The sequence below is a fragment of the Pseudoxanthomonas sp. GW835-FHT14C01 genome, assembly GCF_058793715.1.
Window position 1 is genome coordinate 1 of the sequence record NZ_JBXAGB010000005.1, and the last position, 56,775, is coordinate 56,775.

The 56,775-nt window shown below is 69.0% G+C and carries 52 protein-coding genes (1 of these 52 only partly in view); 4 read left to right on the forward strand and 48 right to left on the reverse strand.

What is annotated here, in order from left to right; all coding sequences use genetic code 11:
• The 21 genes from AC1Q5B_RS19320 to flhB form a co-directional block, all read right to left on the reverse strand.
• Positions 1-1,835: PDC sensor domain-containing protein (locus tag AC1Q5B_RS19320; RefSeq protein ID WP_492633073.1), on the reverse strand; the 1,835-nt coding region annotated here is incomplete at its 3' end.
• 164 nt (positions 1,836-1,999) lie between these two features.
• Positions 2,000-2,779 (reverse strand): flagellar brake protein, encoded by a 780-nt coding sequence (locus AC1Q5B_RS19325; RefSeq protein ID WP_492633074.1) that lies wholly within the window; start codon positions 2,777-2,779, stop codon positions 2,000-2,002.
• 286 nt (positions 2,780-3,065) lie between these two features.
• The gene (locus tag AC1Q5B_RS19330) at positions 3,066-5,708 is read right to left on the reverse strand and encodes a Cache 3/Cache 2 fusion domain-containing protein (RefSeq protein WP_492633075.1); all 2,643 of its coding nucleotides are present in this window, start codon (positions 5,706-5,708) and stop codon (positions 3,066-3,068) included.
• Between the two features lie 187 nt (positions 5,709-5,895).
• Positions 5,896-8,136, reverse strand: coding sequence for a methyl-accepting chemotaxis protein (locus tag AC1Q5B_RS19335; RefSeq protein WP_492633076.1), 2,241 nt, complete (start codon positions 8,134-8,136; stop codon positions 5,896-5,898).
• A gap of 256 nt (positions 8,137-8,392) precedes the next feature.
• Positions 8,393-9,586: an OprO/OprP family phosphate-selective porin gene (locus AC1Q5B_RS19340; protein WP_492633077.1), complete on the reverse strand. Its 1,194-nt coding sequence runs from the start codon at positions 9,584-9,586 to the stop codon at positions 8,393-8,395.
• Between the two features lie 86 nt (positions 9,587-9,672).
• Positions 9,673-11,670: a chemotaxis protein CheA gene (locus AC1Q5B_RS19345; protein ID WP_492633078.1), complete on the reverse strand. Its 1,998-nt coding sequence runs from the start codon at positions 11,668-11,670 to the stop codon at positions 9,673-9,675.
• 46 nt (positions 11,671-11,716) lie between these two features.
• Positions 11,717-12,082 (reverse strand): response regulator, encoded by a 366-nt coding sequence (locus tag AC1Q5B_RS19350; RefSeq protein WP_162338451.1) that lies wholly within the window; start codon positions 12,080-12,082, stop codon positions 11,717-11,719.
• A complete protein-coding gene (locus AC1Q5B_RS19355) occupies positions 12,079-12,390 on the reverse strand; it encodes an STAS domain-containing protein (protein ID WP_062358032.1) in 312 nt (103 codons plus the stop codon). Before AC1Q5B_RS19355 ends, AC1Q5B_RS19350 begins: the two co-directional genes overlap by 4 nt.
• A 181-nt stretch (positions 12,391-12,571) precedes the next feature.
• Positions 12,572-13,654, reverse strand: coding sequence for a chemotaxis protein CheW (locus tag AC1Q5B_RS19360; protein ID WP_492633079.1), 1,083 nt, complete (start codon positions 13,652-13,654; stop codon positions 12,572-12,574).
• Positions 13,651-14,433, reverse strand: coding sequence for a ParA family protein (locus AC1Q5B_RS19365; RefSeq protein WP_492633080.1), 783 nt, complete (start codon positions 14,431-14,433; stop codon positions 13,651-13,653). Before AC1Q5B_RS19365 ends, AC1Q5B_RS19360 begins: the two co-directional genes overlap by 4 nt.
• On the reverse strand, positions 14,433-15,395 hold the full coding sequence (motD, locus tag AC1Q5B_RS19370; protein WP_492633081.1) for a flagellar motor protein MotD: 963 nt from the start codon (positions 15,393-15,395) through the stop codon (positions 14,433-14,435). Before motD ends, AC1Q5B_RS19365 begins: the two co-directional genes overlap by 1 nt.
• Before the next feature lie 18 nt (positions 15,396-15,413).
• Complete coding sequence (locus AC1Q5B_RS19375) at positions 15,414-16,154, reverse strand: flagellar motor protein (protein WP_492633082.1); 741 nt, start codon at positions 16,152-16,154, stop codon at positions 15,414-15,416.
• 224 nt (positions 16,155-16,378) lie between these two features.
• Entirely contained in the window at positions 16,379-18,130 is a 1,752-nt protein-coding gene (locus AC1Q5B_RS19380; protein ID WP_492633083.1) for a chemotaxis protein CheA, read from the reverse strand.
• A gap of 27 nt (positions 18,131-18,157) precedes the next feature.
• Complete coding sequence (locus tag AC1Q5B_RS19385) at positions 18,158-18,298, reverse strand: hypothetical protein (RefSeq protein WP_492633084.1); 141 nt, start codon at positions 18,296-18,298, stop codon at positions 18,158-18,160.
• A 37-nt stretch (positions 18,299-18,335) separates the two neighbouring features.
• On the reverse strand, positions 18,336-18,953 hold the full coding sequence (locus AC1Q5B_RS19390; protein WP_492633085.1) for a protein phosphatase CheZ: 618 nt from the start codon (positions 18,951-18,953) through the stop codon (positions 18,336-18,338).
• Positions 18,953-19,333 (reverse strand): chemotaxis response regulator CheY, encoded by a 381-nt coding sequence (gene cheY, locus AC1Q5B_RS19395; protein WP_492633253.1) that lies wholly within the window; start codon positions 19,331-19,333, stop codon positions 18,953-18,955. Before cheY ends, AC1Q5B_RS19390 begins: the two co-directional genes overlap by 1 nt.
• 130 nt (positions 19,334-19,463) lie before the next feature.
• Positions 19,464-20,216 (reverse strand): RNA polymerase sigma factor FliA, encoded by a 753-nt coding sequence (locus AC1Q5B_RS19400; RefSeq protein ID WP_492633086.1) that lies wholly within the window; start codon positions 20,214-20,216, stop codon positions 19,464-19,466.
• Entirely contained in the window at positions 20,213-21,091 is an 879-nt protein-coding gene (locus AC1Q5B_RS19405; protein ID WP_492633087.1) for a MinD/ParA family protein, read from the reverse strand. Before AC1Q5B_RS19405 ends, AC1Q5B_RS19400 begins: the two co-directional genes overlap by 4 nt.
• The gene (flhF, locus tag AC1Q5B_RS19410; protein WP_492633088.1) at positions 21,081-22,739 is read right to left on the reverse strand and encodes a flagellar biosynthesis GTPase FlhF; all 1,659 of its coding nucleotides are present in this window, start codon (positions 22,737-22,739) and stop codon (positions 21,081-21,083) included. Before flhF ends, AC1Q5B_RS19405 begins: the two co-directional genes overlap by 11 nt.
• Before the next feature lie 48 nt (positions 22,740-22,787).
• Positions 22,788-24,869, reverse strand: a complete 2,082-nt coding sequence (gene flhA, locus AC1Q5B_RS19415) for a flagellar biosynthesis protein FlhA (protein WP_492633089.1) — start codon at positions 24,867-24,869, stop codon at positions 22,788-22,790.
• The gene (flhB, locus tag AC1Q5B_RS19420; protein WP_492633090.1) at positions 24,866-25,996 is read right to left on the reverse strand and encodes a flagellar biosynthesis protein FlhB; all 1,131 of its coding nucleotides are present in this window, start codon (positions 25,994-25,996) and stop codon (positions 24,866-24,868) included. Before flhB ends, flhA begins: the two co-directional genes overlap by 4 nt.
• A 111-nt stretch (positions 25,997-26,107) precedes the next feature.
• Between flhB and AC1Q5B_RS19425 the strand changes: the two genes are divergently transcribed.
• The 4 genes from AC1Q5B_RS19425 to AC1Q5B_RS19440 all read left to right on the forward strand — a co-directional run bounded on the left by AC1Q5B_RS19425 (position 26,108) and on the right by AC1Q5B_RS19440 (position 32,280).
• Positions 26,108-26,488 carry a hypothetical protein gene (locus AC1Q5B_RS19425; RefSeq protein WP_492633091.1) on the forward strand — a complete coding sequence of 127 codons (381 nt, stop codon included), beginning with the start codon at positions 26,108-26,110 and terminating at the stop codon, positions 26,486-26,488.
• Positions 26,489-26,550: 62 nt separating this feature from the next.
• Positions 26,551-27,840: a TolC family protein gene (locus tag AC1Q5B_RS19430; protein ID WP_492633092.1), complete on the forward strand. Its 1,290-nt coding sequence runs from the start codon at positions 26,551-26,553 to the stop codon at positions 27,838-27,840.
• Positions 27,837-29,096, forward strand: a complete 1,260-nt coding sequence (locus AC1Q5B_RS19435) for an efflux RND transporter periplasmic adaptor subunit (protein WP_492633093.1) — start codon at positions 27,837-27,839, stop codon at positions 29,094-29,096. Before AC1Q5B_RS19430 ends, AC1Q5B_RS19435 begins: the two co-directional genes overlap by 4 nt.
• Before the next feature lie 25 nt (positions 29,097-29,121).
• On the forward strand, positions 29,122-32,280 hold the full coding sequence (locus tag AC1Q5B_RS19440; protein ID WP_492633254.1) for an efflux RND transporter permease subunit: 3,159 nt from the start codon (positions 29,122-29,124) through the stop codon (positions 32,278-32,280).
• 63 nt (positions 32,281-32,343) lie between these two features.
• Here AC1Q5B_RS19440 and AC1Q5B_RS19445 read toward each other — a convergent pair whose 3' ends face one another.
• From AC1Q5B_RS19445 to AC1Q5B_RS19575, 27 genes are all read right to left on the reverse strand, one after another.
• Positions 32,344-33,327, reverse strand: coding sequence for a GGDEF domain-containing protein (locus AC1Q5B_RS19445; protein WP_492633094.1), 984 nt, complete (start codon positions 33,325-33,327; stop codon positions 32,344-32,346).
• A gap of 256 nt (positions 33,328-33,583) precedes the next feature.
• The gene (locus AC1Q5B_RS19450) at positions 33,584-34,174 is read right to left on the reverse strand and encodes a TetR/AcrR family transcriptional regulator (protein WP_492633095.1); all 591 of its coding nucleotides are present in this window, start codon (positions 34,172-34,174) and stop codon (positions 33,584-33,586) included.
• A gap of 212 nt (positions 34,175-34,386) precedes the next feature.
• Entirely contained in the window at positions 34,387-35,178 is a 792-nt protein-coding gene (gene fliR / locus AC1Q5B_RS19455) for a flagellar biosynthetic protein FliR (protein WP_492633096.1), read from the reverse strand.
• A gap of 121 nt (positions 35,179-35,299) precedes the next feature.
• Positions 35,300-35,569 carry a flagellar biosynthetic protein FliQ gene (locus tag AC1Q5B_RS19460; protein WP_296281121.1) on the reverse strand — a complete coding sequence of 90 codons (270 nt, stop codon included), beginning with the start codon at positions 35,567-35,569 and terminating at the stop codon, positions 35,300-35,302.
• A 10-nt stretch (positions 35,570-35,579) separates the two neighbouring features.
• Entirely contained in the window at positions 35,580-36,404 is an 825-nt protein-coding gene (fliP, locus tag AC1Q5B_RS19465) for a flagellar type III secretion system pore protein FliP (protein WP_492633097.1), read from the reverse strand.
• Position 36,405: 1 nt separating this feature from the next.
• Positions 36,406-36,798, reverse strand: a complete 393-nt coding sequence (gene fliO / locus AC1Q5B_RS19470; protein WP_492633098.1) for a flagellar biosynthetic protein FliO — start codon at positions 36,796-36,798, stop codon at positions 36,406-36,408.
• Between the two features lie 11 nt (positions 36,799-36,809).
• Positions 36,810-37,157 (reverse strand): flagellar motor switch protein FliN, encoded by a 348-nt coding sequence (gene fliN / locus AC1Q5B_RS19475; RefSeq protein WP_492633099.1) that lies wholly within the window; start codon positions 37,155-37,157, stop codon positions 36,810-36,812.
• Complete coding sequence (fliM, locus tag AC1Q5B_RS19480; protein WP_492633100.1) at positions 37,154-38,194, reverse strand: flagellar motor switch protein FliM; 1,041 nt, start codon at positions 38,192-38,194, stop codon at positions 37,154-37,156. Before fliM ends, fliN begins: the two co-directional genes overlap by 4 nt.
• 15 nt (positions 38,195-38,209) lie before the next feature.
• A complete protein-coding gene (locus AC1Q5B_RS19485) occupies positions 38,210-38,737 on the reverse strand; it encodes a flagellar basal body-associated FliL family protein (protein WP_492633101.1) in 528 nt (175 codons plus the stop codon).
• Positions 38,738-38,974: 237 nt separating this feature from the next.
• Positions 38,975-40,219: a flagellar hook-length control protein FliK gene (locus AC1Q5B_RS19490; RefSeq protein ID WP_492633102.1), complete on the reverse strand. Its 1,245-nt coding sequence runs from the start codon at positions 40,217-40,219 to the stop codon at positions 38,975-38,977.
• Positions 40,219-40,671: a flagellar export protein FliJ gene (fliJ, locus tag AC1Q5B_RS19495; RefSeq protein ID WP_492633103.1), complete on the reverse strand. Its 453-nt coding sequence runs from the start codon at positions 40,669-40,671 to the stop codon at positions 40,219-40,221. Before fliJ ends, AC1Q5B_RS19490 begins: the two co-directional genes overlap by 1 nt.
• 18 nt (positions 40,672-40,689) lie before the next feature.
• Complete coding sequence (gene fliI / locus AC1Q5B_RS19500) at positions 40,690-42,087, reverse strand: flagellar protein export ATPase FliI (protein WP_492633104.1); 1,398 nt, start codon at positions 42,085-42,087, stop codon at positions 40,690-40,692.
• Complete coding sequence (locus AC1Q5B_RS19505) at positions 42,084-42,701, reverse strand: FliH/SctL family protein (protein ID WP_492633105.1); 618 nt, start codon at positions 42,699-42,701, stop codon at positions 42,084-42,086. The genes fliI and AC1Q5B_RS19505 overlap by 4 nt, the downstream gene beginning before the upstream one ends.
• Positions 42,698-43,708, reverse strand: a complete 1,011-nt coding sequence (fliG, locus tag AC1Q5B_RS19510; RefSeq protein ID WP_492633106.1) for a flagellar motor switch protein FliG — start codon at positions 43,706-43,708, stop codon at positions 42,698-42,700. The genes AC1Q5B_RS19505 and fliG overlap by 4 nt, the downstream gene beginning before the upstream one ends.
• The gene (fliF, locus tag AC1Q5B_RS19515; RefSeq protein ID WP_492633107.1) at positions 43,701-45,374 is read right to left on the reverse strand and encodes a flagellar basal-body MS-ring/collar protein FliF; all 1,674 of its coding nucleotides are present in this window, start codon (positions 45,372-45,374) and stop codon (positions 43,701-43,703) included. Before fliF ends, fliG begins: the two co-directional genes overlap by 8 nt.
• Before the next feature lie 55 nt (positions 45,375-45,429).
• Positions 45,430-45,789 (reverse strand): flagellar hook-basal body complex protein FliE, encoded by a 360-nt coding sequence (gene fliE / locus AC1Q5B_RS19520; RefSeq protein ID WP_492633108.1) that lies wholly within the window; start codon positions 45,787-45,789, stop codon positions 45,430-45,432.
• A gap of 77 nt (positions 45,790-45,866) precedes the next feature.
• Positions 45,867-47,342 (reverse strand): sigma-54 dependent transcriptional regulator, encoded by a 1,476-nt coding sequence (locus AC1Q5B_RS19525; RefSeq protein WP_492633109.1) that lies wholly within the window; start codon positions 47,340-47,342, stop codon positions 45,867-45,869.
• Entirely contained in the window at positions 47,335-47,715 is a 381-nt protein-coding gene (locus AC1Q5B_RS19530) for a response regulator (RefSeq protein WP_055944547.1), read from the reverse strand. Before AC1Q5B_RS19530 ends, AC1Q5B_RS19525 begins: the two co-directional genes overlap by 8 nt.
• A 15-nt stretch (positions 47,716-47,730) precedes the next feature.
• Positions 47,731-49,155, reverse strand: a complete 1,425-nt coding sequence (rpoN, locus tag AC1Q5B_RS19535) for an RNA polymerase factor sigma-54 (protein WP_492633110.1) — start codon at positions 49,153-49,155, stop codon at positions 47,731-47,733.
• Between the two features lie 237 nt (positions 49,156-49,392).
• Positions 49,393-50,025, reverse strand: a complete 633-nt coding sequence (locus AC1Q5B_RS19540) for a response regulator (RefSeq protein WP_492633111.1) — start codon at positions 50,023-50,025, stop codon at positions 49,393-49,395.
• A 216-nt stretch (positions 50,026-50,241) separates the two neighbouring features.
• Complete coding sequence (locus AC1Q5B_RS19545; RefSeq protein ID WP_492633112.1) at positions 50,242-50,823, reverse strand: PilZ domain-containing protein; 582 nt, start codon at positions 50,821-50,823, stop codon at positions 50,242-50,244.
• A gap of 3 nt (positions 50,824-50,826) precedes the next feature.
• Positions 50,827-51,132, reverse strand: a complete 306-nt coding sequence (locus AC1Q5B_RS19550; RefSeq protein ID WP_492633113.1) for a hypothetical protein — start codon at positions 51,130-51,132, stop codon at positions 50,827-50,829.
• Positions 51,129-51,545, reverse strand: a complete 417-nt coding sequence (gene fliS / locus AC1Q5B_RS19555; protein WP_492633114.1) for a flagellar export chaperone FliS — start codon at positions 51,543-51,545, stop codon at positions 51,129-51,131. Before fliS ends, AC1Q5B_RS19550 begins: the two co-directional genes overlap by 4 nt.
• Before the next feature lie 52 nt (positions 51,546-51,597).
• Complete coding sequence (fliD, locus tag AC1Q5B_RS19560) at positions 51,598-52,962, reverse strand: flagellar filament capping protein FliD (RefSeq protein WP_492633115.1); 1,365 nt, start codon at positions 52,960-52,962, stop codon at positions 51,598-51,600.
• 391 nt (positions 52,963-53,353) lie between these two features.
• Positions 53,354-54,553: a flagellin gene (locus tag AC1Q5B_RS19565; protein ID WP_492633116.1), complete on the reverse strand. Its 1,200-nt coding sequence runs from the start codon at positions 54,551-54,553 to the stop codon at positions 53,354-53,356.
• A 173-nt stretch (positions 54,554-54,726) separates the two neighbouring features.
• Positions 54,727-55,932 carry a flagellin gene (locus tag AC1Q5B_RS19570; protein WP_492633117.1) on the reverse strand — a complete coding sequence of 402 codons (1,206 nt, stop codon included), beginning with the start codon at positions 55,930-55,932 and terminating at the stop codon, positions 54,727-54,729.
• Between the two features lie 187 nt (positions 55,933-56,119).
• A protein-coding gene (locus AC1Q5B_RS19575; RefSeq protein WP_492633118.1) for a flagellin crosses the window boundary here: on the reverse strand, positions 56,120-56,775 show its 3' portion. 544 nt of this gene lie beyond the right edge of the window; the window shows 656 of its 1,200 coding nt (coding positions 545-1,200); the start codon falls outside the window, past its right edge — the gene reads right to left on this strand; the stop codon is at positions 56,120-56,122.

Sequence of the window (56,775 nt, forward strand, 5' to 3'; positions counted from 1 at the left end):
ACGGTGGCGTTGGCGTCGTCGCGCATGCTGGCGAACACGCCGTGGAAGTCGCCTTCCATCCGCGCCGTCAGGTCGCCCTTGGACAACGACTTCAGCACGCCGGAGACCGCGTCGACGCTGCCGGCGATCGCGGACAGCAGGCCATTGACCTGCTGCGACAGCATCAGCAGGAAGCCCTGCTTGCCGGTCTCGGCGATGCGCCCGCTCAGGTCGCCCTGCGCGGCGGCCTGCACGATGCGGGTGACCTCCTGCTCGACCATGACCTCGTTCGTCCGGTCCGCCCACTCGACCACATAGCCGATGCGCTGGCCGTCGCCATCGGTCACCGGGTTGATGATCAGCTGCATGATGCGGCCGCCGACGGTGATCTGTGCCCGGTGCGTGCCGTGGAGCTGGGCCAGCATGCGGGCCTGGTGTTCGGGCTTCTTGTGGAAGATGTCGATGCTGCTGCCGACCACGGTGCGCACGTCGAACGCGGGCAGGTCGCGGCGCAGGTCCTGTTCGACGTCGGCCAGCATCTTCATCAGCGGACGGTTGGCGTAGACGATGGTGCGGTCGGCGTCGGCGATCATGACGTTGGTGGTCACGTCCTCCAGCGCGGTGCGGATGCGCAGGCTTTCCTTCGCCACCACCGCGTCGCGTTCGATGCGTTCGCGCAGGTGGTCCTGCATGCTGCGCATGGCCTTCATCAGCGTGCCGATCTCGTCGTCGCCGCTGGCGTCGATCTCGCTGTCCAGCTTGCCGCGCGCGATGTCGTCGGCGACGCGCACGGCGCCGGCCAGCGGCCTGGCGACCTGGCGTCGCAGCAGCCAGAACACCGCAGCGCACAGCAGGGCGGCGCCCAGCGCGCCGACCGCGACCACCGTCCACAGCACGGCACGGGCTTCTTCCATCAGCACCGCACGCGGCACGACCACGCCGAGCGCGAAGCGCTCCTCGGCGTCGCCGATCTGCAGCGGTACATAGGCTTCCATCACCGCCTCGCCGGCGGCATTGGTGGCCTCGCGGAAAACGGATTCGCCCGCGGCGATCCGCTTGATCACCTCCGCAGCCTGCGCGCCGGCATACGGCTTGCCCACGGAACTGGCGTCCTGGTCGGCGATGACCACGCCGGCCGGCGTCAGCAGCCGCACGAAGCCCGCGCCCATCGGAGTGAGTTTGGCGATGCGCTCCTGCAGCGACTGCAGGGCGAAGTCGACCGTCATGACGCCGACGTATTGGCCCTGGTCCAGCACCGGCGTGGACAGGGTCGTCATCAGCACGTCCTTGCCCGCGATCTTGTAGACGTACGGTTCGGCGACGACCGGGCGCTTGAGTTCGCGCGGACGCAGGTACCAGTCGCCGGCACCGGGAACCTCATAGTCGCGCAGGGCCTCTTCCAGTGGCGCACCGTCGCTCCACGCCCAGTAGCTCATGAAGCGGCCGGTATCGTCGTGGCCGGGAGCGGAGACGTAGTCCGCGTCCTTGCCGTCGAAGGCGTCGGGCTCCCACAGCGTGCCCACGCCGACCCACTCCGGATGGGCTTCCAGCTGGCGTTTGAAGATGGCACTGGCGGCAGGACGGCCGATGCCGTCGCCGCTGCGCTGCGCGAGCAGGGCATCCGCCAGCGCGGCGTTGGTGTCGAACGCGCCGGTCAGTTCGCCGGAGATGCGTTGCGCTTCCAGGTTGGCCAATCCCTCCATCGTGGTGCGGGCGCCGGCGAGCAGCGACTGGCTGCTGCGCAGATAGCTCGCCGCGGCCGCGACGCCGAAGGCGAGCAGGGCGACGATGGCGGTGCCGAACATCACGCGCGTGGCGATGCTGCGGGAGGAGAAGCGCACGGAAGCAGATGACATGGAGACCTCGTTGACAGGTGTGGCGTGGCAACGCCTGCGATCCGGAGTGACCGGAAACCGTCCGGTATCGCAGCCGTGGTAGGACACCTATCGGCGGCACCGCGCCTTGATTGAGTCCGTGCTGGCCGATACCCGACGAGTGGGGCGGAAAAAGGCGATGCCGGTCACGCCGCGCCGCGTTCGCGGGCGCTGCGCTGGCGCTCCAGGCGGAAGATGTAGCGCTGGATCAGCGCGTCGCCGCCGCGCGGCATGTCGGTGAACTGGCAGCCGGCACGCCAGCTTTCGCTGCCGTTCTGGTTGAGCTGGCGATGGAGGCTCTTGACCATCAGGCGCACGCTCAACGGGCCGCTGTCGGGCAGGTGCAGCAGGCAGCCGGCGAACTCCTTGTAGGGCTGCAGCGTCGGTTCCTCGGCCTGCACCGCCAGGGCGATGCCGCCGCCGCTGATGTCCAGGACACGATAGTTGCGGTACGTCGTCTCGCCATCGGGGTGGCGGGTGGGGATCGCGCATTCCATCGGCTGGGTGACGGGCACCTGCAGCCGGTAGAACTCGCGTCGCTGCAGGCGCAGGACACTTTCCGGCAACGGCGCGCGGAAGGCGACCTGACCATCCTTCTGCACCCGCTGAAGGTCGTACAGCTTGAACTGCACGTGGATGCGCTCCAGCCGCGACACACAGGTGACGTGGCTGGCTTCCTCGATGCTGCGGTTGATCGTCTCCGCGGCGCTGCCATCGATCAGCACACCGTCCTCGTCTTCCAGCACCTCGATGACGGATGTGGGAAAGGTGTGGTTGCGCGGCATGGCGCACCCGCTGACCAGCGCCCGCTTGTCGATCAGCGACTGCAGGATCTGGCGGATCGCGTACTCGCCGTGCACCAGGTACTTTTCTTCGTCGTCGTACCCGACGGGATCGGCCAGAGGGGCGTCGCTGGACTCGGTCATGCGGAGCGGAAACGTCAGGGCAGGGAAGGCGTCACAGGCTGTATCGGCGCTGGGTGCCGCATCTTTAGTCGGCGAATACGGTCTGTATGCAGGTGCGGCGTCTGGCCGGACGGGTGGCGCAGGGGATTCAGCGGCATCGGTCTGGTCGGCTGGAAGGGTGCCGCGCGTAAACAGAGTCTTCAGGACTGAACGTCGGGTCTTTTAGATCCGATTCGGCGAGCGCCGCCCGAAACGCACACGGCCCGGAATGACCGGGCCGTGTGTTGAACGGGAAACCTGAGAGGGATCAGAACTCCTGCCAGTCCCCCTCGGCCAGGGCCGGTTCCGTCGCCTGCGCGACGGGCTTGCGGACCGCGGGCTGGGAGGTCGGCCGGGGCGAGGAGGCCACCGGTTTGGCGGATGCCTTCCGTACCGGAGCACGGACCGCCGCCTGCAGCTTGAACACCGACACCGACTCGGTCAGTGCGTGGGCCTGTTCTTCCATCGAACGCGCAGCGGCTGAGGCTTCCTCCACCAGTGCGGCGTTCTGCTGCGTGGTCTCGTCCATCTGCACGATGGTCTGGTTGACCTGTTCGATGCCGGCCGACTGTTCCTGCGAGGCGGCGGAGATCTCGGCCATGATGTCGGTCACCCGCTGCACGCTGGCCACGATCTCGGCCATCGTCGCACCGGCCTGGTTCACCAGCGCCGAGCCATCGGCCACCTTGTCCACCGAGGTTTCGATCAGGCCCTTGATCTCCTTGGCCGCATTCGCGCTGCGCTGGGCCAGCGTGCGTACTTCCGAAGCGACCACCGCGAAGCCGCGACCCTGTTCGCCGGCGCGCGCGGCTTCCACCGCCGCGTTCAACGCCAGGATGTTGGTCTGGAAGGCGATGCCGTCGATGACCGAGATGATCTCGGCGATCTTCTTGGAGGACTGTTCGATGTCGGTCATGGTGGTGACGACCTTGCCGACCACCTCGCCGCCCTGCGAGGCGACCGACGCCGCACCGATCGCAAGCTGGTTGGCCTGGCGCGCGGACTCGGCGTTCTGGCGCACGGTGGAAGTCAGTTCCTCCATCGAGGCGGCGGTCTCTTCCAGGTTGGCGGCCTGCTGCTCGGTACGGCGCGACAGATCAAGATTGCCCGATGCGATCTCGCCGGCAGCGGTATTGATGCTTCCCGAGGCATCCTGGATACGGCCGACGATGTCGGTCAACTGGCTGACGGTCGCATTGGCGTCGTCGCGCATGCTGGCGAACACGCCGTGGAAATCGCCTTCCATGCGTGCCGTCAGGTCGCCGCGGGCGATGGCCTTCAGCACCACGGACACCTCGGCCAGATTGCCGTCCGTGGTTTCCATCAACTGGTTCAGGCCGGCGACCATGTCATGGAAGTCGAACCGGTACTTCGCCACGTCGCCGCGCTGGCTGAAATCGCCGGACGAGGCCGCCATGGCCAGGCGCTTGATCTCGCCGTTGATCGCCGACAGGTTGGCCTTGGTCGCGTCCATCGTGTCGGTCAGGATGGCCTTCTCGCCGGGCAGACGGTCCATGTCCACCGACAGGTCGCCGATCGAATAGCGCTGCATGATTTCGATCAGGCGCATCTTCACGGCGATGTGCGCGGCGACCAGTGCATTGGTATCCCGCACCATGCGTCCGTACTCGCCGGGGAACGCGCTGTCGTCGATGCGGAAGCTGATGTTCCCTTCATCGTGGCGGTGCGTCATCTCGCTCTGCGCGGCGATCACCGACACCACTTGCGTCTGCACGTCGTGCATCGCGGCCATCAGCTGGCCGACTTCGTCGGCACGCGAGGTCTCGATCCTGCCGTCCAGCCGGCCGGCGGCGACGTCCTTGGCGATGGCGACCGCCGAGCGCAGCGGACGGGAGACGACACGGCGCACGCCGACTGCGGTCAGCACGCCGATCACGACCAGCGCGAGCAGCGACAGGGCGAGGATCGCCACCGTCAGCGAGCGGCTGGCGGCCAGCACGTTGTCGCGCGGTTCCACGGCCACGAGCGCCCATTTCCAGGGTGCGAAGCGCTTGACCGCCACCAGGGCGGGCACGGCCTGGTCGCCGGCCTTGGGTGCGATGTCGAGCACCGCATGGCCCTTGTCCTGGTCGAGCAGCGCCTTCATCGCCGGCATCGACCCGGATTCGACCACGGTGCCGTACGGCGACTCCTGGCTGGCGGGATGTACGGCGAGCATGCCGTGATGGTCGCCCTCGGCCACGTCGACGACGAAGAAATAGCCGCCTTCGCCGAGCTGCGTCGTGCGCAGCTTGTTCTTCAGCGCCGCCAGTCCATCGCCGTAGTTCTGGCCGACGAACAGGATGCCGACGGTCCTGCCTTCGGCATCCTGCAGCGGCTGGTAATGGGTCATGTAGTCGCGGCCGAACAGCCGTGCGCGACCGGTATACGGCTTGTCTTCCAGCATCAGCGCGTAGGCGGGATGCTTGTGGTCGAGCGCCGTGCCGATGACGCGCTGGTCCTCGGTATTGCGCAGCGACGTGGTCGCGCGGATGAAGTCGTCGCCCTGCCGCACGAACAGCGTGGCGACCACGCCGGTGGCGTCGGTGAACCGGTCCACGTCGGTGAAGTCGAGGTTCATCGTCTGCTCGCCGAAACGCAGCGCGGGCACATCGACATCGCCGATGGGCGCGCTGGCGTCCGTGTCCACCGATACGTCGCCGGGCGGCAGCGACGCGCGGAAGCTGCGCGCCATCCGCTGCGTGGCGTCGGTCAGCGTGCTGTCGTACAGCGCGACGGATTCCAGCATGACCTGCGCGGCGACATCCAGGTCGGCGAGCGCGCGCTCCTGGATGGCGCGGCCGGACTGCCGCTGCACCACGAAGGCGAGCAGGGCGAGCACCACTGCGACGGCGAGGGTGACCTGGAGGGAAAGCTTGCTGCCAAGGGAAAGACGCGCGAGTCGGGTCATGGGGCAGGGGTCAGTGGGGTATCCAGACCGGTATCGGCGTTTCACCCACCGAATTGAGCGTGGCGTCAGCGTTTTCCCGACGAACGGTAAACGTGTGTACGTGGAGCGATGTCCTCCTCTCGACGCATACGGCCCGGACATGCCGGGCCGTGTGTTTACCGCGGAAGCCGGATGGTTCCACGCGGGCTCAGAACTCCTGCCAGTCGCCGTCGGCCAGGGCCGGCTCGGGCGTGCGCGCAGCGGGCTTGCGGGCCACGGCCCTGGCGGCGGGCCGGGGCGTGGCCACGGCCGCCGGGGCAATGGCCTTGCGCACCGGAGCGGCGACGACGCCCTGCAGCTTGAATACCGACACCGACTCGGTCAGGCCCTGGGCCTGCTCTTCCATCGCGCGCGCCGCGGCGGTGGCTTCTTCCACCAGCGCGGCGTTCTGCTGCGTGGTCTCGTCCATCTGGGTGATGGTCTGGTTGACCTGTTCGATGCCGGCCGACTGTTCCTGCGAGGCGGCGGAGATCTCGGCCATGATGTCGGTCACCCGCTGCACGCTGGCCACGATCTCGGCCATCGTCGCACCGGCCTGGTTCACCAGCGCCGAGCCGTCGGCGACCTTGTCCACCGAGGTTTCGATCAGGCCCTTGATCTCCTTGGCCGCATTCGCGCTGCGCTGGGCCAGCGTGCGTACTTCCGAAGCGACCACCGCGAAGCCGCGACCCTGCTCGCCGGCGCGCGCGGCTTCCACCGCCGCGTTCAACGCCAGGATATTGGTCTGGAAGGCGATGCCGTCGATGACCGAGATGATCTCGGCGATCTTCCTGGAGGACTGTTCGATGTCGGTCATGGTGGTGACGACCTTGCCGACCACCTCGCCCCCTTGGGAGGCGACCGACGCCGCACCGATCGCAAGCTGGTTGGCCTGGCGGGCCGATTCGGCGTTCTGGCGCACGGTGGAGGTCAGTTCCTCCATCGAGGCCGCCGTTTCTTCCAGATTCGCCGCCTGCTGCTCGGTACGACGGGACAGGTCCGAGTTGCCGGAGGCGATCTCGCCGGCGGCGGTGTTGATGCTTCCGGAAGCGTCCTGGATGCGGCCGACGATGTCGGTCAGCTGGGCCACGGTGGCATTGGCGTCGTCGCGCATGCTGGCGAACACGCCATGGAAGTCGCCTTCCATCCGCGCCGTCAGGTCGCCGCGGGCGATGGCCTTCAGCACCTCGGACACCTCGCCGAGATTGGTGTCGGTGGTTTCCATCAGGCGATTGACGCCGTCGACCATCTCGCGGAAATCGTACTGGTACTTGTCGGCGTCGCCGCGCTGGCTGAAATCGCCCGCGGACGCCGCCGTGGCCAAGCGCTTGATATCGCCGTTGATCGCGGACAGGTTGGCCTTGCACATGTCCATCGCGTCGGTGATGACGGCCTTCTCGCCGGGCAGGCGATCCATGTCGACCGACAGGTCGCCCACGGCATAGCGGCGCATCACGTCCACCGCCCTCATCTTCACGCCGATGTGCTGGGCGACCAGGGTATTGGTGTCGCGCACCATGCGGCCATAGTCGCCGGGGAAGCCGTGGTCGTCGATGCGGAAGCTGATCTGCCCTTCGTCGTGGCGGCGCGTCATCTCGGCCAGGGCGGCGATCAGCGCCACGACCTGGCGCTGCATGCGCTGCATGGCGGACAGAAGCTGGCCGACTTCGTCGGTGCGCGAAGTGTCGATCTTGCCGTCGAGCTTGCCGGCGGCCACGTCGTTGGCCGTGCGCAACGCTTCGCCGACGGATCCCGAAATGGAGCGGCTGATGCTCCAGCCCAGCAGGCCCGCCAGCGCCAGTACCAGCACCAGGCCACCGACCAGCGCCGCCACGGTGCGGTCGTGCGCCTTGCGCGACGCTTCCACGTTCCTGGACAGGTTGTCGACGTTGTACTGCGACAGCGTCTTCAGGTGGTCGAACAGTTCGCGGCGCAGCTTGCGCGAATCGTCGCCGGAGATGGCCCTGGCGGTCTCGAAGTCGTCCACCGCGATGGCGGCGGCGATGCGGTCGTGGGCCTCGAAGTAGGCGGCACGCGCAGCCTCGACCTTCTTGTACAGCGCCAGTTCTTCCGCCGAGGACTCGGCGGGAATCGCGTTGTAGCCAGCCTCTTCGGCATCGATCTTGGCGCGGGTGTCCTTCAGCCGCTTGTCGTAATCCGCGAGCTCGGCGGCATCGCCCTGCTTGGTCAGCTGCGCCTGCTCGAACGTGCGGAACTCGCCCAGCTGCGCGCGCATCTCGCCGAGATGCTGGACCGCGGGCATCCAGTTCTCGTTGACGGCGCGGATCTGCGCCTCACCGGCATTCAGCCGCCACAGCGAGAAACCGCCCAGCAGCAGGGTCAGCGCGGTGGTGACGGTGAAGGCCAGCGCCAGCTTGCGGGCGATGGACAGGTTCTGGAACCAGGTCATCTGAAATCTCTCCGGAAAAGCATCAAAGCCCAGCCGATGGCCGGTACCCACGACAGGGCAGGGGCTGCGACGGGCGTGGGAGAGAGGGGGATCTCGCGCCGGCGCAGCGCGGTCTCGCACTGTCTGCACCCGGGGTAACGGCTTCACCTGCGACTTCTTTACGACCGTTCGGCGGCGCGGCCAGTGCGATGCCGAAGAGGTGCGCGGCTTCGCGCACGCACCGTGACCGGGTGCGCGCGGCGCGGCGTCGCACGCCTCAGAAATGCATCTGTGCGCGCAGTTCGAACACGGTCGGATCGGCGGTGAAGGCGCCGCGACTGGCGTCCGTCTTCACGACGTTGGCCTGGAACTTGAAGTACGACGTCAGGTACCAGTTGGCACCCACGGTCCAGTTGTGTTCGCGGCCACCGGCGATGCCGTCGCTGTCCAGGTCGATGCGGCTGTAGCGAGCCAGCAGTTCGAGCGCGCCGTACTTGCCCTTCGGCTTGGGATTGGCGACGTTGCCGCTGCTGTAGACGCGCGATTCGCCGGTCGCCAGCCAGCTGGCGAAGACGTAACCGCCGTCGGCGGCATAGGACGGCAGGCCGGGGCCGCGCGTGGTCTTCTGCCGCAGGTATTCGCTCTGCAGCGACCACGGTCCGTGGATCCACAGTGCCTCCAGGCCGGTGCGATCGATGCGGTCGACGCGCGTCAGCGTGCCGGAATCCACGAAGCGTACGCCGGTCAGCGCCGCTTCCGGCCGCGCACGCCAGCGGACACTGGGATGCACGGTCACGCCAAGCCCGTTGACCTCGCTGTCCGGGCGTTCCCGCGACCCGGCGATACCGAGGTGCAGCACGTCGCCGACGGCCTTGCGCGACGTCCACGCCAAGCGCACCGCGGCGGTGTCGCCCTTGTTGTTGCCGAGCAGGTCGGATTCGAAGAAGTAGCCGACGTTGGCGAGGTATCGCCCGCGCTCGAACGCCCAGTCGACGCCGCTGCGGCGGTTCTCGTAGAACGCCTGCGTGGGCAGCGCGCCTTCCAGGAAGCTGGTCGCGCGCGTGGCGGTGTTGCCTTCGAAGCCGAGCGGCACCTTCATCTGGCCGATGCGGACCTTGCCGAGATCGCGGCCCAGCAACGCCTTGGTTTCCACGCGCAGCGCCACGTCGTTCCAGTTCTTGGCGTGGAAGTCGTAGGTCACGCCGAGTTCGTACACGCCCTTCCTGCGCAGGGTCAGGCCGAGTTCCTGGCGGCGCCAGGCGTCGTCGTCTTCCAGCGCGGCACCGTTGTAACCGTCGCCGGAGAAGCGGTTGAGGTCGTACTGCAGGTTGCCGCCCAGGCTCAGCTCGGTGCCGCCGGCGAAGGCGATCCTGGGCGGCCATGCGGTGGCCTTGGCGCCGCCGTCGTCGGCACGGGCGCCGGCGTGCACGGCCAGCAGGGACAAGGCGAGCGTGGAAAGGACGTGCTTCATGCGGGTACCGACGGAGGAGGGGCGAGCGCCAGCGGGCGTCGCCCGGTACGCGCGACGCATGGTAGGGCAACCCGAGGGGTGCGGGGTCAGGCGGCTTGCTGCATCCGGCGTGCGCGGACCAGTCCGCCGACATCGACGATCAGCGCGACGCGGCCATCGCCCAGGATGGTGGCGCCGGAAATGCCTTCGATGCGGCGGTAGTTGTTCTCGAGGTTCTTCACCACGACCTGCTGCTGGCCGATCAGTTCGTCGACCTCCAGCGCCAGCTTCTGGCCGTCGGCTTCCACCACCACCACCAGCGGATCGGCGTTGCGCTGGTCGCCGTAGCGGTAGTAGTCGTTCAGCGCCACGATCGGCAGGTACTCGCCGCGCACGCGCAGCACGCGTCCGTCGCCGGCGACGGTGCGTACGTCCTCGGCCTGCGGCTGCAGCGCTTCCAGCACGTAGGTCAGCGGCAGGATCAGCGTTTCCTCGCCGACCGACACCGCCATGCCGTCGAGGATGGCCAGCGTCAACGGCAGGCGGATGACCACGCGGGTGCCGTGGCCGGCGGCGCTTTCGAGCTGCACTTCGCCGCCCAGCGCCTGGATGTTGCGGCGGACCACGTCCATGCCCACGCCGCGTCCCGACAGGTCGGTAACGGCTTCGGCGGTGGAGAAGCCAGGCTGGAAGATCAGGTCCCAGACCTGCGCATCGGTCGGGTTCTCCGGCACGGCGAGGCCGCGTTCGGCTGCCTTGGCGAGGATGCGGTCGCGGTTGAGGCCGCGGCCGTCGTCGCTGACTTCGATGACGATGTGCCCGCCCTGGTGCGAGGCCGCCAGCGTGATGGTGCCGGTCTCGTCCTTGCCGGCCTGCGCGCGCACGTCGGGCAATTCCAGGCCGTGGTCGATCGAGTTGCGGACCAGGTGCACCAGCGGATCGGCGATGCGTTCGATCAGGCCCTTGTCCAGCTCGGTGCCCTCGCCGACGGTGCGCAGGCGCACCTGCTTGCCGAGGCGCGCGGACAGATCGCGGACCAGGCGCGGGAAGCGGCGGAACACCGCGTCGACCGGCAGCATGCGCACGCCGATGACGGCTTCCTGCAGGTCGCGCGTGTTGCGCTCCAGCAGGTCGAGGCCGGCGAACAGGCGTTCGCACTGGGCCTGGTCGAGCAGGCCGGAGACCTGCTTGAGCATGGCCTGGGTGATGACGAGTTCGCCGACCAGGTTGATCAGCCCGTCGATCTTGTCGACGCTGACGCGGATCGAGGTTTCGGCGGCGGCGTCGTTGGCGGCAGGCGCCGCTGTCGCTGCAGGTGGCTGCGCACCGCTGGCGACGACGGCGGCCACCGGCTGCGTGGCGATGGCGACGGCATCGACCGGCACGGCGGTGCGCTGCATCGGCTGGATATCGAGTTCGCAGTCGTCGACGACCCAGGCGAACACGTCGTCCACCGCGCTGCGCGGCACCTTGCCGATCAGGCCGAGGTCCCACGCCAGGTAGGCTTCCAGCGGATCGATCTGCTCGAAGCCGGGCAGGCGCTCCATCCGGCACGCGATTTCCAGCGGTCCGAGGTGTTCCAGTTCGCGCAGGATGCGCAGCGGATCGTTGCCGCTCATGAACAGCGACGGCGCAGGGGTGAAGCCGATCTTCCAGCCGTCGGGTTCGGCCTCTGCCGCGGCCGCCGTGGCCGGCGCGGCGGCGGCAGGCGCCTCCTGTCCGGACAGCACCGCATTGAGGCGGTCCTTCATCGCCTGCACGGCGGCGGGATCGGCCGGCGTGCCGTGTTCGGCTTCCGCCAGCAGCGCACGCAGCACGTCCACCGAGGCGAGCATCGCGTCCACCGCGGGTGGACTGACCGCACGCTGGCCCGCACGCAGTTCGTCGAGGAGCGTCTCGAGCACGTGGGTCATGCCGGCGATGGCGTCGAAGCCGAACGTCGCCGAGCCGCCCTTGATGGAATGCGCGGCGCGGAAGATGGAATTGATCAGGTCGCCGTCGCGGTTGCCCTGTTCCAGCGACAGCAGACCGGCTTCCATGGCTTCCAGTCCTTCGCGGCTTTCCTCGAAGAACGTGGCGTGGAAGCGCTGCATGTCCATGTTCATTGCGACGGTGCCCTGGTGCGGTCGGAGGGAAGACGGAGAGGAGGGATCAGCCCAGGACTTTCTGGACGGTGGCGACCAGCTGTTCCGGGTTGAACGGCTTGACCAGCCAGCCGGTAGCGCCGGCGGCCTTGCCTTCGGCCTTCTTGTCGGCGGCCGACTCGGTGGTCAGCATCAGCATCGGCGTGAACTTGTAGTCCGGCAGGCCGCGCAACGCGCGGATCAGCGAGATGCCGTCCATGTTGGGCATGTTGACGTCGGTGACGACGGCATTGAACTTCTGTCCCTGCGCGCGCCCCAGCGCCACCTGGCCGTCTTCGGCTTCATCCACCGCGAAACCCGCCGAGCTCAGGGCGAAGGCGACCATCTGTCGCATCGAGGCCGAATCGTCCACTACCAGAATGCGTGCGCTCATGCGGCGTTCTCCACTTGTTGCGTGTTGTGTTCGTTGTCGTTGGCCAGGCCGAGCTGCGGGGCGATGCCGAGCAGGCGCGCGGCGTCGCGGAAGCTCTGGCTGACCGCACTGAAATCGGTGGCAAGGCCGGCCTGCTCGCGCTGGCGCACGAAGCTGCACAGCACCTGCAGGCTGGCGGTATGCACGCGCTGCACGGTGCCGGCGTCCAGCGCCAGCGGTCCCGGCTGCGCGACATGCGGGGCCAGGTGCTGCTTGAGGTCGGTGGCGGCCTCGATACCGAGGTCGTCACCCAGGGGCACAGCGCTCATCGTGTCTCCGGAAGGGCGGCTCTAGTGAGGTATCGGCGCGGTCTGGCCGCTCTTGAGGAACGGGTGTGAATGTGTGACGGAGTTGGTGGAAGCGAGGAATGAGTGGAGAGGAGCGAGGAGTGAGCGAAAGCCGGAAGGTCGTTCTTGCTCACTTCTCGCTCCTCTCCACTCGCTGCTCGCTTCACTGCAGGATGCGCGAGGCGTCCAGCAGGATCACCGCGCACTCGTTGAGGCGCGCCACGCCGCGGAACAGCGGATTGGCGATGCGGCCGACCCGCGCGTTGTCGGGCGATTCGATCTGCTGGTCGGTCAGGTTGGCGACGTCCTCCACCGCGGTCACGCGCAGGCCCAGCGTCTCGCCGTGCTCCTCCAGCACCACGATGCGGGTGATGGCGTCGGGTTCGATCGCGCGCCGGCCCAGGTACAGGCCCAGGTCGATCACCGGGACCACCTGGCCGCGCAGGTTCATCACGCCCAGCATGTGCGGAGCGGCGCCGCGCAGCGGCAGCAGCGTGGCGGGACGCACCACTTCCTGCACCTTGAGCAGCTCCAGCGCGTAGTGCTGCTGGTCGCAGCGCAGGCGCAGCCAGCGGGTCTTGCGCTCGGTCGCGCGTCGACGCTCGCCGGTGTCGGCCGGCGTCTGCAGGAAGGGCCTGGCCGGCAGCGGCACCGCCGTGTAGGCAGGCGGGGCGACCGGCATCGGCGCCCTCGCCACCGGCGCGGGCGCCACGCGCGAGGTCGGCGCGGCGCCCCCATGCAGCTTGTCGAGCAGGGCTTCGAATTCATCGTCGCCGATGACGTCGGCGTCGGCACGGACCGGCGAAACGGCGAGCGCGGGAACGGCAGGCGTCGCGGCGGCGGGTGCGGCCGGGACCGCGGTCGGCGCACCGTCGCCATGCAAGGTGTCGAGCAGGGCCTCGAACTCGTCGTCGGTGATCAGGTCCGCTTCGCTGCCGGCGCGCACGGGGGCGGTCGCGAGGGCCGGGGCGGGCGTCGCCGTGGTTTCAGCCGTCACCACGGGGCCGGGCGCGGCATCGCCGTGCAGGGTGTCGAGCAGGGCTTCGAATTCGTCGTCGGTGATCAGGTCCGCTTCGCTGCCGGCGCGCACGGGCGCGACCGCCAGCGTGGGCGCGGGCGCCGCGACAGGTTCGGAGTCGGCCACGGGAGCGCCCGTCGTTGCCGGCCCGGCGACCTGCACGGGTGCCGCGGCGACATCGCCGAGCAGGTCCAGCAGGTAGTCGTCGAGGACGGCGGGGGTGTTCATGCGGCCTGCTCCGTATCGCGGGCTTCGGTCATCAGCAGCCAGTCGAGCGCGCGGCGGTAGGCCGACAGGCCACGGCCGGGATAGTGCGCGGCCGGACTGGAGCGGGTCAGCGCGTCGACGCTGCAGATGCGGGTGTCGTTGGGAATGGCGTCGTTCCAGACGCGCTCGCCGTACTCGTCCTGCATGGCCTTGAGCGTCTCGGCGCCGGTGCGCGTGCGCTTGTCGTACAGCGTGGGCAGGATCGACACCGGCAGCTCGCGGTGGCGCGAGCGCTGGATCATCTCGGCCGTGCGGCACATGCCTTTCAGGCCGTGCAGTGCCAGCGGCTCGGTCTGCGTCGGGATGATGACGTGGTCGGCCGCGGCCAGCGCATTGACCATCAGCAGGCCGAGCGTGGGGGGACAGTCGAACAGCACGTGGTCGTAGGCATGGCCGCTGCGCGCGAGCGCGTTGGACAACGCCAGCCCGAGCCCGGGCTGGGTGGCGCTGCGGCGCTCCAGCGTGGCCAGCGGCGTCTGCGCGGCGACGAAGGCGAGGTTCTCGATCTCGGTCGCACGCGCCACGCTGGCCAGCGTCGGCGGCTGTTCGTCGAACAGGTCCAGCACGCCGGTGGGCTGCGGATCGGTTGCCAGGCCGAACGCGCGCGTCAGCGAGGCGTGCGGATCCAGGTCGATCAGCAGCACGCGATGGCCGCGCATGGCCAGGCCGCGCCCGAGGGCGAGGGTGGTGGTGGTCTTGCCGACGCCGCCTTTCTGGTTGGCGATTGCCCACACGCGCATCACTGGACTCCTTCATGGACCTGGGGCGCCGGCGGCGCTCCGGGCATGGGCGACGCGGCGTGGGCCGGCAACGGCGGCAGCGCGATCACTGACGGCGGTGCGGGGACCTGTTCCTGCGCATGCAAGTCCGGTGCCGGGCCGGTCGGGCTGGCCAGGATGATCAGCAGCACGCGGCGGTTGGCGTTGCGGCCTTCCTGGGTGGCGTTGTCGGAGATCGGGCGGAACTCGCCATAGCCGATCATCGCCAGCCGTTCCGGCGGAATCCCGTCGCGCACGAAAAGGTGCACCACGCTGGCGGCGCGCGCCGAGGACAGCTCCCAGTTGGACGGGAACTGCGAGGTACGGATCGGGCGGTCGTCGGTATAGCCCTCCACACGCACCGAGTTGGGCACGTTGCCGAGCACCGACGCCAGCTTGCCGACGGTCTCCTGCGCCTGCGGATCCAGCGCCGCCGAGCCGGTGGCGAACAGGATGTCGCTGTTGATCTGTACTTCCAGCCACAGCGCCGAGCGCTTGATGGTCACCAGCTTCTCGTCGATCAGCGGCGCCAGCGCGCGCTCCAGGTCGTCGGCGATGCGCTTGAGTTCGCCCTGCGCCGCTTGCAGGCCCTTGGCGTCGAGCGACATGTTCATCTGCGAGGCCATCGCCGCCAGCAGCGTGACGTTCGGCGAGGGCGACGGCGCGGAGGGTCCTTCCTTCGCCCCGGACTTGATGGGCGAGGGGCGGTCGAAATCGGCGCCCTGCAACTGGTGGTTGCCCACCTGCACCGGGTTGATCGTGCGCGGCGCGCCACCGAAGGCGGCGGTCAGCGCATCGGCGACCACGCGGTACTTGCCTTCGTTGATGGTGGAGATGGCGTACATCACCACGAAGAAGGCGAGCAGCAGCGTCATCAGGTCGGCATAGGGGATCGCCCAGGCCTCGTGGTTGACGTGTTCTTCGTGCTTCTTCCTGCGTGCCATCGGCGTCGTTCCGCAGGCTCAGTGCAGGAAGCCGGCCAGCTTGGCCTCGATGTTGCGCGGGTTCTCGCCCTGCGCGATGGCGATCAGGCCCTCGATGATCATTTCCTGCTCGCGGCTGCGGCCGCCGATCACGCTCTTCAGCTTGCTGGCGACGGGCAGGAAGAACAGGTTGGCCGAGGCGATGCCGTAGATGGTCGCGGTGAAGGCGGCGGCGATGCCGTGGCCCAGCTTGCTGGGATCGGCCAGGTTCTTCATCACCGCGATCAGGCCGAACACCGCGCCGATGATGCCCAGCGTCGGCGCATATACGCCCATCGCCTCGAACACCTTGGCGGCGGCGAGGTCCTGGTGCTCCTGGCCGTTGAGGTCGATCTCCATCATGTGGCGGATCGCTTCGGGTTCGACGCCGTCGACCAGCATCTGCAGGCCCTTCCGCAGGAACGGGTCGTCCTGCTGGTTGACCACCGGCTCCAGGCCGAGCAGCCCCTGCTTGCGGGCGATGTTGCTCCACTCGACGATCTGCGCGAGCAGCGCATCGCCATCGGTGCCCGGCGGGCGGATCACCCAGCGCGCGATGGACACGGCGCGCTTGAACACCGGCGGTGGCGTATGCACCAGGATCGCGGCGATCGTGCCGAGGATGACGATGACGAACGCCGCCGACGACCACAGCGACGACAGGCCGGCACCCTTGAGGATGCTGCCGCCCACCAGGGCGACCAGCGCCAGCAGCAGTCCGATGAGGCTGAAGATGTCCATGGTCTGATCTATCGGCCCCGTTCAGGTGGACTTGAGGTGCGCTTCCTGCAGGAGCGATGTAAGTCGCGACCGGGGTCACACCCGGTTCGTGGTTGCTGTTGTGGGAGCGACGTAAGTCGCGATGGCCGCGAGACGGACTCCATGAGGGTCCTGGCGTCTGAGGGAAAGAGCTCGCGACTTACGTCGCTCCCACAACCGCCGGGCTCCCACAGTGGCTCGTCGCCTTACGCCGTCGCGCGCAGTCCGTCGACATCGAGGATCAGCGCCATGCGGCCGTCGCCGATCAGGGTGGCGCCGGCGTAGCCGGGCAGGCCGCGTACGGCGCGCGGCAGCGGCTTGATGACCACTTCCTCGCGGCCGCGGACCTGGTCGACGATCAGGCCGAAGCGCTGTTCGCCCATCTGCAGCACCACGATGGTGAGCAGCGGCGCCATGACCGGGTCCACGCGCAGCCACTGGCGCAGGTCGACCAGCGGCAGCGTGTGGCTCTGCCGGTCGAGCACGGCCTGGCCGTCGAACCAGCGCAGGCTTTCGGAGGGCGCGTGCAGCACTTCCATCACGCGCGCCAGCGGCAAGGCGTAGACCGGATCACCGGCCTGCACCAGCAGCGTGGGCAGGATGGCCAGCGTCAGCGGCACGCGGATGACGAAGCGGCTGCCGCGGCCCACATCGGAATGGATGGTGATCTGGCCGCTGAGTTCGCGGATGCGCGACTGCACCACGTCCATGCCGACGCCGCGGCCGGAGATGTCGGTCACCTCGGCCTTGGTGGAGAAGCCGGGCAGGAAGATCAGCTGCAGGCACTCGTCGTGGCTGAGGCGGGCAGCGGCCTCGGGATCGATCAGGCCCTTCTCCAGCGCCTTGGCGCGCAGGCGCTCGGGATCGATGCCGGCGCCGTCGTCGCGGATCTCGATGGTCACGAAGTCGCCTTCCTGCTGCGCCGACAGGCGCACATGGCCGGCGCGCGGCTTGCTGCAGGCTTCGCGCAGCGAGGGTACTTCGATGCCGTGGTCGATCGCGTTGCGCACCAGGTGCACGAGCGGATCGGCCAGCGCCTCCACCAGGTTGCGGTCGAGTTCGGTGTCGGCGCCGACCAGCTCCAGGTCGACTTCCTTCTGCAGCTGGCGCGCGACGTCGCGCGCGACCTTGGGGAAGCGGGAGAACACCTTGCCGACCGGCTGCATGCGCGTGCGCATGACGGCGGTCTGCAGGCGGGCGGTGGCGATGTCGAGGCTGCTGACCGCGCGATCCAGTTCTTCGTCGCGGATGCGAGCACGCAGCGTCTTCAGGCGGTTGCGCGACAGCACCAGTTCGCCGACGAGATTGACGATGGCGTCCAGCCGCTTGGTATCCACGCGGATGGTCTGCTCGGCTTCGCCGCCGGTCTTGGCCGCCGGCTTCGGTCCGGCGGGTTTCGCAGGCGCGGGAGCGGGCGCGGCACGCGGCGGCGAGGGCGGGGCGACGCTGGTCGGTGCGCCGCCGCCGTGCAACTGGTCAAGCAGGGCTTCGAACTCGTCGTCGCCGATCACGTCGCCGGTGGGCGCGGGTGCCGCCGGTGCCGCGGTGGTCGTGGACGCCTGTGCCGGCGCGGAGGCGCCGCCGTGCACGTCGAACTGGTCGATCAGGGATTGCGGTGCGTGCGGCGGCTCTTCGCCGCCGCCGATGGCATCCAGCATCTGCTGTAGCCAGTCCAGCGACTGTTGTGCGGCGTCGAAGTGCTGCGGTTCCAGCGTGGCCTTGCCGGCACGCACCAGGCCCAGGGTTTCTTCGGCGGCGTGGCACAGGTTGACCATGGCCTGGATGCCGAGGAAGCCGGCACCGCCCTTCAAAGTATGGAAGCCGCGGAACACCGCGTTGAGCTGGCTGCTGTCGGAGGGGTCGTGTTCCAGCGTGACCAGCTGTTCGCCGAGCCGGTCGAGGATCTCCTGCGCTTCGATCAGGAAGTCGGCGGCGATTTCAGGCGTGACGGCGGACATGGACGGGACGGTTACCGGGGCGGGCGATCAGCGGGAGGCGTCGAACAGGGGCTGCGTGTCGGGGCGGCGGCGCAGGAAGCGCGCGGCCACCACATCGCAGACCAGCAACAGGCCGACGAAGAGCAGGACGACAGGGTGACGGGAACGATGGGCGGAAGCGGCAGGCATGGCAGGTCTCCGGTTCCGCAGCGCGCGTCCCCCGGGGCTACAGCCCCAGGCCGGACAACAGGTCGTCGGCGTCGTCCTGCGAAAACGCGTTGCGGTCAAGACCAGCAACGGCCGGACCGGCGAGTTCTGAAGGCTTGTCGCGGTTTTTTTCCGGCGGCGGGATGCCGAGCGCGCCGAAGCCCTCGTGCACGCGGCGCACGATGCCGGCGACGCGGCGGATGATCTGCCCGGTCAGGTCCTGATAGCTCTGCGCCAGCGCCATCTCGGACAGGCCCTTGCCGATGCGGTCCACCAGCGCGGCCTGTTCGGCCGACAGGTCGGTGCTCTTCAGCTGCGTGGCGTAGCCCCGGCACTGCTCGGCCAGGTCCAGCGTCCTGTGGCTGGCCTGTTCGGTCATCTCGACCACATGGTCCAGACGCGCGCAGGCATCGTCGAGTTCGCCCGCGCCGGTCGGCGGCAGTTCGCCCAGCGTCTGCGCCAGTTCGCGGGCCAGGCGACCCAGGCCCTGCATCATCGGCTGGGTGCGCCAGGCGGCGATGGCATCCAGCTCGCGGCGCCAGCCCGCCTCGTCGCCCTGTTCCAGGGCATCGAGCGCGGTCTGAAGCTTCTCCACCAGCGCCGCGCGGGCGCCCGTGGCGTCGGCGACGGCGTTCATCAGGCGGCCGCTCCCAGGCGTTCGAAGATCTTGCCCAGCTTCTCTTCCAGCGTCTGTGCGGTGAACGGCTTGATGATGTAGCCGTTCACGCCGTTCTGCGCCGCCTCGATGATCTGTTCGCGCTTGGCTTCGGCGGTCACCATCAGCACCGGCAGCGTCTTGAAGCGGTCGTCGGCGCGGATGGCTTTCAGCAGCTCGATGCCGGTCATGCCCGGCATGTTCCAGTCGGTGACCACGAAATCGAAGCCGCCCTGGCCCAGCGCGGTCAGCGCTGTGTTGCCGTCGTCGGCCTCGGCGGTATTGGTGTAGCCGAGGTCGTTGAGCAGGTTCTTGATGATGCGGCGCATGGTGGAGAAGTCGTCCACGATCAGGATGCGCATGTTCTTGTTGGTCACGGATGCTCCGGTATTGCGTGGACGGTGGGACTGGTGGGGATATCGACCGCGGACGGGAAATGTTTAGCGGAGCTGGCGTCGGCTCGTGGGAGCGCCCCGGGGCGCTTCTGCAGGGTCATTCGTCGTCTTCCAGGCCGGCGTCGGCCTTCTCGAACACCTGCAGGCGACCGCGCAGGCGCACCATCGCCTGGCCGTGGATCTGGCAGACGCGGGATTCGCTGACGCCGAGCACCGCGCCGATTTCCTTCAGATTGAGTTCCTGCTCGTAGTACATCGACAGCACCAGCTGCTCGCGCTCGGGCAGGTGGCCGATGGCCTTGACCAGCTGCTGGCGGAACTCGCTGCGCTCCAGGTTCTGCTGCGGCGACGGCCCGCCGGTGCGCGAGGTGTTCGGTTCGCCGTGGTCGTCGATGTGCGACTCCAGACTCAGCACCTGGCCGCGCGCGGCATCCTCCATCAGGCGCAGGTATTCGGGCAGCGGCATGTCCATCGCGCTCGCCACTTCGGTGGCGATGGCGGCGCGGCCGGTACGCTGTTCGATCTCGCGCACGGTGGCGGCGGCCTGGCGGGCGCGGCGGTGGACCGAGCGCGGCACCCAGTCGCCACGGCGGATCTCGTCGATCATCGAGCCGCGGATGCGGATGGAGGCGTACGTCTCGAACGACGCGCCCTGCTCGGCGTCATAGCTGCGCGAAGCTTCCAGCAGGCCGATCATGCCGGCCTGCACCAGGTCGTCGATCTCCACGCTGGCCGGCAGGCGCGCCGCCAGGTGGTGGGCGATGCGGCGGACCAGGTCGGCGTGCTGGGTGACGAAGTCGTTCGCGCTGCCGCGTTGCACGGCGCGGTACTGGGCGGCGGCGGTGTTCATGCGGCCACCCCCCGCTGGATCAGGCGTTCGACGAAGAATTCCACGTTGCCGCGCGCCCCGACCGGCGGCTGCCAGCGGGCGGTCGTGCGCGCGATGTCGGTGATGGCGCGGGCCGACGGGCTGCCCGGATACGCCTTCACGACGGCCTGCTGGCGCTGTACGGCGCGCCGCAGCCAGTCGTCCTGCGGCACGGCGCCGAGGTAGTGCAGGGCGACGTCGCCGAGGAAGCGCTCGCAGACGCGCGCGAGCTTTTCGTACAGCTTCCGGCCCTCGTTCGGGTCGCGGACCATGTTGGCGATGACGTGCACGCGGTCCAGGCCGCGCTCGCGCGCCAGCACCTTGATCAGCGCGTAGGCGTCGGTGATCGACGCCGGCTCGTCGCAGACCACCACCACGGTGTCCTGCGCGGCCTGGCAGAAGGTCAGCACGCTGTCGGTGATGCCGGCGGCGGTGTCGACGATCATGAAGTCGAGGGCCCGCTGCAGCTCGGAGAACACGTTGACCAGGCCGACATGCTCGGCCGGCGTCAGTTCGGCCATGTGGCGGAAACCCGACGAGGCCGGCACCACCAGCACGCCTTCGGGACCTTCCAGAAGCACTTCCTCCAGGCCGCAGCGGCCGGCGACGAGGTCGGCGAGGGTGAACTTCGGCGACAGGCCGAGCAGCACGTCGACGTTGGCCAGGCCCAGGTCGGCGTCCATCAGCAGCGTGCGCTTGCCCATCTCGGCGAGCGACACTGCGAGGTTGACCGACACGTTGGTCTTGCCCACGCCGCCCTTGCCGCCGGTGATGGCGACGACGCGCACGGGATGGAAGGCGCCGGGCATCGGCGGGGTGCTGCGGGGATTGGTCTGCAGCGGGTGATCAGGCGACATGGGTGGCCTCGGTCGAGCAGGGTTCGTCGGCTTCGCGGCGCAGCTGGTCCAGCCGCAGCACGAGGTGGGCGCTGTTGGCGCGATGGAGGTCGTCGGGGACGCGCTGGCCGTCGGTCACCCAGGTCATCGGCAGCTGGTGGTCGACCACCACGCTCAGCGCGCTGCCCAGGCGGCCGGTCTCGTCCAGCTTGGTCAGCACCACGCCTTGCGGCTGCACGGCGCTGAAGCGGCGGACCACCTCGTCCAGGTCGGAGAAGTGCGAATTGGCCGGCAGGCACAGCAGGGTCTTCACCTGCCCCGAGGCGCGCAGCCAGTTGAGCTGGCCGACCAGGTTGCGGTCGCGCTGGCCCAGGCCGGCGGTATCGATCAGCACCAGCTTGTAGTCGCGCAGGCGCTCCAGCACCAGCGCCAGGGTCTGCGCGCTGTCGGCCTCGTGCACGGCGATGCCGAGCTGGCGACCGTAGCCATGCAGCTGTTCGCGGCCACCAACACGCACGGTATCGGTGGTGACCAGCGCCACGTCGCGGGCGTTGTGGCGCTGCGCGAAGCAGGCCGCCAGCTTGGCGATGGTGGTGGTCTTGCCGGCGCCGGTCGGTCCGACCAGGGCGATGACGCCGCCGGTGTCGAGCAGGTCGGTGTCGAGCACGGGCAGCTTCTTCGACAGCAGGCCCAGCATCAGGCCGCGGCCGCGGTGCGGTTCGGTGTCGGCGGGGATCTGCAGGGCGATGTCGCGGGTGATGCCAGCATCGAAGCCGTAGTCTTCCATCAGTTCCATCGCCTGCATGCGCACCGGCGAACCGCGCAGGCGCTCGTCGGTGAGGCGATGCATCTCGCGTTCGATCATCTCGCGCATGGCGGACAGTTCGCCGCGCATCTGCACCAGTTGTTCGTCGCTCTCCCGGGCTTCCGCGGCGTTGTCGGTGACCACGGTCAGCGTGGGCACGGTGATGGCGGCGGGCGCCGGCGCCGGGGCGGACGCCGGCGTACGCGCGGCGTGCAGCGCGACGATGGGCGCGGGTTCGGGTTCCGGCAGCGACACCGGCGGCGCGATCGACGGCAGCAGCGCGTCGAGGTCCAGCGTGTCGTCGATGTCGGCACGCGGGGCGGGCGGGCGACGCGGCGCCACGACGGGTTCGATGCGCGCGACCGGCTCGTTGGCGGGCGCGGCGGGCAGGCAGGCGGCGAGTTTGGCCGCGAAGGATTCGGGTTCGATCAGCAGCGGCGCGATGTCGCGGACAGCCGGCGCCGGAATGTCGGCGGCCGCTGCGGGCGCGGCGATCACGGGCGCGCGCGGTGGCGCGATCGGGGCGGGCTTCGCGGTTTCGGCGCGCGGTGCGATGGGTGTCGCCGGCTGACGGCGCGCGAAATAGCTGGCGGCGGCTTCGGCCGGCGTCAGGGCGGGGCTGTTCGCGGCCGCTGCCTGCGGCGCCGGATCGAGCAGCGGATGCAGCGGCGCGGCGGGCGCGGTCGGGCGCATGGCGTCCAGCGTGCGCTGCACCAGCGCTTCGTCGTAGTTGCTGGCGGCGACGATCTCGACACCGTCCTCGGTGACCCGGTTGGACAGGATCACCGCGTCCGGACCGTGTTCCTGCCGGACCATCGCGAAGGCGGTGCGCATGTCGGGGGCGACGAAGCGTTTGATTTTCATGGCGTGCTATCCGGTTCGGTGTCGCGTCGGGTTCTGCTGCTCCGGGCCTCAGCTGATCGTGCCGACCAGCTTCAACCGCTTGTCCTCGGGAACCTCGCTGTAGGCCAGCACCGACAGCGAGGGGACGCTGTGGCGGACCAGGCGGGCGAGGGCGGCGCGGACCGTTCCCGGTACCAGCACCACCGCAGGCTCGCTGCGGGCTTCCTGCTTGGTCACCACGTCGGCGAGGCTCTGGTGCAGGCGTTCCGCCAGTCCCGGTTCCAGCGCCGCGCCGGTTCCCTGGGTGCTGTCCTGCAAGACGCGTTCCAGAGTCGGCGCCAAGGTGTAGACGGGCAGCTCCGGTGCCATGCCGGAGATCTCCTGCACGATGAATCGTCCCAGCGACGTGCGCACGGCGGCGGTGAGCGCGGCCGGATCGGTGTTCTGCGGGGCGAACTCGACCAGCGCCTCGGCGATGCGGCGCAGCTGCCGGATCGGCACGCGCTCGATCAGCAGGTTCTGCAGCACGCGCACCACGGTGGCCAGCGGCAGCGCCTTCGGGGTGAGGTCCTCGACCAGCTTCGGCGCGCTGCGGCCCAGTTGCGCCAGCAGCTGCTGGACTTCCTCGTGGCCGAGCAGTTCCGGCGCGTGTTCGCGCACCAGGTGGGAAAGGTGGGTGGCCATCACCGTGGCGGGATCGACCACGGTGTAGCCCAGCGATTCCGCCGTGGCCTTCTGGTGCGCCTGGATCCACACCGCGTCCAGGCCGAATGCCGGGTCCTTGCCGGGAATGCCGTCGATGCTGCCGAACGCGCCGCCCGGGTCCAGAGCCAGCTCGCGGTCGGGGTGGATCTCCGCCGACGCCACCGGCACGCCATGCACCAGCAGGCGGTAACCGTTCGACGGCAGTTCCAGGTTGTCGCGGATATGCACCGGCGGTACCAGGAACCCGAGGTCCTGGGTCAGCTTGCGGCGCACCGCCTTGATGCGCGACATCAGTTCGCCGCCCTGGTTCTTGTCGACCAGCGGGATCAGCCGGTAGCCGACTTCCAGGCCCAGCGGATCGACCGGGCGCAGCTCGTCCCAGGTCAGTTCGGCGTTGCGGTCGGGCGCGCCCGGACCGGGCAGGGCCGGCGTGTCGCCGTCGGTGGCTGCCGGACCCTGCTGGGTCCGCTTCCACATTTTCCAGGCGAGGTAGCCGATACCGGCCGCCAGCGTCAAAAAGGCGACGTTGGGCATGCCGGGCACCAGCCCGACCAGTCCCAGCACGCCGGCGGCCACCGCCAGCGCCTTGTGCTGGCCGAAGGCTTGGCCCATCACGGCCTGGCCCATGTCTTCCGAGCGCGAAGCGCGGGTGACCAGCATGGCCACCGCCGAGGACACCAGCAGGGCGGGCAGCTGGGCGACCAGGCCATCGCCGATCGACAGCAAGGTGTAGGTCGACGCCGCCTCGGCGGCCGGCATGCCGTGCTGGAACATGCCCACGGCGAAACCGCCGATGAGGTTGATGAACAGGATCAGGATGCCGGCGATGGCGTCGCCGCGGATGAACTTGTTGGCACCGTCCATCGAGCCGTAGAAGTCGGCTTCGGCGCGGACTTCCTCGCGCCGCGCCTTGGCCTCCTCGCGGGTCAGCACGCCGGCGTTGAGGTCGGCGTCGATGGCCATCTGCTTGCCGGGCATCGCGTCCAGGATGAAGCGGGCCGACACTTCGGCGATGCGGCCCGCGCCCTTGGTGATGACCACGAAGTTGATGATGGTCAGGATGGCGAACACCACGATGCCGACCGCGTAGTTGCCGCCCACCACGAACTCGCCGAACGCCGCGATGACCTTGCCGGCGGCGTCGTGGCCGTTCTGGCCGTTGAGCAGGATCACGCGGGTCGAGGCCACGTTCAGCGCCAGGCGCAGCATCGTGGTCATCAGCAGGATGATCGGGAAGATGGTGAAGTCGAGCGGACGCTTCACGTAGATCACCGCCAGCAGCACCACCAGCGAAATGGCGATGTTGAAGCTGAAGAGCGCGTCCAGCACCGGTGGCGCCAGCGGCACCACGATCATGGCCAGCAGCGCCAGCACCACCAGCGGCGCGCCGAGGCCGTTCTTCAGCATGTCCATCCAGCGCGGGGTGCCGACCGGTTGCGCGCTCATGCCTTGCCTCCGTGCTCATCCACGTCCAGCGCCGGCAGGTCGGGCAGCGGAGCCTCGCCCACGCGCCAGGCGCGCAGCTGGTACACGTAGGACAGGATCTGGGCGACGGCGGCGTACAGTCTCACGGGGATCTCCCGGCCAAGCTGCCCTTCGCGATACAAGGCGCGTGCCAAAGGCGGGGCGGAGACGATGGCGATGCGGTGGGCATCGGCCACTTCGCGGATGCGCATGGCCAGTTCGTCCACGCCCTTGGCGACCACGGTGGGGGCGCCCATCTGGCCGGCCTGGTATTTCAGGGCCACCGCGTAGTGGGTCGGATTGACCACGATCACGTCGGCCTTGGGCACGTCCTCCATCATCCGGCGCTGCGACATCTGGTGCTGCATCTGGCGGATGCGGCCTTTCACTTCCGGGCTGCCGTCGCTTTCCTTCATTTCCTCGCGCAGCTGCTGGCGGGTCATCTTCAGCTTCCGCAGCCAGTTCCACTTCTGGTACGGCGCATCGATGGCCGCCAGCAGGATCAGGCCGCCGGTGGTCGCCAGCAGCAGGGTGCTGGTGAACGACAGGCCGCTGCGCACCGCCTGTTCCAGCGGCATGGTCAGCAACTCGCGCAGCGGATTCAGTCCCAGCTTCAGGCAGATCGCCGCCGCGCCCCCGATCAGTACCACGCGCAGCAGGGACTTCAGCAGCTCGGCGATGCTCTCGGGCCCGTACAGGCGCTTGAGGCCGGCCGCGGGGTTGAGGCGCTTGAAATCGGGCATCAGCGACTTCTGCGAGAACTGCAGGCCGCTCATCAGGGCCGGTGCCGCCAGTCCGGCCAGCACGCAGATGCCCGCCACCGGCGCGATCGCGACCAGCAGCTTCAGCATCATCAGGCCGACGTAGCCGAACAGCTGGTCCGGCTGGCGCATCAGCAGCGGGTCCGGGGTCAGCGCGATCTTCATCCAGCCCAGCGCATCGCGCGCCAGGCCCGGGCCCATGCCGATGATGGCCAGCACGCCCGCACCGAACACCGCCGCCGTCGCCAACTCGCGCGAGCGCGGGATGTTGCCCTGTTCACGGGCTTCGCGAAGTCGTTTCTCGGTGGGTAATTCAGTGCGTTCGCCGCTTTCGTCCTGCTCAGACATGGCGCATTTCCGACGGGGTCGGACGGTCCGCTGCAAGACCCGTTCCAGTCCCGGACGGGAAACCGGCATGGAATTGTCTAACGCCCGCAAGGCCCGCTAGCATGCCGGCCGATGCTTCGCCTCCTGCGCCACCGCCGTTGTTTCCTGTTGCGCTTCCCGGCCTTTGCGGTGCTGCTGCTGGCGGTGCTGGCGAATCCGGTGTTCGCTTCGCTGGGCGACCTGCACGAGCTGGGCAATGGCGCCGAGCACCTGCATGTCGTGGGCGAGCACGAGGACGGCGCCGCAGGGCACGGCCACGACGACGTCGATCCCGGCGACCTGCTGCATGCGCTGATGCATGCCAGCCATTGCTGCGGCCATCTGACCGCCATCGTGCCGGCGCCGATGCGCGTGCCGGCCATGATCCTGCCCGCCGCCGTGCCCGTGCTGGACCGGGTGCCGGTGGCGCAGGCGCCCCGGACGTCCTTGCTGCGTCCTCCGATCGCCGCGTGATGGCCGTGCCGGGCTGACGTTCCGTCGCCCGCGTTCCCTCACCGACGTTCCGGAGACTTCCCATGTGGTTGCGACTGGCGGCATTGGCCGCCTTCGCGATCGCGCCGTGCGTGCACGCACAGGCGCCATCGCCTGCTGTTCCCCCCGAAACCCTCACGCTGGACGACGCCATGGCGCGCGTCGCCCGCGCCCATCCCGACCTGCGCCTGTTCGGCGCGCGTACCGACGCCCTGCTCGCCGAACGCGACGTGGCCCTGCTGCGTCCTGCTCTTAGAGCCGGCCTCGACCTCGAGAACGTGCTCGGCACCGGCGACGCGAGCGGCGTCCGCCAGGCCGAAGCGACGCTGACGCTGGCTGGCGTGCTGGAGCGCGGCGGCAAGCTCGACGCGCGCCGCACGTTGGCGCAGGCGCGCATCGACGCGCTGGCGATGCAACGCGAAACGCAGCGCCTCGACCTGCTGGCCGATGTCGCCCGCCGCTACCTGGCCGTCGCATGCGCACGCGCGCAACGGGCCATCGCGGTGCAGGACATCGCGCAGCGTAGGCGTACCGTCGCGGGCGCACGCCAGCGCCTGCAGGCCGGTGCGTCGCCGGAATCGGTCGTGCTGACGGCCCAGGCGGCGCTGGCGCGTGCCGAACTGGCCCTGGTGCGCGCCGACCAGCAGGAGGCCGCCGCCCGCCAGCACCTGGCTGCGCTGTGGGGCGAGCGGGCGCCGCGCTTCGACGTCGCCGCAGGCGATCCGCGGGTGTTGCCTGCGCTCGTCGACGTGGTGGAACTCGCCGCACTGCTCGAAGGCACGCCGGAACTGGCCCAGTTCGCCGACGAGCGCCGCATCCGCGAAGCGCGTGTCCGGTTGGCGCGTACCGCATCCACGTCCGACCTCGACTGGCAGGTCGGCATCCGCCGGATGCAGGACGGCGGCGATACCGCGCTGATCGGTGGCGTATCGCTGGCGCTCGGTGGCGCGCGTCGTGCGGCGCCGGAGATCCGCGCGGCCGAGGCGGACCTGGCGGCGCTGGAGATCGAGCGCGAATCGCGCGACATCGCGCTGTATTCCACGCTGACCGAGGCGCATGGCCGCTACCGTGTGGCGCAGGTGGACGTACAGCGCACGCGCGACGACGTGCTGCCACGCCTGCTGCGCGCCGAACAGGCCGCCGAGCGCGCCTACCGCGGCGGCGCCATCAGCTATCTGGAATGGGCACAGCTGCAATCCGAGACCACGGCGACCCGTCGCCAGCAACTGGACGCCGCGCTTGACGCGCAGGCGGCCCTCATCGAAATCCAGCGGCTCACCGGGCAGGCCTTCATCGCCGCGCCTGCCGCCCCAGAAGAAGGAACGACCCCATGACGTTGCGCCCCCTGATGAGCGCGCTCGCGCTTTCGCTGATGCTGGCCGCCTGTGGCGGCGGCAAGGAAAGCCACGCCGAAGGTGGCCACGGCCACGAAGGTGGAGAACACGCCGATGAAGCAGCCACGCGCGGCGAGCACGGCGGCCGCCTGCTGACGCAGGACGGCGTCACGGTCGAACTGGCGATCGCCGAATCGGACACGCCTCCGACGTACCAGGCCTGGCTGTACCGCGACGGCAAACCGTTGCCGGCCACGGCGGGCAGCGTGGAAGTGCGGCTGGTTCGCCTCGGCAACGTGCGCGAAAACCACGTGCTGGTGCCGCAGGCCGATGGCAGCCTGCTGGCCAAGAGCGTGGTCGGCGAGCCGCATTCGTTCGACGTCGAGGTATTGGCGAAGATCCAAGGCAAATCCCTGCGCTGGACCTACGACAGCTACGAAGGCCGCACCACCATCGGGGCGAAGATCGCGGAGGATTCCGGTATCCGCATCGCGCCGGTACAGGCCGGCACGATCGCCGACGAACACGAAGTGCAGGGCCTGCTGACGCCCGTCGAAGGTCGCGTGGCCAACATCGCGGCGCGCTTCCCGGGCCTCATCCGTCGCCTGGCGGTGAACGTGGGCGACCGCGTGCAGGCCGGGCAGACGCTGGCGATCGTGGAAAGCAACCTGAGCCTGACGACGTACCCGGTCACCTCGCCGATCAGCGGCGTGGTGCTGGCGCGCAACGCCAGCGTCGGCAGCGTGGCGGGCGAGGGGGCGACGCTGTTCGAAGTCGCCGACCTGTCGACGCTGTGGGTGGACCTGCACATCTTCGGCGCCGACGCACAGCACATCGTCCCCGGCGTGCCGGTCACGGTGACGCGCTTGAGCGATGGCGCCACCGCTCGGACCACGCTCGAACGCGTGCTGCCCGGGACGGCGACCGCCAGCCAGAGCACGGTCGCGCGCGCGACGTTGCAGAACAGCGATGGCCTGTGGCGTCCCGGTTCGGCGGTGAAGGCGCGCATCACCGTGGCGCAGCAGCCGGCCACGATGGTGGTGCCGCTCGCGGCGCTTCAGAGGTTCCGCGACTGGGACGTGGTGTTCGTGCGGTTCGGCGACACCTACGAGATCCGGCCGGTCGAACTGGGCAAACGCGATGCGCAGCGCGTCGAAGTGCTGTCCGGGCTGAAAACGGGCGATCAGGTCGTCGTCGAACAGAGCTACCTGGTGAAGGCCGACATCGAGAAATCGGGGGCCTCGCATGACCACTGAACACGGCAGTTCCGAGTCGCGCGGCCTGCTGGAGCGCATCCTGCGTTTCGCCATCGCCCACCGCTGGCTGATGCTGGCGTTGACGCTGGTGCTGGTCGCGGTCGGCGTATGGAGCTTCGGCAAATTGCCGATCGACGTCACCCCCGACATCACCAACGTGCAGGTGCAGGTCAACACCGAAGCGCCCGGCTATTCGCCGCTGGAAGCGGAGCAGCGCGTGACCTTCACGCTCGAGACCGCGTTGGCCGGCCTGCCCGGGCTGGACTACACGCGCTCGATCTCGCGCTACGGCCTGTCGCAGGTGACCGTGGTGTTCAAGGACGGCACCGACGTCTATTTCGCCCGCCAGCAGGTCGGCGAGCGCATCCAGCAGGTGAAGTCGCAGCTGCCGGCCGGGCTGGAGCCGGAGATGGGCCCCATCGCCACCGGCATGGGTGAGATCTTCATGTACACCGTGGAAGCGGACGCGAAGGCGCGCAAGGAGGACGGCACGCCGTACACCGCCACCGATCTGCGCACGCTGCAGGACTGGGTAGTGCGGCCGCAGCTGCGCAACGTGCCCGGCGTGACCGAGGTCAACACCATCGGCGGGTTCGCGCGGCAGATCCACATCACCCCGGATCCGGCGCGTCTGGTGGCGCTGGGTTTCACCCTGCACGACGTGGTGCAGGCGGTGGCGCGCAACAACCAGAACGTCGGCGCTGGCTACATCGAGCGCAACGGCCAGCAGTTCCTGGTGCGTGTCCCCGGGCAGGTCGCCGATCTCGACGGCATCCGCGACATCGTGCTCGACCGCCGCGATGGCGTGCCGATCCGCGTACGCGACGTGGCGCAGGTGGGCGAGGGACCGGAACTGCGCACCGGTGCGGCGACGCTGGACGGCAAGGAGGTCGTGCTCGGCACCACCTTCATGCTGATCGGCGCCAACAGCCGCGAGGTGTCGCAGGCCGTCGCCGCACGGCTGGCCGACGCCAACCGCAGCCTGCCGTCCGGCGTACGTGCCGAGCCGATGTACGACCGTACCTCGCTGGTCGACCGCACCATCCGCACCGTGGCCAAGAACCTGGTCGAAGGCGCGATCCTGGTCGTCGTCGTGCTGTTCCTGCTGCTGGGCAACGTGCGCGCGGCGCTGATCACCGCCGCGGTGATCCCGCTGTCGATGCTGTTCACGCTCACCGGCATGGTGCGCGGCGGCGTGTCGGGCAACCTGATGAGCCTGGGAGCGCTCGACTTCGGCCTGATCGTCGACGGCGCGGTGATCATCATCGAGAACTGCCTGCGCCGCTTCGGCGAGCTGCAGCACCGGCTCGGACGCCTGCTGACCGACGAAGAACGCTTGGATGCCACGGCGTCGGCGACGGCGGAGGTCATCCGGCCCAGCCTGTTCGGGCTCGGCATCATCACCGCCGTGTACCTGCCGATCTTCGCGCTCACCGGCGTGGAAGGAAAGATGTTCCATCCGATGGCGATCACCGTGGTGCTGGCGCTCAGCGGCGCGATGGTGCTGTCGCTGACGTTCGTGCCGGCGGCGATCGCGCTGTTCTTGCGTGGCCGCGTGCAGGAGAAGGAAACGCGGGTGATGGGTTGGGCGCGTCGCGCCTATGCGCCGGTGCTGGCATGGGCGCTGCGCCAGCGCCTGATCGTCGCGGGCGGTGCGTTCGCGCTGGTCGTGCTGTGCGGCCTGCTCGCCACACGGCTGGGGACCGAGTTCGTGCCCAGCCTGGACGAGGGCGACATCGCGCTGCATGCGATGCGCATCCCGGGTACCAGCCTGGACCAGGCGGTCCGCATGCAGTCCACGCTCGAAGCGCGGATCAAGCGGTTCCCGGAGGTCCACCGCGTGTTCGGCAAGCTCGGCACGGCGGAAGTGGCGACCGATCCGATGCCGCCGTCGGTGGCCGACACCTTCGTCATGCTGAAGCCGCGCGACCAGTGGCCGGATCCGCGCAAGCCGAAGGCGACGCTGGTCGCGGAGATCGAGAAGGCGGTCGCCGAGATCCCGGGCAACAACTACGAGTTCACCCAGCCGATCCAGATGCGCATGAACGAGCTGATCTCCGGGGTGCGTGCCGACGTCGCGATCAAGCTCTATGGCGACGACCTGGACACGCTCGTGGAGGTCGGCGAGCGCATCGAGGCGGTCGCCAGGACCGTCGACGGCGCAGCCGACGTGCGTATCGAACAGGCCACTGGGCTGCCGTTGCTGACCATCACGCCGGACCGCCAGGCGCTGATCCGCTACGGCCTGAATCCCGGCGATGTGCAGGACACGGTGGCGACGGCCGTCGGTGGCGAAGTGGCGGGCCAGCTGTTCGAAGGCGATCGCCGCTTCGACATCGTCGTGCGCCTGCCGGAAGCGATGCGGCAGGATCCCGCCGCGCTGCACGACCTGCCCATTCCGCTGGGCGGCGCAGGCAACGAGGACGAGTCGACGCGCTCGGCGACATGGCGTTCGGGAACGCCGGGCACCGTGCCGCTGCGCGAAGTGGCGAAGATCGAGACCACGCTGGGGCCCAACCAGGTCAACCGCGAGAACGGCAAGCGCCGCGTCGTGGTGACGGCCAACGTGCGGGGCCGCGATCTCGGCGGCTTCGTCGACGATCTGCGTGGGCGCATCAACTCGGATGTGGAACTGCCGGCCGGCTATTGGATCGATTACGGCGGCACGTTCGAGCAGCTGATCTCGGCCAGCCAGCGCCTCGCGGTGGTGGTGCCGGCGACGCTGGTGGTGATCTTCGCGTTGCTGTTCTGGGCATTCGGCTCGGCCAAGGACGCCACGATCGTGTTCACCGGCGTGCCGCTCGCGCTGACCGGCGGCGTGGTCGCGCTGGCCCTGCGCGGCATTCCGCTGTCGATCTCCGCCGGCGTCGGCTTCATCGCGCTGTCGGGCGTCGCGGTGCTCAATGGCCTGGTGATGATCGCCTTCATCCGCAAGCTGCGCGAGCAGGGTGTGCCGTTGGACCAGGCGGTTGTCGATGGCGCGCTGGGACGCCTGCGACCGGTGCTGATGACCGCGCTGGTGGCGTCACTGGGCTTCCTGCCGATGGCGTTCAATGTCGGCGCCGGCTCGGAAGTGCAGCGGCCGCTGGCGACGGTGGTGATCGGCGGCATCGTGTCGTCGACGCTGCTGACGCTGGTCGTGCTGCCGGTGCTGTACCGGTGGTGGCGCAACGGCGAGAGGTGAGTGATGGCGCGAGGCGTGAGCGTTGAGCGAGAGCACGCCTTGCTCCCTCCTCTTTGCTCACTCCTAGAACAGGTCGTCCGCGATGACGTAGCTGTCGCGGCCGGCCGACTTGGCACGGTAGAGCGCGGCATCCGCGCGGGAGAACCAGTCGTGCCAGGTCTTCTCCTGGTCCCGCAGTAGCGCCGCACCCAGCGAGATGGTGATGCGGCCACCGGGGCCGCGCAGGGCGCCACGTACCGCCTTGCGCAGGCGTTCGGATGCCGATTCCAGCGCTTCGCGGTTGTCGAGCTCCAGCAACGCCACGAATTCCTCGCCGCCGAAGCGGAACACCTGGTCGTTGCGGCGCATCTCGAAGCGCAGGATCGAGGCGAGGTCGGCGATGGCGGCATCACCGGCGGCATGGCCGTAGCGGTCGTTGACATCCTTGAAGTGGTCGAGGTCCAGCACCACCAGGCCGAAGCAGCACTCGCCGCGCTGGAACCGCTCCACCGCTTCAGCGAGCGCACGCTCCATGCTGCGACGGTTCGGTACACCGGTCAGGGTGTCGATCGAGGCCAGGCGTTCGAGCCGCACGCGATCGTCCTGGGTGCGGGAGGCGAAGATCAACGAGAAGCCGGTGATCAGGCTGGCGCTGACGAACACCGACAGCGCATGCACGCCGTCGTGGAAAAAGTCCGGGATCAGCTGCATGCCGACGACCAGCGCGATGTTGCAGCCCACCGCCACCCAGCGATGGGCGATGAAGAAGTTGGTCAGCAGCACCAGATAGGTCCAGGCCAGCGCCATGTGGCCCAGCATCAGGCAGGCGCCGAACGTCGCGCAGGAATTGAGTGCCGCCAGCACGTTGCCGGCGCGCAGACTGTCGCCGGTGCGCCAGGCGTAGATCGCCGGCGCGGCGACGGCGAGCACGACCGCGAAGTCGAACGCCGCCAGCGACCAGTGGCCCTGCCAGCTGCGGTAAGCACCGAACGAGGCGATCGTCACCGCCGTGATGGAGCCGAGCAGGACGATGATGTCCAGGCGGAAGTCTCGGCGTCTAGGCTTCATGGACAAGGCAGGCTACGTGCAGGCGGGTCGGTGGATGTTCGTGCTCGACGGGACCCGGGAAGGAGACAGGACGGCGCCGCGCCACAGAAGCCCGCGCAGTGTAGGCGGTTGCCGGAGACCGGCCGTGATGCGGGTCACGCTTGCGCGGCGAGGCAGACGTGGGGCGATCGGGAAGGGCCGGGCTGGATGGCGATCGACATCGCAGTCGCTGCAACGGAAACACGGACCGTGCCGCCATCCCGGTCCATCGGGAGGATCAGGCCGACAGCGCTTCCAGCGTCTTGAACACCTGCGGCACGGCCATCGCCGGCGTGCCGCCGTTGACGGAGACGGCGCGCAGGCCGTGCTGGTAGCTCTGCCAGATCATCTCGTCGGCATGCTGGATATCGACGCCGCGGAACTCGCCCGCGCCCATGCCGCGGCTCAGTTCCAGCCGCACCGGTTCGCGCATGCGGCGCAGCGCGGTGTTCATTTCGGCCTCGACCGTCGGCGACCATCGGGCCGACACGCTCCACAGGGCGGGGAAGGCGATGAAGTTGGCGGCGTCTTCGCGGGCCGTCCAGAAATAGAAGTCGAGGATGCGCTGCGCGTGCGTCGAACCCTGGGGACGCTCCACCATGGGCGCCTTGCGGGCGGTGTAATCGCGGATCAGCAGGGTGGCGATGATGTCGGCCTTGGTCTCGAAGTGCAGGATCACGCCGCGGGCGCTGAGCCCGGTTTCCTCGCCCAGGTCCATGAGCGTGGTCTGGTCGAAGCCCTTGGTGAAGAACAGGCGGCGAGCGGCGGCGAGCACGGCTTCCCGTGTTTCCTGACTGGTGCGTCGCTTGTGGGTCGGGCTGTGGTTCACAGGCAATCTCCGGTTTGCGGGGAGAGCGCTTCCACGTCGGACGGCATGGGTATCCGGTCCGTGCGCCTGCGTATGTTGCAGCTCCCTCATCCCCATTCTGCACAAATTCATGCAATTAGTGGAACCGGTGACGCATTCTGATGTGACACGGGCGCGCGAAGCCCGCCAACTGTGCGTTTCCGCACTGTTTGGTGTCAGTAACGACGGTTTCGTCACGCGGTGATTTGTCGCGCTGCGTCAAAGGAGAGATCGAAGACCCGTTGCACGGGTGGACCCAGCTCACCGGCCAGCAGGGCCAGCAGGAACAGCCCCAGCAGCAGCGCCGTGGGCAGGCCGAGCTGGATCGGATTGAGTGCCGGCGCGGCGCGGCCCAGCACACCGAATGCCAGGTTCACCGCCAGCATCGCCACCATGACCGGCAGGGCCAGCCCGACGGCGGCGCGCAGGATATGGGTGAACAGCATCGGTGCCACTTCGAGCATCTGCTGCACGTCCGGCAACGCTGTCCCGATCGGCAGCGAGCGGTAGCTATCCACCAGCAGCGAGACCAGGGCGAGGTGGCCGTTGACGGTGAAGAACAGCAGGCCGAAGGCCAGGTAGAACCACTGGCCGACGACGCCCGAGTTCACGCCACGCAGCGGATCGGACATCTGCGCGAACGCGAGGCCCGTGCCCTGCGAGATCAGTTCGCCCGCCATCGCGCCGGCTTCGAACGCGAGCCGCAGCATGAAGCCCATGCTGGCGCCGACCGCGAGCTCACGCGCCACGTTGAGCACGGTACTGGCATCGAAGGCGATGCGGTCCGGCGTACCCGGCAGCAAAGGCGCGAGCGCCATCGCCAGTGCCCCTGCGATGATGACGCGCACGCGCACCGACACCGCGCGCGTCCCGATCAGCGGCGCCGCCATCAGCAGCGCACCCGTGCGCAGCATCGTCCACAGGATGGCATTGATCATGCCGAAGGCCTGCTGGCCGTCGATCACCATCTGGGTGGCTGCGTCCATTCGGGCGAGGAGTGAGTCGAGAGGAGTGAGTGGAGTAGAGAAGGCGTGGAGTGATGAGGATCAGGTATCGGGAATGCGGCTCTTGCTCATTCCTCACTCCTCTCCATTCACTCTTCCACCGTCAGCCGATCAGATGAGGCAGGCGCTGGAACAACGTCGTCGTGTATTCCACCAGCACGCCGAGCAGGTAGCTGCCGGTAGCGAACAGCGCCGCGGTCAGCGCGATCGCCTTGGCGACGAAGGCGATGGTGGGTTCGTTGAGCTGGGTGGCAGCCTGGATCACGCCGACGACCACGCCGACGACCAGCACGACCAGCAGCAGCGGGCCACCGACCCAGAGGGCGATCTCGAGGCCGCCGCGGAGTTCGGTGAGGGCGGTTTCAGGGCTCATCGCCGACTCCTCAGACGCCGTTGAAGCTGGCGGCCAGCGAACCGACGATCAGCACCCAACCGTCGACCAGCACGAACAGCAGGATCTTGAACGGTGCCGACACCAGCATCGGCGACAGCATCATCATGCCCATCGACATCAGCACGCTGGCGACCACCAGATCGATGATCACGAACGGGATGAAGATCAGGAAGCCGATCTCGAACGCGGTCTTCAGTTCACTGGTGATGAACGACGCGACCACGATCGGGAACGGCACCGCATCCGGCCCCGTATAGCTGCCGTGGCCCGCCAGGCCGGCGAACGTCATCAGGTCGGTTTCGCGCACCTGCGCCAGCATGAAGTCGCGCAGCGGACCCGTGGTCAGCGTCCACGCGGTGGAGAAATCGATCTGGCCGTTGAGGTAGGGCGCCATGCCCTGCGCCCACGCCTTTTCGCCGACCGGCATCATCACCAGCATGGTGAGGAACAGCGCCAGACCCACGAGCACTTGGTTGAAGGGCGTCTGGCCGGTGCCGAGTGCCTGCCGCAGCAGGCCCAGCACGATGATGATGCGGGTGAACGCGGTCATCGCCAGCAGCGCCGACGGAATCAGCGTGATCGCCGTCATCAGCAGCAGCGTCTGCAGCGGCAGGCTGACGGTGTTGTCGCCGACCTGGCCGACGTTGACGTTCGGCAGCGCCGGCAGGGTCGGCGCGGTCGGCGCCGTGGGCGAAGCGGGCGCTGCTGCCGGTGCGGCCGCTGGCGTGGCGGGCGCGTTCGCGGCCTGCGCGAAGGCCAGCGCCGGTGCCGCCAGCCACAACAGGCAGATCAGGGAAAGGAGGAAACGACGCATCTCAGGACTCTTTGCGCAGGCGCTTGGCCAGCAGGTCGGCGAAGTTGGGCAGGGTCGGCGCGGGCGCGACGACCAGGGGTTCGGGCAGGGTGTGCAGTGCGGTGATGCCGCCGGTGCTCACGCCGATGAGCAGTTGTTCCTTGCCCACTTCGATCACCATCACGCGTTCCTTGGCGCCGACCGAGAGCATCGACACCACGCGCAGCTGTTCGCTGGGGCGGATGCCGAGGCCGGCGCCCGGCATGCGCTTCAGCAGCCAGGCCAGGCCGAGGATCAGGCCCAGCACCAGGATCAGGCCGACCAGCGCGCCGCCGATGCCGGGCGTGGAAGGTGCGTGCTGGCCGATTTTCTGGGCGGGCGCCGCGGCGGTGGCGAGCAGGGCGAAGGCGTGCATGGCGATCGGGCTCAGCGCAGGCGGCGGATGCGTTCGCTGGGGCTGACCACGTCGGTCAGGCGCACGCCGAAGCGGTCGTTGACCACCACGACTTCGCCGTGCGCGATCAGTGTGCCGTTGACGAACACGTCCAGCGGCTCGCCGGCGCCGCGTTCCAGTTCCACCACCGAGCCCTGGTTGAGCTGCAGCAGGTTGCGGATCGGCATGCGGGTGCGGCCGACTTCCAGCGACAGCGTCACCGGCACGTCGAGGATGACGTCCAGGCTCATGTCCGCGTCGTGGCCGGCGTGGACATCGCTGCTGGCGGTCTCGGTGTCGCCGAAGGCGGTGGCGAGGGCTTCTTCGTTCTCGGGAATCATGGCGTGGCGTCCTGGAAGGCGACGGGTGCGAGGGCGTGGCGGGCGGGGGCGGACGGGTGGCGGCTGCCGGGCGGATGGTGCGCGGTGATCTTCACGGCGTTGCGGCCATTGGAAATGCCGAATTCGCCGGTGAAGACCGGCACCTGCTCGACGCAGACCGGCACGGACTTGGGAAGGTCGATGGGCAGGATGTCGCCGACCTTCAGGCGGGTCAGCTCGCGCAGGTTGATGCGCTTCTCCGCGAGCACGCTGGAAACGGTGACTTCGGCGGTGCGCAGCTGTTCGTGCATGGTGACGCGGAAGCTGTCGTCGTCGTGCACGCGGTCGGACTGGATGCCGGCGTCGAGCAGTTCGCGGATCGGCTCCAGCATGGAATAGGGCAGGGTGACGTGCAGGTCGCCACCGCCGCCGTCCAGCTCCACGTGGAAGCGGCTGACCACGACGTACTCGCGCGGGCTGACGATGTTGGCGAAGTGCGGATTGACTTCGCTGGTGATGTACTCGAAATCCACCGGCATCACCGGCGCCCAGGCGTCGATCAGGTCGGCGAAGGTCTGCTTCAGCAGCAACTGGATCACGCGCATCTCGGTGGCGGTGAACTCGCGGCCCTCGATCTTGGCCGGGTAGCGGCCGTCGCCGCCGAAGAAGTTGTCCACCATCGTGAACACCAGCTTCGGTTCGAACACGATCAGGCCCACGCCGCGCAGCGGCTTGAACTTGACCAGGTTGAGGTTGGTCGGCACATACAGCGAATGCAGGTAGTCGCTGAACTTGATGGTCTCGATGCCGCGCACCGACAGTTCCGCGGAGCGGCGCAGCAGGTTGAACAGGCCGATGCGCCACGTGCGCACGAAGCGCTCGTTGATCATCTCCAGCGTCGGCAGCCGGCCGCGCACGATGCGGTCCTGGCTGGCGAAATCGTAGGTGCGCACGACGGTCGGGTCGTGCGGCGGTTCCTCGGTCTCGATCGCGCCGGAGTCGACGCCGTTGAGCAGGGCGTCGATCTCGTCTTGCGACAGCAGGTCACTGGTCATCATGGCGGCGGGGTTCCGTCACTGCATCACGAAGCTGGTGAACAGGATCGACTCGGCGCACGGCTTGCCGGTCTCGGCCACCAGCAGCGACTTGACCTCGCCGAGCGCGGCGTTCTGCAGGCGCTCCTTGCCTTCGCGCGACATCAGGCCGGCGGCATCCTGCTGGGCGAACAGCATCAGCAGGCGCGCGCGGATCGCCGGCGCATGCAGCTGGATGGCGGTCAGCGCTTCGGGGTCGCGCGTCATCAGTTGCACCTCCACCTGGAGGTAGCGCGCGCCGCCGGTTTCGCCGACGAGGTTGACGACGAACGGCGGCTCCAGCGCGAAGTACTGCGCGGGCGCCGGGACCTGGCCCGGCTTCTTCGCCGCGGGCGCGTCGCTCTTCTCGTCCTTCGCACCGTGGCTGGTGAAGTACCACGCGCCGCCGCCGGCGGCACCGGCCGCGATCACGGCCACCAGCCCGATGGTCAGCATCGACTTGCCGCCCTTGGGCTTGTCGCCTTTCTCGGCCTTGGATTTGCTTGCGGTCTTGTCGGCGGCTGCCACGGCGATGGATCTCCTGAGGGGTCAGCCCGGGTGATGCAAGCGGTGTGCCGTGGTGGTGGCGGGAGCCCGACGGGCTTTTGACGGGTGCAGCTTGTTGTAGGAGCGGCGTCCGTCGCGACCGCACGCCATGCCGTACAGGGGCGGTTACCTAGTCAGTGCAGCCCACGCCAGCAGGTTCCTGCTGGGGCTGATGATCTGCGGTCGCGACTGACGTCGCTCCTCCAGGAGCAGGGCGCCTCAGGCGTACGCGTCCACCAGCCCGCGGGCGGTCATGCGGACGGTGCGCGGCGCTTCGGCGGCAGGTTCGCCGGCATGGCCGGTGCCGTCGCCCGCGCGCGAACCGTTGCCCTTCGACGGGGGCGCATGCTGCTGGCCCACGTCGGCATGGGCGAGCTGGAAGCCGTGCTGGCCCAGCATGTCGCGCAATCGGGGGAGGCTGCTTTCCAGTGCCTGGCGCACGTCGGCCTGGGCGCTGGTGAAGTCGGCATGCACGCGGTCGCCGTCCAGGCGCAGGCGGATCTCGACCGTGCCGAGATCGTTCGGCGTGACCTTGATGTGGGCGTGGCCGATCTTCTGGTCGGCCATCCAGCGAACGGCGTCGCCGATGTCGTCGTCGAAGTGGCCGCCGTGCAGGTCGGCGCTGGGCGCCTGCATCGGGTTGACGGTTTCGGTGCGCGATAGGCCGAGCGGGGCGTTCGAAGCGCCGACGCCGGCCAGCACGTTGGCGGTCGGCGCGGTCGCATCGCCGTCTTCGCTGCGGAACGCGTCGACGAGCTCGCGGCCCAGCGGGATCGCGTCGGGCACGGCCGCCGCGATCTGGCCGCTGGCCAGATGGGCGGCGAAAGACAGCACGTTCTGCAGCGGTGCCTTTGTATCGGCGGCGGCCGGCGCGGGTGTCGTCGCCGTCGTTGTCGTCGTGGGCTCGACGTTGTCCGGGCCGCTATCGGCGCCCGGCGCTGTCGTGATACCGCCTGCGGAGGTGCCCGGCAGCGACACGGGAAGCGCCGCACGGTCGCCGGCGCGCGGTGCGTCGGTAGCGACGGCGGCGGCGGGTGCCGCGCCACTGGCAAGGAGGTCGCCTTGCAAGGGATTGCCGGGCAGCGGCGCGGCGAGTGGATCGGTCGCTGTGGTGGCCGTGCCATCGGGGGGCAGCGCGACGAGGGCCGGCAGTTCCGTCAGCACGGGCGGCAGGGTCGGCACGGCGTCGCTGTCGTCGGGCGCGTCCTGCCCGGTCGCCTTGCGCGTGGTCGGATCCTGCTTGCGTACGGCGGTCTCCGGGCCTTGCCGGACGGGTTCCTTCGCCTCGCCGCCACGCGTGTGCGTCGCTCGCGGCGCATCGTCGCGCTTGGCGGGACGACGGACCATGTCGTCGAAGGCCGGCTTGTTCGCACCCGCCTCGTTCGCGGACGCAGCGCCGCCCGGCGCGGTCGACGGGGACGGCGCCTTGACGGCGAACGGCAGCGCGGACGTCGGTGCCGGCATCAGGCGTCCTCGTTCTCGCGGGCGCTGGCGGCCAGGCGGGCGCGCCGTGCGCCCACGTCGTCCATTTCGCGCTGGTCGCGGCGGTCGACGATCAGCTTCTCCTGCACGCGGTAGCTGGCGGCGAGTTGTTCGAGCACCTGCTTGTCGCGGCTGGCCAGCAGCAGGCGGTCGCGCTCGATGTCCACGCTGGCGCGGCTGCGGTCGACGTTCTGCAACTGCTGCTTGAGGGCCTGGTCGATGCGTTCGAGGAAGGCGCGGCGGTTGGCCAGCTGCGCGGGGCTGGTCGCGGCCATCTGGCTGTTGGCGTAGTCCTCGGCGTACTGGCGCAGTTCCTCCAGCCGCGATTCGTGCTGGGCCAGCGTGTTCTGGCGCTCGGCGAGATCGCGGGCGACGGAATCCTCGTGTTCCTGCGCGCGGCGCAGCAGGGGGTCGATTCGGCGGGACTGCATCATCGTGGGGGTTCCTTGGCGTTACTGCAGGCCGGGCGGCACGGGAATGCCCGCGGCGAGATTGCGTTGGATCAGGGATTCCAGGGCGGCGCGGCTGCTCGGCAGGTCGGCGGCGCGGGCCACGTCCTGGCCGAGGAACTCGACGATCTCCGGCCAGCGCTCCAGTGCCTCGTCCACGGTCGGATCGTTGCCGCGCTGGTAGGCGCCGATCGCGATCAGGTCGCGGTTGCTGTTGTACGCCGAGAGCAGGCGCTTGAGCTTGCGGATGCGGTCGCGCCAGGTCTCGTCGGCGATTTCGGTGACCACGCGGCTGACCGACGATTCCACGTCGATGGCCGGATAGAGGCCGGCGTCGGCGACGCGGCGCGACAGCAGGATGTGGCCGTCGAGGATGGCGCGGGCGGCGTCGGCGATCGGGTCCTGCGGATCGTCGCCTTCGGTCAGTACGGTGTAGAAGGCGGTGATCGAACCGCGCCCCTTGGCGCCATTGCCGGCACGTTCGACCAGCGCGGGCAGGCGCGCGAACACCGAGGGGGGATAACCGCGCGTCGTGGGCGGCTCGCCGACCGACAGGCCGATCTCGCGCTGCGCCTGGGCGAAGCGGGTCAGCGAATCCATCAGCAGCAGCACGTTGAGGCCCTGGTCGCGGAACCACTCGGCGATGGCGGTCGCACGGTAGGCGCCCTGCAGGCGCGCCAGCGGCGGACGGTCGGCGGGACTGGCCACGACGACGGCGCGCGCCAGGCCGGAGGGGCCCAGCGTGGTCTCGACGAAATCGCGGACTTCGCGGCCGCGCTCGCCGATCAGGCCGACGACGATGACGTCGGCGGCGGTATAGCGGGTCATCATGCCCAGCAGCGTGGACTTGCCGACGCCGGAGCCGGCGAACAGGCCGACGCGCTGGCCGCGTCCGATCGGCAGCAGGGCGTTGATCGCGCGCACGCCCACGTCCAGCGGTTGGGTGATCGGTTCGCGCGACAGCGGGTTGATCGCCACGCCGGCCAGGCTGACGCTGCCTTCGGCACGGATCGGACCGCGACCGTCGAGCGGCACGCCGTCGCTGTCGATCACGCGTCCCAGCAGGCCTTCGCCGACTTCCACGCCGCCGCGGCGCCGCGAGGGCACCACACGCGCGTTGGGCAGCAGGCCGTGCAGTTCGGCGCTGGGCATCAGGTAGGTCCGCTCGCCGGAGAAGCCGACTACTTCGGCATCCACCCAGCCGCCGTCGACGACTTCCACCTTGCAGGTGGCGCCCATCGGCGCTTCGCAGCCGATGGCTTCCAGGGTCAGGCCGACCGCGCGGCGCAGGATGCCTTCGCGGATCAGGCCGCGACCGCCCAGTTCGGGATTGATCTGCGACAGCCGCGTCGACAGCCGCAGGTCGCGTGCGGTCAGCCACTCCAGCGGTTGCGCACTCATGCGCGCGCTCCGCGGTTGAGCACGGTTTCCAGCGCGCCGCGCAGGCGCGCTTCCAGGGTGCCGTCGATGCGGACGCTTTCGGCGTGCACGCGCAGGTCGCCGCGGCTCAGCGAGGTGTCCGCGGTCAGGCGGGTATGCGCGGTCATCGCCAGCACCGGGGTCAGCGCGGCGATGTCGTCGGGATGCAGGCGCAGTTCGACTTCGCGCTGCGAGCCGCCGACAGCATCCAGCGCGGTCGTCGCCAGTTCCTGCAGCAGCACCGGATCGGTCCGGTAAGCGCGGCCGACCAGCGCACCGGCGATGCGCACGGCGAGTTCGGACAGCGCGGCGACGACCTCGTTCTCCAGCCGGTCGAGCGGACGCGAGAAGTTGTCGAGGATGCCTTCCATCTGCGCGGCGAGCCGGCGCACCTCCGACTGGCCCTGCGCGAAGCCGTCGGCATGGCCTTCGGCGAGGCCGCGTTCCAGGCCTTCGTGATAGGCCGCGTCCTGGATCGCCTGGATGTCCTCCAGCGTCGGCGGTACCAGCGGCGGTGCGTCCTGTTCGACGGCGGCATCGGACACGACCGCGTTGAGCGGGGCCGGCATCCAGCGCAGCGGCGAGGGCGCGCTCATACCATCTCCTCCGCACTGGCGGTGAGGGCGATGACGCCCTGGTCAGCCAGGCGGCGCACGATGGCGAGGATTTCCTTCTGCGCGCCTTCGACATCGGACAGGCGCACGGGACCCCGTGCCTCCATGTCCTCGAGCAGGATCTGCGCGGCGCGCTGCGACATGTTGCGGGTGATCTTTTCCTTCACCTTGGCGTCGGCGCCGCGCAGCGCCAGGCCCAGGCGGTCGTTCGGCACCTCGCGCAGCAGCGCCTGCAGCTCGCGGTCGCCGAGATCGGCCAGGTTGTCGAACACGAACATCAGGTCCTGGATGCGCGCACCGAGGTCGGCGTCGACCTGGGTGATGCTGCCGAGGATGGCCTGGTCCTGGCCGGAATCCATGAAGTTGAGGATGTTGGCCGCGACCTTCACGCCGCCGATGCTGGACGCCTTGAGGTTCTGGTTGCCGGCGAACTGGCGCTCCATGATCTCGTTGAGCTCGTTCAGCGCGTTCGGCGGGATGCCGTCCAGCGTGGCGATGCGCAGCAGCACGTCGGTGCGCGTGCGCTCGGGCAGCAGCTTGAGCGTATCGGCCGCCTGGTCGCTGTCCAGGTGGGCCAGCACGATGGCGATGATCTGCGGATGCTCGTTGCGCACCAGGTCGGAGATCGCGCGCGGGTCCATCCACTTCAGCGTGTCCAGGCCAGTGGTGTTGCGGCCCAGCAGGATGCGGTCGATCAGGCTGCCGGCCTTGTCCTCGCCCAGTGCCTGTACCAGCACCTTGCGCACGTAGTCGTCGGCGCCCATGCCCAGTGAGGTCTGCTTGTCCAGCGCCTCGCCGAAATTGGACATGACCTGCATCACCTGCTCGCGGCTGATGCCGGAGATGGTGGCCATGGCGATGCCGAGCTTCTGCACCTCCTTGGCGTTCATGTGCTTGAGCACTTCGGCGGCGTCTTCCTCGCCCAGCGAGAGCAGCAGCACGGCGGCGCGCTGCACGCCGGAGAGCGTGTTGTCCTGTGCGTTACTCATCGCTGGCCACCCAGTCCTTGACCACCTGCGCGACCTGCTTGGAATCCGTCTTCACCGCTTCGCGCGCCTGGCGCAGGCGGTCTTCGTAGGCGTCGGAGGGCAGGGCGCGCAGCGGCGGCGCGTGCTCGTGCGACAGCGTCGCGACCACGCCGTTCTCGTCTTCGTCGTCGACGACGCTCACGTCGATGCCTTCCTCGTCGCCGCGCTTGTGCCGCGCCGCCGGGCTGATGATCTGGCGCATGGCGGGGCGCAACACGCCGAACAGCAGCGCGATGACCACCAGCGCACCCACGCCGTAGCGCGCGATGTCGCGCACCATCGGATTGTGCAGCCATGGGCTTTCCCAGAACGGCACGTCCACCGGCGCATCCGTCTCGCGCACGAACGGGGCGTTCATCACCGAGACCGAGTCGCCGCGCGCGGCGTCGAAGCCGACGGCCTCCTTCACTAGCGCTTCGATGCGGGTCAGCGTGGCGGCGTCGAGCGCGGTCATCACGGGCTTGCCGTTCTCGCCGGTGCGCGGCACGTGGTCGACCAGCACGGCCGCGGTGACGCGGCGCACGCGGCCGGCCGGCTGGCGGGTGTGCTGCAGGGTGCGATCCATCTCGAAGTTGCGGGTCGCGCTGCTCGAGGTCTCCACCGGCGCGGCGGGATTCGGTGCCGCCGCGGCGGCGTTCTGGCCGGGCGGCATGTTGCTGGTGGCGCCGGGCACGCCTTCGGGACCGGTGCCGGCGCTGGTGGTGTTCTGGCTGACCTGCTCGCTGCGGATCTTGGCCGGGTCGTTGGCGAAGGTCTCGCGGGCCTCCTCGGTGACCGAGAAGTCCATGTCGACGGCGACCTCGGCGTTGACGCGGCCTGGACCGGTCAGCGGTTCCAGCAGCTCGCGGATGCGGTCGTTGAACGAGGTCTCCAGCTTGCGCACGCGCTCGAACTGGGCGGCGTTCAACGCGGCCTCGCTGTTCGGATCGCTGATGGTCAGCATGCGGCCGCTCTGGTCGACCACGGTGACGCGCTCCGGCGCCAGGTCGGGGATCGACGACGACACCAGGTGCACGATCGCGTCCACCTGGTTGCGTTCCAGCATGGCGCCCGAGCGCAGGTCCAGCACGACCGAGGCGCTGGCGACTTCGCGCTGGCGGGTGAAGGCGGACGGCTTGGGAATGGCGAGGTGCACGCGCGCGTCGCGCACCGGGCGCAGCGTGGTGATGGTGCGGACCAGTTCGGTTTCCAGCGCGTGCTGGTAGCGCGCGTTCTCGACGAACTGGCTGACGCCGAAGCCCGGATCGCGCTCCATCATCTCGAAGCCGAGGCGACCGCTTTCGGCCAGGCCGGCGCCGGCCAGCTTCAGGCGGGCGTCGTGCAGGTTTTCTTCCGGTACGGAGATCGCACCGGTGGCCTGGTCCAGCTGGAACGGGATCTGGGCCGCGCGCAGCATGTCGGTGGCTTCGGCGGTCGCCTTGGCGTCCAGGCCGGTGTAGAGCGGGGTGTAGGCCGGCTTCTGCGACCAGAAGAACACCATCATGCCGACCGCGACCGCGCCGGCGATCAGCAGCAGCGTGCCCATCTGCTTGAACACGCGCGCGTCCTGGATCTTGGTCAGCGCCGCGCCGGCCTTGTCGGCGGTCAGCGATTCCTTCAGGGCTTCCTTGGAGAGCGTGAGCGCCATGGCGATGGATCGGTTCTAGGAAAGAGGGTGGGTGGGCAGCTGGGGAAGCTCAGCGTTACAACGGCATGTTCATGACGTCCTGGTACGCCTGCACCAGGCGGTTGCGTACTTCGACGGTGGCGCGGAAGGCGACCTGCGACTGCTGTGCGGCCACCATCACCCGCGCCAGGTCCGCGCGCGGGTCGCCCAGTTCGAAGGCCTGCGCCAGCGCGCCGGAGGTCTTCTGGGCGTTGTTCACGCCTTCCAGCGCGTTCTGCAGGGTGTCGCCGAAGCTGGGCGCCTTGATGCCCGGCTGTTCGAGTCCCACCCGGTTGGGCGTGAACGCGCCGGGGTTCGGCATCGGCTCCAGTGCGCGCGTACCGACCTGGTGCTGGTAGCTGCGGATCTGCGAGAGGATGGAGGTGACGTCGGACATGGGCGGGTGCTTCGGTCGTCGGAATGTCTTGCCTGATCAGTTGCAAGACCCGTGCCGGAAACCGCGCCCGTGCCCAGTCAGTTTTCCGTCGCCAGCGCGACGTCCTCGCGCTCGATGCCGTACTTGCGCAGCTTCTCGACCAGCGTGGTGCGACGCAGGCCCAGCAGCTGGGCGGCGTGCGCCACCACGCCGCCGGCGCGGTCCAGCGCATCGCGGATCAGGTTCAGCTCGATCTGCGCGATGTGCTCGCGCAGGTCGATGCCGGCTTCCGGCAGGCGGTCCGCGGGCGTCGCCGCGGCCGCCACGACGGCCGACGGTGCGGGCGCGGCAACGGCGACGGCGACGGCGGGCGGAGCCACGACCGGTGCCGGCGCCGCGACGGCCAGCGCCTCCACGCCTTCCGGCTGGTAGCGCTTGGGCAGGTCGGCCACGCGGACCAGGCCGCCCGGATGCAGCACGGCGAGACGCTCGACCAGGTTGGTCAGCTCGCGCACGTTGCCCGGCCAGGCATACAGGCGCAGGGCCTGCAGCGTCTCGTTGGCGAAACGCACCTCGCCGCGACCGGTGCGGGAGAGCTGCGTCGCGATGGTCATCACCAGGTCGGGCAGGTCGTCGGCGCGCTCGCGCAGCGCCGGCATCTCGATCGGGAACACGTTGAGGCGGTAGAACAGGTCCTCGCGGAAGTGGCCGTCGGCGATGCGCGCTTCCAGGTTGCGGTGGGTGGCGGCGATCACGCGCACGTTGCAGCGGATGGTCTGGTTGCCGCCGACGCGTTCGAAGCTGCGCTCTTGCAGCACGCGCAGCAGCTTGACCTGCATCGGCAGGCTCATGTCGCCGATCTCGTCCAGCAGCAGGGTGCCGCCCTCGGCCATCTCGAAGCGGCCCTTGCGGGCGCTCAGCGCACCGGTGAAGGCGCCTTTCTCGTGGCCGAACAGCTCGCTTTCTAGCAGGTCCGGCGGAATCGCGCCGCAGTTGATGGCGACGAACGGCCCGTCGCGACGCGGCGACTGGTCGTGGATGGCACGGGCCACCACTTCCTTGCCGGTGCCGGATTCGCCCAGCACCAGCACGGTGGTATCGAAGTTGGCGACCTGTTCGATCATGCGGCGCAGGCGGGTGACCGCCGGGCTGTTGCCGGTCGGGCCACTGGTGCTGACCTGCTGCGCCTGGTGTTCGGTGTCCAGCCGCTTCAGGCTGGCGCGGCGCAGGCAGGCTTCCAGCTGCGCGTGGCGGATCGGGCTTTCCAGGGACCAGACGCCGGCCTCGTGCAGGCCATGCGCGGCGGCGAAGCCCGCGGTGTCGCCTTCCAGCAGCAACACCGGCGGCGGCAGCGCGGACTTGCCCAGCCAGGCGAAGAAGCTGTCGGCGGCCTTCTGGTCGTCGAGCGAGCCGACCACCACCGCCAGCCAGTCGTGCTGGCGGGCGCGGCGGACATCCACGTCACCGGCGCTGGACACCCAGCGGGGCGTCAGGTCCATGAATTCGAGCAGTCCGGCCAGGCGTTCGGCACGGGCGGCGTCGGCGTCGATGACGAGGATGCGGGATTCACTCATGGCGGCGGTCTTTGAATTTTTCGAGGATGGGCAAGACTTCCTGGATGTAGGAAAGCTTGCTGACGAAGTCGTCGGCACCGGCGCGCATCGCGTGTTCGCGGTGCTCGGCGTCGTCGAAGTGGCTGGCGATCACGATGAAGGGCGGTGCGTCCTGGGTCTTGATCAGGCGGGTGGCCTGCAGGCCGCCCATCTCCGGCATGGCCAGGTCCATCAGCACCACGTCCGGACGCAGGGTCTCGGAGCGTTCGATGGCTTCCAGGCCATTGCTGGCGCGGCCCACGATGTCCAGCCACTCCACCTTGCGCAGGTGGCGCAGGGCGGCGTTGATGAAACCTTCGTGGTCGTCCACCAGCAGTACGGTGATCTTGCTCATTGCGCTCGTGCTCCGTTATCCAGCTTTTGCCAGGACGGATACGGTAGCGCGTCGGCGTTCCCGGGCGGGAGCGATATCGAGCTGTTCCCGGTACTTCGCCACGGTCCGGCGGGCGATGTGGATGCCCTGGCGGGCCAGCAGGCCGGCGATCGCCTCGTCGGCCAGCGGCTTGCCTGCCGGCTCGGCGTCGATCAGGCGGCGCACCATCGCGCGCACGGCCGGGCCGGACACGTTGGCGCCTTCCAGCCGCACCGCGAAGAAATGCTTCAGTTCGAACGTGCCGCGCGGGGTCTGCATGTACTTGCCGGTGGTGATGCGCGAGACGGTGGACTCGTGCATGCCGATGGTGTCGGCGATTTCCTTCAGGGTCAGCGGGGCCATCGCCTCGTCGCCCTGGGTCAGGAAGCCGGCCTGGCGTTCGACGATGGCACGCGCGGTGCGCAGCAGGGTGTCGTAGCGGATCGACAGGCCACGGGTCAGCCAGCGGGCTTCCTGCAGCAGTTCGCGCAGCTTGCCGGCGCCTTCGGACGGCTCGGCCTGGTCCAGCGCACGTTCCTGCAGGGCGTTGACGCGCACGCGCGGGGTGGTGGCCGGGTTCAGCGCCACGCGCCAGGCGCAATCGGCGTGCCAGGCCACCACGTCCGGCACGATGTAGCCGGTCGGAGCGGGGGCCAGCGAAGCGCCCGGGCGCGCGTCGAGCGACAGCACCAGGCGCACGCCTTCCATGACCTGGTCGAGCTCGAGGTCCAGCAGGCGGGCGAGGGCGTCGTACTCATGGGCGGCCAGCAGCGCCATGCCGTCGCTGACGATGCGCTGGGCGATGCGGCGGCCCGGCACGCGGCCCTGCAGGCAGTCCAGCTGCACCAGCAGGCATTCGCGCACGTCGGCGGCGGTCAGGCCGGGGAATTCGCCGCGCAGCAGGCGCTCGCGCAGCGCCAGCGCCGCGTCGGTGGTCAGGTCGAAGCGGGCCGAGGCCAGCAGCGCCAGGGTGTCGGGCGCCTGCTCCAGGTAGCCGGCGTCGTTGGTGTGCTCCAGCCAGAAGGCGACGACGTCGAGCGCGCGGTCGTCCAGTTCCAGCGCCAGCCGGTCCAGCACGCGCACATGCGGGTCGCTGGACTCGCCGGCCTCGACGCGCTGCATGCGGTCGTCGTCGCCGTCCTGCCAGCCCGCGCCGGGCACGTCCCACAGGCTGGATTCGGGCAGTTCGTCGAACGCGGCGGTTTCCAGCGGGGCGACATCCTGCGCAGGCAGCACGTCGATCTCGCCCGCCTGGTCGGCGTCGTGGGTTTCCTCGACTTCCAGCAGCGGATTCAGGTCCAGCGCACGGCGCACTTCCATTTCCAGCTGCAGGCCGTCGAGCTGCAGCAGCCGGATCGACTGCAGCAGTTGCGGCGTCAGGTGGAGTTGCTGCCCGAGCTGGGTGGAAAGTCCCGTCTTCATTCCCGTGGTCCCCGATTCGATGGCGTGCCGAGGCGGCTTCACATCGTGTTGACACTGTGCGGGGCGGGTGACGGAAAAAAAATCAGGGCGTTTCTGGTTCGGCTGCGTGCACGCCCGACGCGCCGTCGGGGTTTCCCCTACAGCGTCGGTTCAATGGCGGGAATGGGCGCCGGGAGCGGCGTTGCGATCACGGGATTCCGTCACGGAAAGGGCATCGCCCGCGGGTTACTGCAAGGCTCAGGCCAGTTCGTTCTGGTGGCGCGCGGCCAGCAGCAGCAGATCGTTGGCGCGGCGGCAGCCGAGCGACTCCATCATGCGCGCACGATGCGTTTCCACCGTCTTGACGCTGATGCCGAGCTGCGCGGCGATTTCCTTGCTGCTCATGCCGCTGCCGAGCTGGCGCAGGATTTCGCGCTGCCGCGGCGACAGCGCGGCGATGCCGGTGGGACGTTGCGGGTTGAGCATCGGCGCCAGCATCTTCGACGACACCTGCGGGCTGAGGAACACCTGGCCGTTGGTGGCGGCGCGCAGGGCGAGCTCCAGTTCCATCGGTGCGGCTTCCTTGACGACGAAGCCCGCGCAGCCGCGGTCGAGCGCCACGCGCACCTGGGTGGGATCGTTGTGCATCGACATCATCACCACGCGCGTCTGCGGCAGCGAATCGCGCAGCAGTGGCAGCAGCTCCAGGCCGCTGCGGTCGGGCAGCGACAGATCCAGCAGGATCAGGTCGGGGCGATGGATGGCCGCCATGTCGAGCGCCTGCTGCGCATTGCAGGCCTCGGCCACCACGTCGACATCGGGCAGCGCCTGCAGCAGGCGTCCGATGCCGGCGCGGACCAGGGTGTGGTCGTCGACGATGAGTACACGCACGTGAGAGTCGGTGGCGATCGCGTTGCAGGAATCAAGTCACGATAGCGGCGCCGTGCGACTACGCCAATTCACTATCGCGACGAAGATGTGAAACCCCGACCTGAGTCACAGTTAGGGCGCGTGTGTCGCGCGGAAAACCACGAAATCCGCAAGGCGACTCCGTGATGTTCGTAGGCCATGCGCGGGAGCGGTCACGCGCCGGCGCGCATCGCGTGTTCAGAGGCGGCCTGCCTGGCGCGCTTCCGCGACCTGCCGCCGGTGCAGGCGGAACAGGTGGCGGTCCATCGCTTCGGCCAGGCCGGCATTGAGCGCATCGAACTGCAGCCACAGGTGGTGCAAGCCTTGCGAGCCTTCCACCTGGTCCATCACGAGGGCCGGCAGTTCGATCTGGTCGCTCAGCCATGTGGCGGGCTGCACGGTGACCACGCCGGGCGTACCGGCGATGCAGGCGACCGGCGCCGCGGCGTCCAGCCGCAGGCCGCGATGCGACCAGCGCAATGCGGTGACGGGCAACGGTGCTTCCTGCGCGCGGACGAGGCGGCCGAGCAGCGACAGCACCAGGTCGAGCTTGGCCTCGATGCGCTGTTGCGATGGCGTCGCTTCCTTGCGCTCCTCGGGGTCGTCGCCGCTGACGTCTTCGGCGATGGCCAGGCCTTTCAGCAAGGCTTCCGACGGCGCCTGCATCACCGCCCGGCGAACGCTGTCGAAACGCGCCGGAAGCACCACGTCGCAGGTCAGGGCGCCGTCGAACAGCGCGTGCTCCGCCGGATGTTCCACCAGGACGATCGACGCAGGCATGCGTCAGCGCTCCACGACGGAGAGGTAGGCACGCGCGGCGCGGTCGGCGCGTTGCGTCGCATGCAGGCGGACGCGCGCCTGTTCGCGGGCGTCCTGCATGCTCTTCTGCAGTTCCAGCTGCGCGCGCAGCAGCACGGCCAGCGCATCGTAGCCCGCGGTCCTGCCGCCGTCGGCATGCAGGAACGCGCGCACGTCGTGATCGTGCCGGTTGAGCAGGCGCTCCACGTCTTCCAGTTCGCCGGCATGCAGCGCATGCCGCATGCCGTCCAACTGGGCGAACAGGTCGTCCAGGGCCGGTGCGGCGCTCATCCTGCCGCCGCCATCGCGGGCACGTGGCGCTGTTCGTTGGGGATCGCGTTCCAGGCCGATTCGATTTCGCCCAGCAGGTCGAGCGATTCGCGCAGCGCGGCCGGATCGTTGTGCAGGTTGGCTTCGATCAGGCGGGTCTGCACGTAGTCGTACAGTGCCGAGAGGCTGCCGGCGATCTCGCCGCCGGCCTCGTGGTCGAGCGAGCCGTTGAGGTGGCCGATGATGGCGCTGACTTCGCCGATCGCCTTGCCCTTGCGCGCCAGGTCGCCCCGCACCACGCAGGCTTCCGCCAAGCGCAGGCGCTCGCAGGCGCCCGCCAGCAGCAGGGCGACCAGGCGGTGCGGGTCCGCTTCCATCACGGCGCTGCTGAGGCCGGTGTTGCGGTACTGCGCGGCATAGGACTGAAGTGACATTGGGTGTTCTCCTGGGGCGACGAGCCGGTGCGGGGCATCGTCGCCACGTGGCTTATCCGGTCTGGTTGGAAAGCGAGGCCAGTTGCTGGGCGAGGTAGTTGCTGGTGGTGCTCATCTGTCCGACCAGTGCGTCCATGGCGACGAATTGCGCCTTGTAGCGGTTTCCGACGGCTTCCATGCGGACGTCCAGCGCCTTGCGCTGCGTGGCGACGTCCTTGATCTGCGCGTTCAACCCGTTGCTGCGCAGGGTGAAGGCGCCGTCGGTGCCGATATAGCTGCCGACGGCCTTCTGCAGTGTGCCGGCGAATGCGGTGTCGCCGGTGAAGGCGGTGCGGATCTTTTCCGGATCCGCCGTGAGGGCGGCGGTGAACTTGCTGCTGTCGAACACCAGCGTGCCGTCGGACGAGGGGTATCCCTTGGTCTGCAGGCCCAGCGTCTTGGCGTCCAGGCCCTGCGCGGCGAGGTCGCCGAGCAGGTTGCCCATCATGTTGCGCAGCTGTCCCGACGCGCTGCGCATCTGCGCATCGCCCGTCAGTGCGGAAGGCTCGTTGGTGTCCGCGTTGTACTTCGTGGACGCGTTGATGGCGTTGATGGCGGTGTTGTACGCCGTCACGAAATCCTGGATCAGCTTGCTCGCGGCCGCGGTGTCCGTGGACACGGTGACCGTGCTGGTGCCCTTGGTCTTCAGGTCCAGGGTCAGGCCGGGCACGGCCTCGGTGATCTTGTTGTTGCTGGCGGTGACGGTCAGGCCATCGATCTTTACCTCGGCGTCCGCCGCCGGTACCCGTTCCTGCAGGCTGCCGACCAGCGACTGCAGGTCGCTGCCGCCGGAGGTGAAGGCGAGGGTGATCCCGTTGGCCGCGCCGGTCTTGTCCGACGACACCGACAGGTACTGGCCTTCGTTGGACGTCAGTACGCTGGCCTGCACGCCCTTGCTGCGCGCGGCGTTGTTGATGGCGCTGCGCACGTCCTGCAGGGAGGCGTCCGCGGGGATGTCGATCGCCAGCGATTCGCCGCCCACGGTCAGCGTCAATTGGCCGGCGCCGAAGGTCTGGGCCGCAGCGACCGGCGTGTCGGTGATCCATTTGTTGGCGGTGGCCAGCTCGACCACCTCCACGTTGTAGATGCCGTTGGGCGTGCCGTTCGAAACGCTGGCGCCCGCCACGGTGTCCGTGCCGGACTTCACCGTGCGCACGTCGAAGGCGGTGGCGGATTTGAGCGCCTTGAGCGCCGTATCCAGGGTACTGAAGGCGGAACTGACGGTGCCGATGGCGGACAGCTTGAACTTCGCCTGGCTCTCGATGCGGTTCAGGCGGTTGTCGGCGGGCTTGCGATCCGCGGCCACCAGCTGTTCGACCATGCCGGTGATGTTCATCCCGGAGCCGACGCCGCCGTAACCCAATGAATAATCCGCCATTGCCTTGTCTCCTGTCTGGCCCTTTCCGCAAAAAGGGAGGCCGGGCGGGTCGCCATCCGATCACGAATGGGACCCGCCCGTGCAGTACCAATAACGGCCCGGCTGAGCCGTTCTTTAGCCGCATTTCTCCGTCTCCCACCGCCGCCGTGGGTCCGGCGTGCTGGTGAGAAATGCAGGCAGGGGCGGGGATGCAGGGTTTGTGCCAGAAGAGCGAGGAGTGAGTGGAAGCGAGACCACGAGGTCCCTGCCTTTACTCTCTCCTCTCCGCTCACTCCTGCCCAAAAAAATACCCCCGCCGTTACCGGCGGGGGTTGGGGTACTGCCAAACGGAGGGAGACGAATCCGTCCGTGACGACAGGGAACTACGGAGGTCTTTGGCGCGCGCCGCGCGTCAGCGCAGCAGGGACATCACGTTCTGGGGCACCTGGTTGGCCTGGGCCAGCATGGCCGTACCGGCCTGCTGCAGGATCTGGGTGCGGGTCAGTTCGGCGGTTTCCTTGGCGAAATCCGTGTCACGGATGCGGCTGCGCGAGGCGGCCAGGTTTTCCGAGCTGGTCTGCAGGTTGGCGACGACCGAGGTGAAGCGGTTCTGCACCGCACCCAGGTCGGCGCGGGCCGAGTTCACCGCCGTCAGCGCCTTGTCGACGATGGTGACCGCGCGCGAGGCGTTGAGGTAGGTGGTGACATCCAGGTCCGACAGGCCCTTCACTTCGCCCGCGCCGGGCACGCCGCCGGTGACGCCGACGCCCGAGGCGATGCCGGCCGCGCCACTGGTGCCGTACACCACGGTGATGCCGGCTGCGGCGCCGCTGTCGTTGAGCGCGGCGCCGACGGTGTAGTACGAACCCGTCGTGCCCGTGGATTCGGCGTAGATGCCGTGCTCACCGACCTTGGCGTTGATGGCGCCCATGATCCTGGCGGTGACCTGGGCGCCGGTGTCGCCCGCCTTCACCTCGACATCGTCGATCGCGAAGGTCTTGCCGGCAGGGTTGGTGATCGAGATGCCGGTGATCTTGCCATCGGCGGTCGCGGTGCCGGTCGCCACGCCCACGCCGCTGGTGGAGCCGAACTGGACCTTGCCCAGTGCCGTGGACTTCGCATCGACGGTCTTGTCGATGGCGATAGCCTGGCCGGCGTTCGCACCGACCTGGAACAACTGGCTGGAGAACGAACCGTCCAGCAGCTTGGTGCCGTTGAACTCGGACTGCTTGGCGACGCGATCGATTTCGGCGGTCAGCTGCTTCACTTCCGCATTCAGTGCGGCGCGGTCGGACGACGAGTTCGTCGCGTTGGACGACTGCACGGCCAGTTCGCGGATGCGCTGCAGGTTGTTGCCGATCTCGGTCAACGAGCCTTCGGCGACCTGCGCCAGCGAAATGCCGTCGTTGGCGTTGCGCACGGCCACGTCGAGACCGCGGATCTGCGTGCTGAAGCGCTCGGAGATGGCCAGTCCGGCCGCGTCGTCCTTGGCGCTGTTGATGCGCAGGCCCGAGGACAGGCGCTGGATGGTGGTGGCGAGCGAGGCGCCGCTGGTGCTCAGGTTGCGCTGAGCGTTCAACGACATCGTGTTGGTGTTGATGACCTGTGCCATGACGCGGACCTGAGGAAAAGAAGAGAGGGCTTAAATCGCAGAAGGAAGGCCCGGCGCCCGCCACCAAGGCGGTGGAAGGCGGAAGGAAGGCGAACCTTCCTTCCCGGCGCGAAACGGAGGGAGACGAATCCTTCCGGGACGCCTGCGCCAGGCGACGATTCCTGTGGAGCGGTTTAGCGGAGCAGCGACATCACGTTCTGGGGCACCTGGTTGGCCTGGGCCAGCATGGCCGTGCCGGCCTGCTGCAGGATCTGGGTGCGGGTCAGTTCGGCGGTTTCCTTGGCGAAATCGGTGTCGCGGATGCGGCTGCGCGAGGCGGCCAGGTTCTCGGAGCTGGTCTGCAGGTTGGCCACGACCGAGGTGAAGCGGTTCTGCACCGCACCCAGGTCGGCGCGGGCCGAGTTCACCGCCGTCAGCGCCTTGTCGACGATCTCCAGCGCCTGCTGCGCGCCCTTGACCGAGCTGATGTCCAGGTTGGCGGCGTACTGCTTCGTGGTGGCGACCGTGCTGGCAGCGACGTCGGCCGGGGCAGTGCCGCCGGTCCAGGTGCCGGTGTCGATGGCGATGCCCTTGAAGGCGCCGCTAGTGCCGACGCTGTCCTTGACGGAGGTCAGGTTGATCGCGCCCGCGGCGCCGAGTTCGGCGTACACGCCGCTCTCGCCGATCTTGGCGTTGATCGCGGTGACCAGCGCCTTGGCGGCGGCGTCACGGGTGGCGGCACCGGAACCTTGCGCGGCCACATCGATCGTGTCGATGGTGACGGCGGCGCCGTCGGCATTGGTCAGCTGCAGGCCTTCGATCTTCAGCGCAGTGACGCCGTCGGCCGGGGTCGCGGTGGTGAAGGTGGCCGTAGCGAACATCGCGCCGCCCAGGGCGCTCGCCTTGGCATCGACGGTCTTGTCGATGGCGATGGCCTGGCCGGCGTTGGCGCCGACCTGGAACAGCTGGCTGGAGAACGAACCGTCCAGCAGCTTGGTGCCGTTGAACTCGGACTGCTTGGCCACGCGATCGATTTCGGCGGTCAGCTGCTTCACTTCCGCATTCAGTGCGGCGCGGTCGGACGAGGAGTTCGTCGCGTTGGCCGACTGCACCGACAGCTCACGGATGCGCTGCAGGTTGTTGCCGATCTCGGTCAACGAGCCTTCGGCGACCTGGGCCAGCGAAATGCCGTCGTTGGCATTGCGCACGGCCACGTCGAGGCCGCGGATCTGCGTGCTGAAGCGTTCGGAGATGGCCAGACCGGCCGCGTCGTCCCGCGCGCTGTTGATGCGCAGGCCCGACGAGAGGCGCTGGATGGTGGTGGCGAGCGAAGCGCCGCTGGTGCTCAGGTTGCGCTGAGCGTTCAACGACATCGTGTTGGTGTTGATGACCTGTGCCATGACGGGGTCCTGGAAAGAGGGAGGGTGTTGCCTGGAACGTGCGGCGGTAACGAAGAGGAATGCCCGGCGCCCGCCACCAAGCCGGTGGAAGGCGGAGAGGTGGCGGTGCCACCCCTCCCGGCGCGAAACGGAGGGAGACGAATCCTTCCGGGACGCCTGCGCCAGGCGACGATTCCTGTGGAGCGGTTTAGCGGAGCAGCGACATCACGTTCTGCGGCACCTGGTTGGCCTGGGCCAGCATGGCCGTGCCGGCCTGCTGCAGGATCTGGGTGCGGGTCAGTTCGGCGGTTTCCTTGGCGAAATCGGTGTCGCGGATGCGGCTGCGCGAGGCGGCCAGGTTCTCGGAGCTGGTCTGCAGGTTGGCGACGACCGAGGTGAAGCGGTTCTGCACCGCGCCCAGGTCGGCGCGCGCCGAGTTGACCGAGGTCAGCGCCTTGTCGACGACTTCCAGGGCCTGCTGCGCACCCTTGACCGAGCTGATGTCCAGCGAGGAGACGAAGCTGGAGTTCGCGGTGGCCGCGGCGGTGACGGCGGTGATGCCGGTCAGGCCGATCTGGGTCGCGTTGGCCGGAACGGCCACGGTGCCCGCGCCGCCGGTGATCGTGCCCGCGGTCAGCGTGACGTCCTTGTCGGCCTTCAGCGATTCCAGCGTGATGCCGCCGGTCGCGCTGACGGTGGCACGCAGGCCGGTTTCGCCCATCTGCGCATTGATGCCGTTGGCGACCGTCTTGGCCACGTCCACGCCGGTGTCGCCGGCCTTCCAGCTGATGTCGCTGATGGTCACGCCGTTCAGCACCAGGCCGGACAGCTTGCCGTCGGAGGTGGCGGCCGCGGCATCGGTGG

Bases quoted from the DNA above. Each gene is read 5' to 3' on its own strand.
- AC1Q5B_RS19525 (WP_492633109.1), bottom strand. From the start codon at position 47,342: ATGAGTGAATCCCGCATCCTCGTCATCGACGCCGACGCCGCCCGTGCC.
- AC1Q5B_RS19355 (WP_062358032.1), bottom strand. From the start codon at position 12,390: ATGAGCGCTGTGCCCCTGGGTGACGACCTCGGTATCGAGGCCGCCACC.
- fliD (WP_492633115.1), bottom strand. From the start codon at position 52,962: ATGGCGGATTATTCATTGGGTTACGGCGGCGTCGGCTCCGGGATGAAC.
- AC1Q5B_RS19335 (WP_492633076.1), bottom strand. From the start codon at position 8,136: ATGACCTGGTTCCAGAACCTGTCCATCGCCCGCAAGCTGGCGCTGGCC.
- AC1Q5B_RS19375 (WP_492633082.1), bottom strand. From the start codon at position 16,154: ATGGACATCTTCAGCCTCATCGGACTGCTGCTGGCGCTGGTCGCCCTG.
- fliE (WP_492633108.1), bottom strand. From the start codon at position 45,789: ATGTCCGACGTCACCTCCATCCTCTCGCAGATCCGCAGCTACCAGCAC.
- fliM (WP_492633100.1), bottom strand. From the start codon at position 38,194: ATGATGACCAGTGACCTGCTGTCGCAAGACGAGATCGACGCCCTGCTC.
- AC1Q5B_RS19460 (WP_296281121.1), bottom strand. From the start codon at position 35,569: ATGAGCCCTGAAACCGCCCTCACCGAACTCCGCGGCGGCCTCGAGATC.
- AC1Q5B_RS19550 (WP_492633113.1), bottom strand. From the start codon at position 51,132: ATGAGCGCCGCACCGGCCCTGGACGACCTGTTCGCCCAGTTGGACGGC.
- AC1Q5B_RS19545 (WP_492633112.1), bottom strand. From the start codon at position 50,823: ATGCCTGCGTCGATCGTCCTGGTGGAACATCCGGCGGAGCACGCGCTG.
- AC1Q5B_RS19365 (WP_492633080.1), bottom strand. From the start codon at position 14,433: ATGCGCGTGTGGGCAATCGCCAACCAGAAAGGCGGCGTCGGCAAGACC.
- AC1Q5B_RS19435 (WP_492633093.1), top strand. From the start codon at position 27,837: ATGACGTTGCGCCCCCTGATGAGCGCGCTCGCGCTTTCGCTGATGCTG.
- AC1Q5B_RS19340 (WP_492633077.1), bottom strand. From the start codon at position 9,586: ATGAAGCACGTCCTTTCCACGCTCGCCTTGTCCCTGCTGGCCGTGCAC.
- AC1Q5B_RS19385 (WP_492633084.1), bottom strand. From the start codon at position 18,298: ATGCCTGCCGCTTCCGCCCATCGTTCCCGTCACCCTGTCGTCCTGCTC.
- cheY (WP_492633253.1), bottom strand. From the start codon at position 19,333: ATGCGCATCCTGATCGTGGACGACTTCTCCACCATGCGCCGCATCATC.
- AC1Q5B_RS19445 (WP_492633094.1), bottom strand. From the start codon at position 33,327: ATGAAGCCTAGACGCCGAGACTTCCGCCTGGACATCATCGTCCTGCTC.
- flhA (WP_492633089.1), bottom strand. From the start codon at position 24,869: ATGAGCGCGCAACCGGTCGGCACCCCGCGCTGGATGGACATGCTGAAG.
- fliR (WP_492633096.1), bottom strand. From the start codon at position 35,178: ATGGACGCAGCCACCCAGATGGTGATCGACGGCCAGCAGGCCTTCGGC.
- AC1Q5B_RS19570 (WP_492633117.1), bottom strand. From the start codon at position 55,932: ATGGCACAGGTCATCAACACCAACACGATGTCGTTGAACGCTCAGCGC.
- flhF (WP_492633088.1), bottom strand. From the start codon at position 22,739: ATGAAAATCAAACGCTTCGTCGCCCCCGACATGCGCACCGCCTTCGCG.
- flhB (WP_492633090.1), bottom strand. From the start codon at position 25,996: ATGTCTGAGCAGGACGAAAGCGGCGAACGCACTGAATTACCCACCGAG.
- AC1Q5B_RS19565 (WP_492633116.1), bottom strand. From the start codon at position 54,553: ATGGCACAGGTCATCAACACCAACACGATGTCGTTGAACGCTCAGCGC.
- fliI (WP_492633104.1), bottom strand. From the start codon at position 42,087: ATGAGTGCGCAACCGCTGGAGTGGCTGACCGCACGCGACCTGCGGCTG.
- AC1Q5B_RS19345 (WP_492633078.1), bottom strand. From the start codon at position 11,670: ATGAACATGGACATGCAGCGCTTCCACGCCACGTTCTTCGAGGAAAGC.
- rpoN (WP_492633110.1), bottom strand. From the start codon at position 49,155: ATGAAGACGGGACTTTCCACCCAGCTCGGGCAGCAACTCCACCTGACG.
- AC1Q5B_RS19505 (WP_492633105.1), bottom strand. From the start codon at position 42,701: ATGAGCGCGCCCTCGCCGCTGCGCTGGATGCCGGCCCCGCTCAACGCG.
- fliS (WP_492633114.1), bottom strand. From the start codon at position 51,545: ATGTCACTTCAGTCCTATGCCGCGCAGTACCGCAACACCGGCCTCAGC.
- fliJ (WP_492633103.1), bottom strand. From the start codon at position 40,671: ATGATGCAGTCCCGCCGAATCGACCCCCTGCTGCGCCGCGCGCAGGAA.
- AC1Q5B_RS19425 (WP_492633091.1), top strand. From the start codon at position 26,108: ATGCTTCGCCTCCTGCGCCACCGCCGTTGTTTCCTGTTGCGCTTCCCG.
- AC1Q5B_RS19390 (WP_492633085.1), bottom strand. From the start codon at position 18,953: ATGAACGCCGTCGCCGACGCCACGGGCGCCCGCGCGGCGCTGGTGGAG.
- AC1Q5B_RS19380 (WP_492633083.1), bottom strand. From the start codon at position 18,130: ATGTCCGCCGTCACGCCTGAAATCGCCGCCGACTTCCTGATCGAAGCG.
- fliN (WP_492633099.1), bottom strand. From the start codon at position 37,157: ATGATTCCCGAGAACGAAGAAGCCCTCGCCACCGCCTTCGGCGACACC.
- motD (WP_492633081.1), bottom strand. From the start codon at position 15,395: ATGGCACGCAGGAAGAAGCACGAAGAACACGTCAACCACGAGGCCTGG.
- AC1Q5B_RS19330 (WP_492633075.1), bottom strand. From the start codon at position 5,708: ATGACCCGACTCGCGCGTCTTTCCCTTGGCAGCAAGCTTTCCCTCCAG.
- AC1Q5B_RS19405 (WP_492633087.1), bottom strand. From the start codon at position 21,091: ATGTCGCCTGATCACCCGCTGCAGACCAATCCCCGCAGCACCCCGCCG.
- AC1Q5B_RS19325 (WP_492633074.1), bottom strand. From the start codon at position 2,779: ATGACCGAGTCCAGCGACGCCCCTCTGGCCGATCCCGTCGGGTACGAC.
- AC1Q5B_RS19530 (WP_055944547.1), bottom strand. From the start codon at position 47,715: ATGAGCAAGATCACCGTACTGCTGGTGGACGACCACGAAGGTTTCATC.
- AC1Q5B_RS19430 (WP_492633092.1), top strand. From the start codon at position 26,551: ATGTGGTTGCGACTGGCGGCATTGGCCGCCTTCGCGATCGCGCCGTGC.
- AC1Q5B_RS19400 (WP_492633086.1), bottom strand. From the start codon at position 20,216: ATGAACACCGCCGCCGCCCAGTACCGCGCCGTGCAACGCGGCAGCGCG.
- AC1Q5B_RS19490 (WP_492633102.1), bottom strand. From the start codon at position 40,219: ATGCCGGCACCGACGTCCGCGCTGCCGTTCGCCGTCAAGGCGCCGTCC.
- fliO (WP_492633098.1), bottom strand. From the start codon at position 36,798: ATGCACGCCTTCGCCCTGCTCGCCACCGCCGCGGCGCCCGCCCAGAAA.
- fliF (WP_492633107.1), bottom strand. From the start codon at position 45,374: ATGGCGCTCACGCTCTCCAAGGAAGCCCTGAAGGAATCGCTGACCGCC.
- fliG (WP_492633106.1), bottom strand. From the start codon at position 43,708: ATGAGTAACGCACAGGACAACACGCTCTCCGGCGTGCAGCGCGCCGCC.
- AC1Q5B_RS19350 (WP_162338451.1), bottom strand. From the start codon at position 12,082: ATGAGCGCACGCATTCTGGTAGTGGACGATTCGGCCTCGATGCGACAG.
- AC1Q5B_RS19360 (WP_492633079.1), bottom strand. From the start codon at position 13,654: ATGAACACCCCCGCCGTCCTCGACGACTACCTGCTGGACCTGCTCGGC.
- fliP (WP_492633097.1), bottom strand. From the start codon at position 36,404: ATGCGTCGTTTCCTCCTTTCCCTGATCTGCCTGTTGTGGCTGGCGGCA.